Annotated in this window: 58 protein-coding genes (2 of these 58 only partly in view); 24 read left to right on the top strand and 34 right to left on the bottom strand. The window is 72.2% G+C overall.

Going from position 1 to position 54419, the window contains the following annotated elements:
* The 3 genes from K4G59_RS14805 to K4G59_RS14795 all read right to left on the bottom strand — a co-directional run.
* Positions 1–1211 carry the 5' portion of an MBL fold metallo-hydrolase RNA specificity domain-containing protein gene (locus K4G59_RS14805; RefSeq protein ID WP_231251832.1) on the bottom strand. 172 nt of this gene lie to the left of the window's left edge, so only the first 1211 of its 1383 coding nucleotides appear in the window; its start codon is at positions 1209–1211; the stop codon falls past the left edge of the window.
* A 5-nt stretch (positions 1212–1216) separates the two neighbouring features.
* Positions 1217–2200, bottom strand: coding sequence for a polyphosphate kinase 2 (gene ppk2 / locus K4G59_RS14800; RefSeq protein ID WP_231251831.1), 984 nt, complete (start codon positions 2198–2200; stop codon positions 1217–1219).
* Between the two features lie 77 nt (positions 2201–2277).
* Positions 2278–2730, bottom strand: a complete 453-nt coding sequence (locus tag K4G59_RS14795) for a VanZ family protein (protein WP_231251830.1) — start codon at positions 2728–2730, stop codon at positions 2278–2280.
* 63 nt (positions 2731–2793) lie between these two features.
* On the opposite strand from K4G59_RS14795, the gene K4G59_RS14790 reads away from it, so the two are divergent.
* The 4 genes from K4G59_RS14790 (at position 2794) to K4G59_RS14775 (ending at position 7119) form a co-directional block, all read left to right on the top strand.
* On the top strand, positions 2794–4455 hold the full coding sequence (locus K4G59_RS14790; RefSeq protein ID WP_231251829.1) for a bifunctional 3'-5' exonuclease/DNA polymerase: 1662 nt from the start codon (positions 2794–2796) through the stop codon (positions 4453–4455).
* Positions 4456–4534: 79 nt separating this feature from the next.
* Positions 4535–5860 (top strand): hypothetical protein, encoded by a 1326-nt coding sequence (locus tag K4G59_RS14785; RefSeq protein WP_231251828.1) that lies wholly within the window; start codon positions 4535–4537, stop codon positions 5858–5860.
* Positions 5857–6360: a flavodoxin family protein gene (locus tag K4G59_RS14780; RefSeq protein ID WP_231251827.1), complete on the top strand. Its 504-nt coding sequence runs from the start codon at positions 5857–5859 to the stop codon at positions 6358–6360. The genes K4G59_RS14785 and K4G59_RS14780 overlap by 4 nt, the downstream gene beginning before the upstream one ends.
* A 177-nt stretch (positions 6361–6537) precedes the next feature.
* Positions 6538–7119, top strand: a complete 582-nt coding sequence (locus K4G59_RS14775; RefSeq protein WP_231251826.1) for a LysR substrate-binding domain-containing protein — start codon at positions 6538–6540, stop codon at positions 7117–7119.
* 15 nt (positions 7120–7134) lie between these two features.
* Here K4G59_RS14775 and K4G59_RS14770 read toward each other — a convergent pair whose 3' ends face one another.
* The 4 genes from K4G59_RS14770 to K4G59_RS14755 form a co-directional block, all read right to left on the bottom strand.
* Positions 7135–7488: a hypothetical protein gene (locus K4G59_RS14770; RefSeq protein ID WP_231251825.1), complete on the bottom strand. Its 354-nt coding sequence runs from the start codon at positions 7486–7488 to the stop codon at positions 7135–7137.
* A gap of 120 nt (positions 7489–7608) precedes the next feature.
* Positions 7609–8274, bottom strand: a complete 666-nt coding sequence (locus K4G59_RS14765; protein WP_231251824.1) for a sulfotransferase — start codon at positions 8272–8274, stop codon at positions 7609–7611.
* 1 nt (position 8275) lies between these two features.
* Positions 8276–9655 (bottom strand): GuaB1 family IMP dehydrogenase-related protein, encoded by a 1380-nt coding sequence (locus K4G59_RS14760; protein ID WP_231251873.1) that lies wholly within the window; start codon positions 9653–9655, stop codon positions 8276–8278.
* A gap of 127 nt (positions 9656–9782) precedes the next feature.
* Entirely contained in the window at positions 9783–11225 is a 1443-nt protein-coding gene (locus K4G59_RS14755; protein ID WP_231251823.1) for a pyridoxal phosphate-dependent decarboxylase family protein, read from the bottom strand.
* Between the two features lie 96 nt (positions 11226–11321).
* Between K4G59_RS14755 and K4G59_RS14750 the strand changes: the two genes are divergently transcribed.
* On the top strand, positions 11322–11615 hold the full coding sequence (locus K4G59_RS14750) for a YiaA/YiaB family inner membrane protein (protein WP_231251822.1): 294 nt from the start codon (positions 11322–11324) through the stop codon (positions 11613–11615).
* A gap of 112 nt (positions 11616–11727) precedes the next feature.
* Here K4G59_RS14750 and K4G59_RS14745 read toward each other — a convergent pair whose 3' ends face one another.
* Positions 11728–12948 (bottom strand): acyl-CoA dehydrogenase family protein, encoded by a 1221-nt coding sequence (locus K4G59_RS14745; RefSeq protein ID WP_231251821.1) that lies wholly within the window; start codon positions 12946–12948, stop codon positions 11728–11730.
* Positions 12948–14309 (bottom strand): acyl-CoA dehydrogenase family protein, encoded by a 1362-nt coding sequence (locus tag K4G59_RS14740; protein WP_231251820.1) that lies wholly within the window; start codon positions 14307–14309, stop codon positions 12948–12950. The genes K4G59_RS14745 and K4G59_RS14740 overlap by 1 nt, the downstream gene beginning before the upstream one ends.
* Positions 14310–14398: 89 nt before the next feature.
* Between K4G59_RS14740 and def the strand changes: the two genes are divergently transcribed.
* The gene (def, locus tag K4G59_RS14735) at positions 14399–15007 is read left to right on the top strand and encodes a peptide deformylase (protein ID WP_269210181.1); all 609 of its coding nucleotides are present in this window, start codon (positions 14399–14401) and stop codon (positions 15005–15007) included.
* Positions 15004–15795 carry a TrmH family RNA methyltransferase gene (locus tag K4G59_RS14730; RefSeq protein WP_231251819.1) on the top strand — a complete coding sequence of 264 codons (792 nt, stop codon included), beginning with the start codon at positions 15004–15006 and terminating at the stop codon, positions 15793–15795. Before def ends, K4G59_RS14730 begins: the two co-directional genes overlap by 4 nt.
* Positions 15796–15808: 13 nt before the next feature.
* Here K4G59_RS14730 and K4G59_RS14725 read toward each other — a convergent pair whose 3' ends face one another.
* Positions 15809–16612, bottom strand: coding sequence for a TrmH family RNA methyltransferase (locus K4G59_RS14725; protein WP_231251818.1), 804 nt, complete (start codon positions 16610–16612; stop codon positions 15809–15811).
* Positions 16605–17843, bottom strand: coding sequence for a uroporphyrinogen-III C-methyltransferase (gene cobA, locus K4G59_RS14720; RefSeq protein WP_231251817.1), 1239 nt, complete (start codon positions 17841–17843; stop codon positions 16605–16607). The genes K4G59_RS14725 and cobA overlap by 8 nt, the downstream gene beginning before the upstream one ends.
* A gap of 49 nt (positions 17844–17892) precedes the next feature.
* On the opposite strand from cobA, the gene K4G59_RS14715 reads away from it, so the two are divergent.
* From K4G59_RS14715 to K4G59_RS14695, 5 genes are all read left to right on the top strand, one after another.
* Positions 17893–18414 (top strand): YbhB/YbcL family Raf kinase inhibitor-like protein, encoded by a 522-nt coding sequence (locus K4G59_RS14715; RefSeq protein ID WP_231251816.1) that lies wholly within the window; start codon positions 17893–17895, stop codon positions 18412–18414.
* 186 nt (positions 18415–18600) lie between these two features.
* Positions 18601–19158, top strand: coding sequence for a CAP domain-containing protein (locus tag K4G59_RS20550; protein ID WP_231251815.1), 558 nt, complete (start codon positions 18601–18603; stop codon positions 19156–19158).
* A 97-nt stretch (positions 19159–19255) separates the two neighbouring features.
* Positions 19256–20053, top strand: a complete 798-nt coding sequence (locus K4G59_RS14705) for an ABC transporter permease (RefSeq protein WP_231251814.1) — start codon at positions 19256–19258, stop codon at positions 20051–20053.
* On the top strand, positions 20046–20879 hold the full coding sequence (locus tag K4G59_RS14700; RefSeq protein WP_231251813.1) for an ABC transporter permease: 834 nt from the start codon (positions 20046–20048) through the stop codon (positions 20877–20879). The genes K4G59_RS14705 and K4G59_RS14700 overlap by 8 nt, the downstream gene beginning before the upstream one ends.
* Before the next feature lie 5 nt (positions 20880–20884).
* Positions 20885–21838: an ABC transporter ATP-binding protein gene (locus tag K4G59_RS14695; protein ID WP_231251812.1), complete on the top strand. Its 954-nt coding sequence runs from the start codon at positions 20885–20887 to the stop codon at positions 21836–21838.
* 5 nt (positions 21839–21843) lie between these two features.
* On the opposite strand, the gene K4G59_RS20545 is transcribed toward K4G59_RS14695, so the two are convergent.
* Entirely contained in the window at positions 21844–22995 is a 1152-nt protein-coding gene (locus K4G59_RS20545) for a PP2C family protein-serine/threonine phosphatase (protein WP_231251811.1), read from the bottom strand.
* A 79-nt stretch (positions 22996–23074) separates the two neighbouring features.
* On the opposite strand from K4G59_RS20545, the gene K4G59_RS14685 reads away from it, so the two are divergent.
* Positions 23075–24052, top strand: a complete 978-nt coding sequence (locus K4G59_RS14685) for an alpha/beta hydrolase (protein ID WP_231251810.1) — start codon at positions 23075–23077, stop codon at positions 24050–24052.
* 23 nt (positions 24053–24075) lie between these two features.
* Here the strand turns inward: K4G59_RS14685 and K4G59_RS14680 are convergent, their stop codons facing one another.
* The 4 genes from K4G59_RS14680 to K4G59_RS14665 are packed head-to-tail and all read right to left on the bottom strand — an operon-like array spanning position 24076 to position 27329.
* Complete coding sequence (locus K4G59_RS14680; protein ID WP_231251809.1) at positions 24076–24837, bottom strand: sulfite exporter TauE/SafE family protein; 762 nt, start codon at positions 24835–24837, stop codon at positions 24076–24078.
* A complete protein-coding gene (locus K4G59_RS14675) occupies positions 24834–25991 on the bottom strand; it encodes an SPFH domain-containing protein (protein ID WP_231251808.1) in 1158 nt (385 codons plus the stop codon). Before K4G59_RS14675 ends, K4G59_RS14680 begins: the two co-directional genes overlap by 4 nt.
* A 52-nt stretch (positions 25992–26043) precedes the next feature.
* Positions 26044–26505, bottom strand: coding sequence for an NfeD family protein (locus K4G59_RS14670; protein WP_231251807.1), 462 nt, complete (start codon positions 26503–26505; stop codon positions 26044–26046).
* 17 nt (positions 26506–26522) lie between these two features.
* Positions 26523–27329: an ABC transporter ATP-binding protein gene (locus tag K4G59_RS14665; RefSeq protein ID WP_231251806.1), complete on the bottom strand. Its 807-nt coding sequence runs from the start codon at positions 27327–27329 to the stop codon at positions 26523–26525.
* A gap of 77 nt (positions 27330–27406) precedes the next feature.
* On the opposite strand from K4G59_RS14665, the gene K4G59_RS14660 reads away from it, so the two are divergent.
* The gene (locus K4G59_RS14660) at positions 27407–28126 is read left to right on the top strand and encodes an Rv1486c family protein (protein ID WP_231251805.1); all 720 of its coding nucleotides are present in this window, start codon (positions 27407–27409) and stop codon (positions 28124–28126) included.
* Positions 28127–28153: 27 nt separating this feature from the next.
* Here K4G59_RS14660 and K4G59_RS14655 read toward each other — a convergent pair whose 3' ends face one another.
* Positions 28154–28375, bottom strand: coding sequence for a DUF805 domain-containing protein (locus tag K4G59_RS14655; protein ID WP_231251804.1), 222 nt, complete (start codon positions 28373–28375; stop codon positions 28154–28156).
* 124 nt (positions 28376–28499) lie between these two features.
* Here K4G59_RS14655 and serB point away from each other — a divergent pair, with 124 nt between their 5' ends.
* Positions 28500–29723 carry a phosphoserine phosphatase SerB gene (gene serB, locus K4G59_RS14650; protein ID WP_231251803.1) on the top strand — a complete coding sequence of 408 codons (1224 nt, stop codon included), beginning with the start codon at positions 28500–28502 and terminating at the stop codon, positions 29721–29723.
* Here serB and K4G59_RS14645 read toward each other — a convergent pair.
* Both K4G59_RS14645 and K4G59_RS14640 read right to left on the bottom strand, forming a co-directional pair.
* Positions 29716–30498, bottom strand: a complete 783-nt coding sequence (locus K4G59_RS14645; protein ID WP_231251802.1) for a putative protein N(5)-glutamine methyltransferase — start codon at positions 30496–30498, stop codon at positions 29716–29718. The two genes, serB and K4G59_RS14645, sit on opposite strands and share 8 nt — an antisense overlap.
* The gene (locus tag K4G59_RS14640) at positions 30495–31025 is read right to left on the bottom strand and encodes a SixA phosphatase family protein (RefSeq protein WP_231251801.1); all 531 of its coding nucleotides are present in this window, start codon (positions 31023–31025) and stop codon (positions 30495–30497) included. Before K4G59_RS14640 ends, K4G59_RS14645 begins: the two co-directional genes overlap by 4 nt.
* A gap of 33 nt (positions 31026–31058) precedes the next feature.
* Here K4G59_RS14640 and K4G59_RS14635 point away from each other — a divergent pair, with 33 nt between their 5' ends.
* Genes K4G59_RS14635 through K4G59_RS14625 form a run of 3 tightly spaced genes read left to right on the top strand, consistent with a single transcriptional unit; the run spans position 31059 to position 35179 of the window.
* A complete protein-coding gene (locus tag K4G59_RS14635) occupies positions 31059–32042 on the top strand; it encodes a cyanophycinase (protein WP_231251800.1) in 984 nt (327 codons plus the stop codon).
* Complete coding sequence (gene cphA / locus K4G59_RS14630; protein WP_231251799.1) at positions 32042–34813, top strand: cyanophycin synthetase; 2772 nt, start codon at positions 32042–32044, stop codon at positions 34811–34813. Before K4G59_RS14635 ends, cphA begins: the two co-directional genes overlap by 1 nt.
* The gene (locus tag K4G59_RS14625; protein WP_231251798.1) at positions 34814–35179 is read left to right on the top strand and encodes a cupin domain-containing protein; all 366 of its coding nucleotides are present in this window, start codon (positions 34814–34816) and stop codon (positions 35177–35179) included.
* Between the two features lie 234 nt (positions 35180–35413).
* On the opposite strand, the gene K4G59_RS14620 is transcribed toward K4G59_RS14625, so the two are convergent.
* From K4G59_RS14620 to K4G59_RS14605, 4 genes are read right to left on the bottom strand one after another with little or no spacing between them, the layout of a single operon-like run.
* Positions 35414–37108 (bottom strand): Mur ligase family protein, encoded by a 1695-nt coding sequence (locus K4G59_RS14620; protein WP_231251797.1) that lies wholly within the window; start codon positions 37106–37108, stop codon positions 35414–35416.
* Positions 37109–37139: 31 nt separating this feature from the next.
* Entirely contained in the window at positions 37140–37910 is a 771-nt protein-coding gene (gene fabI, locus K4G59_RS14615) for an enoyl-ACP reductase FabI (protein WP_231251796.1), read from the bottom strand.
* 44 nt (positions 37911–37954) lie between these two features.
* Complete coding sequence (fabG, locus tag K4G59_RS14610) at positions 37955–38683, bottom strand: 3-oxoacyl-[acyl-carrier-protein] reductase (protein WP_231251795.1); 729 nt, start codon at positions 38681–38683, stop codon at positions 37955–37957.
* Positions 38684–38725: 42 nt separating this feature from the next.
* On the bottom strand, positions 38726–38938 hold the full coding sequence (locus K4G59_RS14605) for a dodecin (protein ID WP_129454388.1): 213 nt from the start codon (positions 38936–38938) through the stop codon (positions 38726–38728).
* Between the two features lie 90 nt (positions 38939–39028).
* On the opposite strand from K4G59_RS14605, the gene K4G59_RS14600 reads away from it, so the two are divergent.
* Both K4G59_RS14600 and K4G59_RS14595 read left to right on the top strand, forming a co-directional pair.
* On the top strand, positions 39029–39319 hold the full coding sequence (locus K4G59_RS14600) for a DUF3099 domain-containing protein (RefSeq protein WP_231251794.1): 291 nt from the start codon (positions 39029–39031) through the stop codon (positions 39317–39319).
* 180 nt (positions 39320–39499) lie between these two features.
* Complete coding sequence (locus K4G59_RS14595; protein ID WP_231251793.1) at positions 39500–39703, top strand: acetone carboxylase; 204 nt, start codon at positions 39500–39502, stop codon at positions 39701–39703.
* Between the two features lie 17 nt (positions 39704–39720).
* On the opposite strand, the gene K4G59_RS14590 is transcribed toward K4G59_RS14595, so the two are convergent.
* Both K4G59_RS14590 and moaA read right to left on the bottom strand, forming a co-directional pair.
* The gene (locus K4G59_RS14590) at positions 39721–40860 is read right to left on the bottom strand and encodes a CDP-glycerol glycerophosphotransferase family protein (RefSeq protein ID WP_231251792.1); all 1140 of its coding nucleotides are present in this window, start codon (positions 40858–40860) and stop codon (positions 39721–39723) included.
* 59 nt (positions 40861–40919) lie between these two features.
* On the bottom strand, positions 40920–41909 hold the full coding sequence (gene moaA, locus K4G59_RS14585; RefSeq protein ID WP_231251791.1) for a GTP 3',8-cyclase MoaA: 990 nt from the start codon (positions 41907–41909) through the stop codon (positions 40920–40922).
* A 61-nt stretch (positions 41910–41970) separates the two neighbouring features.
* Between moaA and K4G59_RS14580 the strand changes: the two genes are divergently transcribed.
* Positions 41971–42822 (top strand): SURF1 family cytochrome oxidase biogenesis protein, encoded by an 852-nt coding sequence (locus K4G59_RS14580; RefSeq protein ID WP_231251790.1) that lies wholly within the window; start codon positions 41971–41973, stop codon positions 42820–42822.
* Positions 42823–42876: 54 nt separating this feature from the next.
* Here the strand turns inward: K4G59_RS14580 and K4G59_RS14575 are convergent, their stop codons facing one another.
* From K4G59_RS14575 to K4G59_RS14565, 3 genes are all read right to left on the bottom strand, one after another.
* On the bottom strand, positions 42877–44754 hold the full coding sequence (locus tag K4G59_RS14575) for an ABC transporter ATP-binding protein (protein WP_372461823.1): 1878 nt from the start codon (positions 44752–44754) through the stop codon (positions 42877–42879).
* An 81-nt stretch (positions 44755–44835) separates the two neighbouring features.
* A complete protein-coding gene (locus K4G59_RS14570; RefSeq protein WP_231251788.1) occupies positions 44836–45621 on the bottom strand; it encodes an enoyl-CoA hydratase/isomerase family protein in 786 nt (261 codons plus the stop codon).
* 28 nt (positions 45622–45649) lie between these two features.
* Entirely contained in the window at positions 45650–47248 is a 1599-nt protein-coding gene (locus K4G59_RS14565) for an ABC-F family ATP-binding cassette domain-containing protein (protein WP_207081629.1), read from the bottom strand.
* A 108-nt stretch (positions 47249–47356) separates the two neighbouring features.
* Between K4G59_RS14565 and ypfJ the strand changes: the two genes are divergently transcribed.
* On the top strand, positions 47357–48271 hold the full coding sequence (ypfJ, locus tag K4G59_RS14560; RefSeq protein WP_231251787.1) for a KPN_02809 family neutral zinc metallopeptidase: 915 nt from the start codon (positions 47357–47359) through the stop codon (positions 48269–48271).
* Positions 48272–48283: 12 nt separating this feature from the next.
* Here the strand turns inward: ypfJ and K4G59_RS14555 are convergent, their stop codons facing one another.
* Positions 48284–49204, bottom strand: coding sequence for an aminoglycoside phosphotransferase family protein (locus tag K4G59_RS14555; protein WP_231251786.1), 921 nt, complete (start codon positions 49202–49204; stop codon positions 48284–48286).
* Between the two features lie 55 nt (positions 49205–49259).
* Complete coding sequence (locus tag K4G59_RS14550) at positions 49260–49868, bottom strand: acVLRF1 family peptidyl-tRNA hydrolase (protein ID WP_231251785.1); 609 nt, start codon at positions 49866–49868, stop codon at positions 49260–49262.
* 72 nt (positions 49869–49940) lie between these two features.
* Between K4G59_RS14550 and K4G59_RS14545 the strand changes: the two genes are divergently transcribed.
* Both K4G59_RS14545 and K4G59_RS14540 read left to right on the top strand, forming a co-directional pair.
* A complete protein-coding gene (locus K4G59_RS14545) occupies positions 49941–50888 on the top strand; it encodes an SMP-30/gluconolactonase/LRE family protein (RefSeq protein ID WP_231251784.1) in 948 nt (315 codons plus the stop codon).
* Positions 50889–50961: 73 nt separating this feature from the next.
* Positions 50962–52179: a hypothetical protein gene (locus K4G59_RS14540; protein WP_231251783.1), complete on the top strand. Its 1218-nt coding sequence runs from the start codon at positions 50962–50964 to the stop codon at positions 52177–52179.
* A 26-nt stretch (positions 52180–52205) separates the two neighbouring features.
* On the opposite strand, the gene K4G59_RS14535 is transcribed toward K4G59_RS14540, so the two are convergent.
* From K4G59_RS14535 to K4G59_RS14520, 4 genes are all read right to left on the bottom strand, one after another.
* A complete protein-coding gene (locus K4G59_RS14535; RefSeq protein ID WP_231251782.1) occupies positions 52206–52751 on the bottom strand; it encodes an NYN domain-containing protein in 546 nt (181 codons plus the stop codon).
* A gap of 31 nt (positions 52752–52782) precedes the next feature.
* A complete protein-coding gene (locus K4G59_RS14530; RefSeq protein WP_231251781.1) occupies positions 52783–53169 on the bottom strand; it encodes an ASCH domain-containing protein in 387 nt (128 codons plus the stop codon).
* Between the two features lie 32 nt (positions 53170–53201).
* Complete coding sequence (locus K4G59_RS14525; RefSeq protein ID WP_231251780.1) at positions 53202–53984, bottom strand: aminoglycoside adenylyltransferase domain-containing protein; 783 nt, start codon at positions 53982–53984, stop codon at positions 53202–53204.
* A 68-nt stretch (positions 53985–54052) separates the two neighbouring features.
* Positions 54053–54419, bottom strand: partial view of a metal-sulfur cluster assembly factor gene (locus K4G59_RS14520; RefSeq protein ID WP_269210180.1) — the 3' portion only. The gene runs 14 nt beyond the window's last position; the window shows 367 of its 381 coding nt (coding positions 15–381); its start codon lies off the right edge, out of view — the gene reads right to left on this strand; the stop codon is at positions 54053–54055.

Below are 54419 nucleotides of genomic sequence, written 5' to 3'. Positions count from 1 at the left end.
GCGTGCACGGAGAAGCCCGTCAGCGCCACCACCTCGGCGCGGACGGGGACGTAGCGGCCGTGGATCTTCACCTGCTGTGCTCCCTCAGCCAGCTGCCGCCCTCGGGTGCCGTCGGCCTGGTAGCCGGTGAGGAGGACCGTGTTGCGGCGGTCGGGCAGCTGGTGCGCGAGGTGGTGCAGCACGCGCCCGCCGGACGCCATGCCCGACGCCGAGATGACGATGCTGGACCGTCCGGGGCGGTTCAGCCGCATGGAGGCCTCGGGGTCGTGGACACCCTGCACGCCGGCGTCGAGGTCGGCCATCAGCGCGCGCGCCTCCGGGCGCAGCTCGGGAGCGCCCCGGGTCGCCGCACGGCGGTAGACCTCGAGCGCGGCGAGTGCCATGGGGCTGTCCACGAAGACGGGCACATCGGGGATCCGCCCCTCTCCCACCAGCCTCCGGAGCTCGAGGAGGACCAGCTCGGTGCGATCGACGGCGAAGGCCGGCATCAGCACCGATCCGCCCCGCTCGACCGTGCGGCAGATCGCGTCGGCGAGCTCGTCCGGGTCCGGCGCGGGGTGCATGCGGTCGCCGTACGTCGACTCCACCACGAGGGTGTCCGCGGCGCGCGGATCCTCCGGCGGGCGCAGCAGCGGATGGTGGGGACGACCCAGGTCACCGCTGAAGGACGCGCGCGACTCCCCCAGGTGCACGTCGACGGTCGCCGAGCCGAGGATGTGGCCGGCGCACGCGAGCCGCACCTCGATACCGGGCGCGAGCGCCACGTCGGTGTCGAGCTCGACCGGGTCGATGAGGGCGAGCGCACGCTCCACGTCGTGGTCGTCGTAGAGCGGGAGGGCCGGACGGTGCTTGGAGAAGCCTGCGGTGTTGGCGTACCTCGCGTCCTCCTGCTGGAGGTGTGCGCTGTCGCGCAGCACGATGGAAGCCAGCTCGGCCGTGGTCCGCGTGCAGGTCACACGCCCGGCGAAGCCGTCCCTCACCAGGCGTGGCAGGTAGCCGGTGTGGTCGAGGTGGGCGTGGGTCAGCAGCACGTGGTCGATCGTGCGGGGATCGACCGGCAGCGGCTCCCAGTTGCGGCGGCGGTGGGTCGCCAGGCCCTGGTAGAGGCCGGCGTCGACCAGGACCCGCGTCCCGTCCGCCTCCAGCAGGAACTTGCTCCCGGTGACGGTGTCGACCGCACCCAGGAAGGTCAGCGACGCGTGCGCGGCCACGGGGCTCACCTCCCCAGCGACTCGATCGGCGGGAAGAACCGTGCGGGGTCCTCGTCGTCCTCGTGGACGCGGGCGGCAGGGCCCACCAGCAGCGGGTCGGGCGTGCCGACGACGTCACGGTCCTTCTGCGGGTAGTCCAGCTGCGAGAGCACGACCCGCATCGCCTCCAGGCGGGCGCGCTTCTTGTCGTTGGACTTGATCACGGTCCACGGAGCGTCACCGGTGTCAGTGTGGAAGAACATCGCCTCCTTGGCGTCGGTGTAGGCCTCCCACTTGTCGAGGCTGGCCAGGTCGGTCGGCGACAGCTTCCACTGCCGGACCGGGTCGGACGACCGCGCGGCGAAACGGGCCGCCTGCTCGGCGCGCGAGACCGAGAACCACAGCTTCACCAGGTGGATGTCGGCATGGGTGAGCATCCGCTCGAAGTCCGGCGTCTCGCGCATGAAGTTGAGGTACTGGACCGGGGTGCAGTAGCCCATCACCCGCTCGACCCCGGCGCGGTTGTACCAGGACCGATCAAAGAGCACGATCTCCCCGGCGCTCGGCAGGTGGGCGACGTAGCGCTGGAAGTACCACTGCGACTTCTCGAGCTCGGTCGGCACGCTGAGCGCGACGAGCCGGGCGCCGCGAGGATTGAGGTGCTCCATGAACCGCTTGATGGCGCCGCCCTTGCCGGCGGCGTCGCGGCCCTCGAAGAGGATCGCGACCTTCTGGCCGGTGTCCTTCACGTGCGCCTGGAGCTTGAGCAGCTCGATCTGCAGCAGCCGCTTGGTGTGCTCGTAGTCGCGACGGCTCAGCTTGGAGGCGTAGGGGTAGCCCTGCCGCCACGGAGGTACGCCGCCGGGCTCGGGCCGGTCGTCGGCCTCCTCGCCCTCCCTGCGGAGCTCGTCGGTCAGGTCGAGGAGCTCGTCGAGCTCCCCCGCGTGCCCGGGGGTGCCGACCGGTACGCGGGGGGACAGGGTCGGGCCGTGGCCGTCGAGGGTCGCCATGCCCCGACGCTAGGGAGCGCGGCGGTTCGCGGGCAGTGCCCATCGTCCCGACCACGGGGGCCCTTCGGCCGCGGGGGTCAGCGGGCGCGGGCCTCGCGCCTGCGCCTGAGCGTGGCGGGGAGGGTCAGCACGAGCGCCAGCGCGACTCCGACGAAGGTGCCGATCGAGTTCGCGGCCACGTCGCGCGGGTCCGGCACCCGGCCGGGGATCGCGCGCTGGGCGCTCTCGATCATCGACGTCAGCACGATGCCGACCACGATCGCGACGGGCCACAGACGGGCGCCCACGAGCAGCAGGAGGAAGACTCCCACCGGGACGAAGAGCCCGATGTTGGCGAGGAACTCGATCCGGTCCACGTTCAGCCTGCTGGTCAGCGGGTCGAGGTCGGGGTAGCGCTCGAGCCGGGCCAGGACACGCGCGGCGAGGCCGTAGTAGTCGGGCTGCTCCGATGCCGGGACCAGGGTGACGAGCCCGACGAAGCCGAGGTAGGCCAGCGTCAGCAGGCTGAGGAAGGGATGTCGGTGCAGCACGCGTCCATCATCCGGGTGGACCACGGGGGCCTCGACGTCGGTGCCGTGGGAGAGGGTGTCCCCATGACCCGGGTCCAGCTCTCCCGCCTGCCGGGCGAGCGCGTGCTCATCACCGGGGGCGGCGTCGAGGACCAGCTCGACCTCGCCGCGCTGCCGGCGTACGTCCGGGCGCGCGAGGACGATCCGGCCGTGGCCCCGAGGTGGGTCTGGGACGACACCGCCCGGTGGTATCCCCCGCTGCTCGCCGCGGGGGTGCGGGTCGCTCGCTGCCACGACCTGCGGCTGTGCCGGCGCGTGCTGCGCCGCGCCCCTGCTGTGGACGGACGCCTGCTCGACGGCGACGAGTCGGCGCACTGGGACCGGCTGGGTCCCGCAGCAGCGCCGGCCCACCCCACCCTGTTCGCCGCCGACGAGACCTCGGAGCACCTGCGGGCCGACCTCGAGGACGCCCGCCAGCTCGCCGCGGTCGCCGCGTCCACCGAGGCCACCCGGCTCGGGCTGCTCCTCGCGGCGGAGTCCGCGGGGGCGCTGGCCGCAGCCGAGATGACGTACGCCGGGGTGCCGTGGCGCACCGAGCTGCACGAGAGGCTGCTGACCGACCTCCTCGGCCCGCGTCCCCTGCGCGACGCGCTGCCGCCGGTGCTCGACGAGCTCGTCGCCGAGGTGCGCCGCACCTTCGGTGCCCCCGGCCTCAACCCCGAGTCGCGGACCGACCTGCTCGACGCCCTGGGACGGGCGGGTGTCGACGTGCCCGACATCCGGGCGTCCACGCTCCGCCAGGTCGACCACCCGGCCATCGAGCCGCTGCTGCGCTACAAGAAGCTCGCCCATCTCTTCCAGACCAACGGCTGGACGTGGCTCGACGAGTGGGTCAGCGGCGACCGGTTCCGCCCGTCCTACCAGCCGGCCGGCTCCTCGACCGGTCGCTGGTCGTCCAACGGCGGTGGCGCACTGTCCTTCCCCGTGCAGGTGCGCTCCGCCGCGGTCGCCGACGAGGGGTGGGTGCTCGTGGTCGCCGACGTCGCGCAGCTCGAGCCCCGGGTGCTCGCCGGGATGAGTCGTGACTCCGCGCTCGCGCGGGCCGCCCAGGGCGCCGACCTCTACCAGGGCATGGTGGCCGACGGCGCCGTCGCGACCCGGCAGGACGCCAAGCTCGGCCTGCTCGGCGCGATGTACGGCGCCACCAGCGGGGAGAGCGGACGTATGGTCGCGGGGCTGACGCGGCGCTATCCCGCCGCCTTCGCCCTGGTCGACGAGGCCGCGCGAGCCGGCGAGCGCGGCCAGGTGGTCCGGACCCTCCTCGGACGTGGATCCCCCTCCCTGGGCGGGTCCTGGGACGAGGAGCCCGACGGACCACCGTCCGACCTCCAGGCGCTCGACCGCCGGCGGCGGGCCTACGGCCGGTTCACCCGCAACTTCGTCGTGCAGGGCACGGGCGCGGAGTGGGCGCTGTGCTGGATCGCGGACCTTCGCAACCGGCTGTGGCGCCTCGGCGGCACCGGCGCGATCGACCGGCGTCCGCACCTGGTCCTCTTCCTCCACGACGAGGTCGTGGTGCACGCCCCGGCCGCACTCGCGGACGACGTCGCCGCCGAGCTCGAGCAGGCCGCTGCGGGCGCGGGACGACTGGTCTTCCGCGACTTCGCCGTGGACTTCCCGCTGAGCATCTCCGTCGTCTCGTCCTACGGCGACGCCGGCAAGGACAAGCGCAAGGCCGGGACCTAGGTCCTCCGCACCCGCGCCACTCGCCCCTGCACCGCGCTGCCGGACTGCAGGAGGCTGGTGTTGGACGCAGGAGGCACCGGTGAGCACCACGATCGAACGCGGCACGGCGGTCCACGCCGCCGGCACGGGCAGCGCACGCGCGGCTGCCGTCCGTCGGTTCGTCGGCGGCTCCTACCTCGTCATGGGCGGCATCAACGCCGGCATCGCCCTCGCGGACGCCGAGACCTACCGCACCTTCGCCGACGGCTCCTTCTGGTCCTTCGTCGCCGACGCCTGGCAGCAGGTGGTGATGGCGCACCCCCTGGTCTGGATCCTGCTGCTGGCCGCGGGCGAGGTCGTCCTCGGCCTGCTCCTGCTGCGTGGCGGCCCGGCCGCCCGGGTCGGGTGGGCGGGCGTGCTGGGCTTCCACGTCCTGCTGATGTCGTTCGGCCTCGGCTTCTGGCTGTGGAGCATCCCGGTGCTGGCCGCGCTCGTCCCGACCGCCCGTGCCGACTGGCCCGCGCTCACCTCGGCGCCACCGCCTGTCGCGGCGCGACGGCGTACGCCGGCCACGTCGGGCACCGGTCCGCGGACGAGCCACGAGGCGCTGGGCCCGTCGACGGTGTGGTCGAGCGTCGTGCTCGCCGGCTGCGTCGTCGTGGCCTCGGTCTACGGCCTCGTGGCCGAGTCGCCGTACCGGTCGCTGCCCGAGGCGACGGTCCTCGGTGCCCGCGCCCAGGACGCGTGCAGCATCGTCGTCGCCGTCCTGCTCCTCCTCGTCGTCCGCCGCGCCTCCACCACGATCCTGCTGGTCCGGATCGGCCTGCTGGGCTACCTCACCTACAGCTACCTCATCTACGTCACCGGCGTGCCGATGAACCGCATGTTCCTCGTCTACGTCCTGATCGTGGGGCTCGCCGGCTCCGGCCTGGTGTCCGGACTGGTCCGGGTCCTCTCCCGCCCGCCAGCCAGCAGCGCCTCCAGCGCGCTCACGACCGGCACCGGCTGGATGCTCGTGGTCACCGGCATCCTGTTCTCCGGGCTGTGGCTCTCGGCCCTGCTCCCCTTCGCCCTCGGCGGGGCACGTCCAGAGCCCGAGGGCGTGGGCGGCACGCCCTACCCGGTCTTCTGGCTCGACCTGGCGATCGTCCTGCCACTGGTCGTGCTCGTCGGCGTGCTGCTGCTGCGGCGTCACCGCGCGGCGCCGGCCCTCGCGGTCGTCGCCCTCATCAAGGTGGTCACGCTCTTCACCGCCCTCTGGGCCGGGCCCCTGCTCTCGCTCGCGACCGGCGCCGAGGTCCACCTCGGTCCCGATGCGGGTCCGAGCCTCCTGCTGCTCGCGGCCAGCACCTGGCTGGCCCTGCGCTGGCTGCGGTCGATCGACCCGCGCCACCCGTCGACCCTCGAGGAAGGAGACCCGTCATGACCACGCTCGTCGTGCACGAGTCCATGTTCGGCAACACCCGCGCGATCGCGGAGGCTGTCGCCGCGGACCTCCCCGGCCACGTGGAGGTGGTCGACGTGGCGGACGCACCCACACCGCTGCCGGCCCACGTCGACCTGCTCGTCGTCGGCGGCCCCACCCACGCCTTCTCCATGAGCCGCGCGGGCACGCGACGCGACGCCGTCGCACAGGGCGCCGCGCACGGTCACGAGATCCGCGGCATCCGCGAGTGGCTGGCCGGCCTGCCCCGGACCCCGCACGTCGCCGTGGCGGCCTACGACACCCGGGTCGCCAAGGTGCGCCGGCTCCCGGGATCGGCGGCACGTGTGGCCGGCAAGATGGTGGTGCGGCGCGGCCTCGGACACGTGGTCGCGGTCGAGTCGTTCTACGTCGAGGACGTGCCCGGGCCGCTGCTCGAGGGAGAGCTGGACAGGGCGCGGGCATGGGCGCGTTCGCTCGCCGCGGTGGCACACCCACGCTGAGTGCTACGTCGGTCGGCGCTCGTGCGGACCGGTCCCACCGCCGACCGCCGGAGGCGCTGGTGGTCATGTGGCCGGCGACGTCCGGAGTCTTTCCGTGGCAGCCGGGCGCTCCGGCGCTCCTCGACGAGCTGCAGCCCACGGACCTGACCGCGCGTGCGACCGCCGTAGGGTCGTCGCATGATCGCCCCCCTGCGCGTCGGCTTCGTCACCGGTGCGACCCCCGACAAGTGGGCGCGCAGCTGGCGCGACCAGCGGCGCGAACCCCTCGAGCTGGTTCCGCTCACGGAGTCCGACCAGCTCGACGGCGTGCTCGACGGCAGCCTGGACATGGCGCTGGTCCGGCTCCCCGTCACCACCGACGGGCTCCACTGCGTGCGCCTCTACGACGAGCTGCCGGTCGTCGTCGCCTCCCGCGACCACCTCCTGGCCGCCGCCGATCCCGAGGTGACCACCCCGGACCTGGCGGACGAGCAGCTCGTACGCCCTCACGCGAGTGGGTGGCGGCCCGCCGCCGAGCAGCTGGACTGGCCGCCGATGACCGAGCGGGAGGCCGTGGAGACCGCCGCCGCCGGGACTGGCGTCGTGATCCTGCCGATGTCGGTGGCGCGGTTGCACCAGCGCAAGGACGTCGTCACGCGAGTCGTCACCGACCTCGACCCCACGACGATCGCGCTCGTGTGGCGCATCGAGCGCGACGACGAGGTGACCCAGACGTTCGTCGGGGTCACGAAGGGGCGTACGGCGCGGTCCTCGCGCTGAGTCCGGTCCGCCCGCTCACGGCGCGGGGCGACCCTTGCTGCGCGAGCGGACGTGCAGCGACCACGCGTTCCCGATCCACAGCAGCGGCAGCGACATCAGCAGCAGGAACGGCGTCGCGATGATCAGGCCGACCACGAACAACCCGCTCTCGTCCTGGGAGGACCACCAGCCGAAGAGCGTCGCCAGCGCCGAGACGACGGCCACGGCGGCGATCCGGACGCGGGTGCTGCGCCGGCCGACGAGCGCCCCGGCGACGATCCAGGACGCGGCCACCGTGGCGAACCAGGCGACGTGGACGGCATCGCTCGCCTTGTCCTCGCTCCACGAGACCCACAGGAGCCAGGCGACCGGCGGGCCGACCACCACCACCGACCACGCTGCGAGGGGGTTGGGAGCCGGCTCACGGGAGGAGGTCGCGGACGCGAGCCTCCCGGTCCGCGAGCCCGCACACGAGGGGCGGGTACTCAGCTCCTCGGCCCGCGGGTGATGTCAGTCGCGGTGCTTGCCCCGTCGGGAGTGGGGCGTGGCCATGACCTCGTGGACCGTGACCGGGTCGTAGTCCTCACCGAGCCAGTCGAAGAGCCCGCGCAGCACCTCGGGGTCGGCGACGTAGTCGTCGTAGTGGACGCGGCGGACGGCGTCGCCCAGTCCCTCGGCGGCGCTGAGCATCCGCTCCTCGATCCGCTGCACGCGGCCGAGCGGGTCGTCCTTGTGGGTCCAGAAGTTGCTGGCGGCGACGTCCTCGAGGTTGCGGGTGTTGAGCACGAACCGCGCGCCGGGGAAGACCTGCTGGAGGAAGTCGAGGTAGTCCGGGAGGTCCTCGTCGTACCACCGGATCTCCTTGTAGCCCGTGACCCGGGTGTCCGGCTCGGGCCGCAGGAGCGTCGCCTCGGCAAGGGCGCGGATGTGCTGGAGCGAGACGACCTCGGGGAACGCCTCGATGCCGAACCACGGGTGCGTGGGCTGGCTCGCCCGTCGCGCGTCGACGCGCGCCCTCTCCACCAGGCCGCTGCGGTGGAAGTCGTAGAGGTGGCGCATCGCGTGACGGTTCTCCCCGCGCAGCAGCCAGCCCGGGATGGAGTTGAGGATGCCCATCAGCAGGGTCGAGCCCGACCTGCCGTAGGTCATCACGAAGACGTGACGGAGCTCCCCCACGTCACCACGACCTGGCGAGTGGGCGGCCCTCGTGGAACCCCGCGGCGGACTGGACGCCGACCACGGCCCGGTCGTGGAGCTCGGCGAGGCTGGCTGCGCCGGCGTAGGTGCACGCCGAGCGCACCCCCGAGCAGATCTGGTCGATGAGGTCCTCGACGCCGGGGCGGTCGGGGTCGAGGTACATCCGCGAGGACGAGATGCCCTCCTCGTAGAGGCCCTTGCGGGCCCGGTCGTAGGACGACTCGCCGGCGGTGCGGTTGGCGACAGCCCGCGCCGAGGCCATGCCGAAGGACACCTTGAAGGGCCGACCATCGGCGTCGTGCATGAGGTCCCCGGGCGACTCGTGCGTGCCGGCGAACCACGACCCGATCATCACCGACGAGGCACCCGCCGCGAGGGCGAGCGCGACGTCGCGCGGGTGGCGTACGCCGCCGTCGGCCCAGACGTGCTTGCCGAGCTCACGCGCGGCAGCCGCGCACTCCAGCACCGCGGAGAACTGTGGACGGCCCACGCCCGTCATCATCCGGGTCGTGCACATCGCGCCGGGTCCGACGCCGACCTTGACGATGTCGGCACCGGCCTCGATCAGCGCACGGGTGCCGTCGGCGGAGACGACGTTGCCCGCGACGACCGGGACCGTCGGGGACAGCACCCGGACCGCTTTCAGCGCCTGGAGCATCCGGTCCTGGTGGCCGTGGGCCGTGTCGACGACCAGGCAGTCGACCCCGGCAGCGAGCAGCTCGCCCGCACGGGCCTCGACGTCGCCGTTGACACCGACGGCCGCGGCGATGCGCAGGCCGCCGCGCGCGTCCAGCGCCGGGGTGTAGAGGGTGGCGCGCAGCGCGCCGAGCCGGGTCAGCACGCCGACCAGCTCGCCGGTCTCCGAGACGGCGACGGCCAGGGGCGCCTTGGCCCGCTCGATCGCGTCGTAGGTCTCACGCGGGTCGGTCGATGCCGACACCGTCACGACGGCCGGGTTCATCACCTGCGACACCTGCGCGAAGCGGTCGACGTCGGCGCAGTCGGCCTCGGACACCACGCCCACGGGCCGGCCGTCGTCGACGACCACGGCCGCGCGGTGCGCCCGCTTCGGGATCAGGGACAGCGCCTCCGCGACCGTCTGGTCGGGGCGCAGCTCGATGGGGGTGTCGAAGACCCGGTGGCGCTCCTTCACCCACGCCACCACGTCCGCCACCACCGGGATCGGGATGTCCTGCGGGATGACGGTGATGCCGCCGCGGCGGGCCACGGTCTCGGCCATCCGACGACCGGCGATGGCGGTCATGTTGGCCACGACGAGCGGGAGGGTCGCCCCGGTGCCGTCGGAGGTGGCGAGGTCGACGTCGTACCTGCTCGCGACCGCCGAGTGCCGGGGCACCATGAACACGTCGTCGTAGGTCAGGTCATGGGACGAAGCGCCCCCGGACTGCGTGGTGAGGAACTGCACTGGCCGCACTCTACGCGGCAGGCAACCTCCTCGGCCGGAGTCCGTCGTCGGGTGAGGACCGTCAGGCCTCAGCGGCTGCGGCCTCCTGCAGCGCCCGCCACGTGCGGTCGACGTCAGCCTCGGTCGTGCGCCAGCTGCCCACCGCCAGCCGGATCGCCGCTCGGCCCTCGACCGTGGTGTGCGACAGGTAGGCCTCGCCGGAGGCGTTGACCGCCTCCATGGCTGCGAGCGTCTGCTCGTCGCCCGCGCGGAGCCGGAAGACCACCAGCGACAGCGACGGCTCGGTGACCATCTCGAAGCGGTCGTCCGAGGCGACAAGGGCGGCGACGTGCTCCGCGAGGGCGATGCCGCTGCGGATGTGGGCGCGGAGGCCCTCCAGGCCGTAGGTCCGCAGCACCGCCCAGAGCTTGATGGCCCGGAAGCGCCGTCCCAGCTGCGGGTGCCAGTCGCGGTAGTCGACGACCTCGCCGGACTCGGTGGCTGCGTTGCGGAGGTACTCCGGCAGGATCGACAGCGCACCGGTGAGCGCCGCGCGGTCGCGCACCCAGAACGTGCTGCAGTCGAAGGTGGTGAGCAGCCACTTGTGGGGGTTGGTGACGAACGAGTCGGCCGACTCGACCCCGGCCAGGAAGTCGCGGTGCTCGGGACAGACCGCGGCGACGCCCGCCCACGCGGCGTCCACGTGCAGCCACACGTCCCACTCCCGCACCGCTTCGGCGACCGCGGCGACGTCGTCCATCGCGCCCGTCGAGGTCGAGCCCGCGGCGAGGTGCACCATCACCGGGCGCAGGCCGGACTCCACGTCCTCGACAACCGCGCCGCGCAGCGCGGCGACGTCGATGGCCTGGGTGGTCGGGTCGACCGCGACGGTGCGCACCGCGCGCGCCCCCAGCCCCGCCATCATCGCGGCCTTCACCAGCGAGGAGTGGGCCTGCGTCGAGCCGTAGACCCGCCACTGCTCGCTGCCCACACCGTCGACGCGCGCCACTCCCCCGCTGGCCCGGTGGAGCGCGGACAGCAGCGCCGTGAACGTCGCCGTCGAGGCGGTGTCCTGGATGACGCCGCCGCCGGCACTGTCGCTGCGGAAGCCGTCGGGAAGGCCGAGCGCCTCGGCGAACCAGTCGAGGACGACCTGCTCGACCTCGGTGACGGCCGGGCTGGTGGCCCAGATCATCCCTTGTGCGCCGATGCCGCTGGAGAGCAGGTCGCCGAGGATGGCGGCCGGGGAGGAGTTGGCCGGGAAGTAGGCGAAGAACCGCGGGTGCTGCCAGTGGGTGAGCCCGGGCACCACGACGCGGTCGAGGTCGGCCAGCAGGGCGTCGAACGGCTCGGCCTGCTCGGGAGCCGACGCGGGCAGCCGCCGGCGTACGTCGCCGGGCGCGACCTGGGCGCGCACCGGCAGGTCGTCGAGCGAGGCCCAGTAGTCGGCGATCCAGTCGATGGCCGCGTGGCCGTGGCGGCGGAACTCCTCGGGCGACATGTGGCTGGGTTGCTCGTCTGGCATGGCCCGAACGTACCGGGAGGGTCGGGTGCGCGTACTCAGCGCAGGTCGGGTAGCCGGCCGGGTCCGCAGGGGCCGCGACGTCACGAGACTCCTGCCATGACCTCCAAGACCGACTCCACCGCCAAGAACACCACTGCCTTCGCCGCCCAGGCCGCGATCTCCTTCGGCGCCTCGCTCTTCGCGATGCTGGTCGCCGTCTACTTCATGCCTGCCGACCCGTGGATCAAGGGCTTCCTCGCCCTCGGCACCCTCTACCTCACGACCTCGGCCTTCACCCTCGCCAAGGTGATCCGCGACCAGCAGGAGGACCAGCGGGTCTTCCACCGCATCGACCAGGCCCGCGTCGACAAGTTGCTCGCTGAGCACGACCCGTTCCGCGCCGTCTCCTGATCCACGCTGACCGGGCACTTCCTCGCGCTGCACATCACTGACCGGGCGGTTCCTCGCGTTGCACCGCGAGGAACCGCCCGGTCAGTGCATTCCAGCGGAAGGAAGTGCCCGGTCAGCGGAGCTGAGAGCTCGTCAGCCCGAGGATCCGCCGGGCCACGATCAGCTGCTGGATCTGCTGGGTGCCTTCGAAGATGTCGAGGATCTTGGAGTCGCGCGCCCACTTCTCCAGCAGCTCGCCCTCGCTGTAGCCGAGCGTGCCGCACAGCTGCACGCACGAGAGCGTGACGTCGGAGCCGACACGTCCGGCCTTCGCCTTGGCCATCGACGCCTCGAGCGAGTTGGGCAGCCTGTTGTCGGCCATCCACGCCGCCTGCATCATCAGCAGCTGGGCGCCCTCCCAGTCGGCCTCGAGGCGCAGGAAGGTGGCCGCGGCCGCGCTCTGCGACTGGGCCGGTCGGTCGTAGTCGATCACCACGCCCGCCTGCTCGAGGAGGTCGCGGGTGAGGTCGAGGGAGGCGCGGGCGCACCCGACGGCCATCGCGGCCACGAGCGGGCGGGTGTTGTCGAAGGTCGCCATCGCCCCGGCGAAGCCGGACTTGACGTCGATCTCGGGCGAGCCGAGCAGGTCCTCGGCCGGCACCCGGCAGTCGGTGAAGGTGATCGCAGCGGTGTCGGAGGCGCGGATACCGAGCTTGTGCTCGAGCCGCTCGACCTTGAGCCCGGGGTTGTCCTTGCGGACCAGGAACGACTTGATGGCCGCGCGGCCGAGCTCCTTGTCGAGGGTGGCCCACACGACCACGCTGTCGGCGCGGTCGCCGGAGGTGACGTAGATCTTCTCGCCGTTGATGACGTAGTGGTCGCCGTCCTTCACGGCGGTCGTGGTGATGTTGGCCGAGTCCGAGCCGGTGCCGGGTTCGGTGATCGCCATCGCGGCCCACGTGCCCTGGTAGCGCTCGAGCTGCTCGTCGTTGGCCACCGACGCGATCGCCGAGTTGCCCAGGCCCTGGCGCGGCATCGACAGCAGCAGCGCCGTGTCGCCCCAGCACATCTCGGCGACCGACAGCACCGAGGCGAGGTGGGCGCCGTTGCGCACCGTCCCCGTGCCCGCCCCCGACGGCTCGTCGTCGCGTCGTACGCCGCCCGCGCCGGCGCCACCGGTGGCGCCGGTCTCGGACACGCCGTCGATGAGCGCCGCGAGCATGTCGAGCTCGTGGGGGTACTCGTGCTCGGCTCGGTCGTACTTGCGCGAGATCGGGCGGAGCATGTTCATCGCCAGCTGGTGGGCCTGGTCGATCAGGCCGACCTGCTTCTTCGGGGTCTCCAGGTTGATCATCAGACCAGCACCGCACCTTCCATCACGCCGACGGCCCGCAGGTCGCGATACCACCGCTCCACCGGGTGTTCCTTGACGAAGCCGTGCCCGCCGAGCAGCTGGACGCCGTCGAGCCCGATCCGCATGCCCTTTTCCGTGCACAGCTGGCGGGCCAGCGCGACCTCGCGGGCGTGGTCCTGGCCGCGGGTGGCGCGCGAGGCGGCCTTCCACGTCAGCAGGCGCATGGCCCGCACCTCGATGGCCATGTCGGCGACCATGAAGGCGACCGACTGGCGGTGGCTGATCGGCTCCCCGAACGCCTCGCGCCCGTTGACGTAGTCCTTGACGTAGTCGAGCACCGCCTGTCCGGTGCCGACCGCGAGGGCGCACCACGCCAGACGCGAGAGGCGTACGCACTCGCGGTAGGCGATGCCCTCGGTGTCACCGAGGAGCGCCTCCGCCCCGACCCGTACGCCACTGAGGTGCAGGCGGGCCAGGCCAGCGGCGCGCACGCCCATCGACGGGTCTGCCTCGACCTCGAGGCCGTCGGCTCCCGCCTCGACGAGGAAGAGCGCCGGGGTGCCGTCGAGCCGGGCGGCGACGACGAAGAGCTCGGCGTCGGCGCCGCGGACGACCGCGGACTTCACGCCGTCGAGCACGAAGCCGCCACCCTCGCGCCGGGCGGTCGTGGCGAGCGAGAACGGGTCGAACAGGATCGTGGGCTCGGCGATCGTCAGGGCTGCGACGGGAACGTCGTCGCCGGTGAAGGCCGGGAGGTAGGTCTGCTGCTGGGCCTCGGTGCCCCAGAGGCCGATCGCGGTGGCGACCGCACCGGGTGCGAGCGTCGCGACGGCCAGGCCCATGTCGCCCTTGGCGAGTGCCTCGGCGACGAGCGTGCCGGCCATCGCGGAACGTTCCTCCATGATGCCGCCGAGGGCGGCAGGCACGCCGAGGCCGGGCAGGCCGACCTCCTGAGCGGCTGCCAGGACCTCTGCCGGCGCGGTGCACGCCTCGTCGGCGGCGGACGCGACGGGGCGGAGCAGCTCGGTCGCGAGCTCGTGGACGACCGCCACGAGCATCGCCTCGTCCTCGGTCGGGGTCAGGTCGAAGACCCCGCTCGACCCGGCACTGGCCGGACGCGCTCCGGGGGCGTTCCGTCCGGCACGGGCGAACGTGCGACCGGCGGCAGTCGCCACGCGGAAGCCGTTGCGGGTGGTGGAGTAGACGGCCTGCTCGGCCTGCTTGCGCAGCCCGATGCGGTCGATGAGGTCGCTCTGCGCCAGCCGGTTGACGGCGGCGACGGCGAAGCCGATGGGGTCGCGGGTCTCGCGCGAGGACACCCCGTGGCGGCCTCCCGGCCGCAGGCGGAACAGTGGACTCATGCACTCAATGTAACTTCGAGTTACACCTTTGGCCAGAGCACGGCCGGCAGGGTGCGGGTCACCTGCCGCACCTCGCTAGGATCCTCGTCATGCCCGAGGACCAGCCGACCGACGCAGACCTCGACCTCCGGGCCCCCCACGGCCCCCTCCCCGAGGGTGGTTCGGTGCGCCCGATCACCCGCTGGGGCACTCCCGTGATGCACCGACCGCAGGCCGCGGTCAGGACGTACGACGAGGCGCTGCGCACTCTCGCGGCCGACATGGTCGCCACGATGTACGCCGCCGAGGGCGTGGGCCTGGCGGCCTGCCAGGTCGGCGAGGACGTGGCGATGTTCGTCTTCGACTGCCCCGACGACACCGGCACCCGCACCGTCGGCGTCGTGTGCAACCCGGTGCTGACGTTGCCGGAGGGCCGGGACCGCCGTCTCGAGGACGACGAGGAGGGCTGCCTGTCGTTCCCCGGCTCCTTCGAGTCGTGCCCGCGACCCGACTGGGCGCGCGTGGACGGCACCGGCCTCGACGGCGAGCCGGTGACCTTCGAGGGCGACGGGCTCCTGGCCCGCTGCCTGCAGCACGAGACCGACCACACCCTCGGCACGGTCTTCGGCGACCGGCTCTCGGCGAAGTCGCGCAAGCGGCTGACCAAGAAGCACGACGCCGCCGCCGAGGACTTCCCCCTCACCTGGCCGGCCGGATGAGCGACCTGCGCATCACCCGCGAGAACGCGCGCTTCCAGCAGTGGGAGGCGCTGCTCACCAACCGCTCCAAGCGCCACCGCAACCGCGAGTTCCTGGTGCAGGGCGTACGCCCGATCACCCGTGCCGTCGACGAGGGCTGGACCGTGCGGGCGCTGCTGCGCGCGGACGGCGCCTCCTCAGCCTGGTCCGACGCGCTGTGGTCCGCCACGGACGGTGAGCGCGTCGACCTCTCCCCGCACCTGCACGCCCGCCTCAGCGGCAAGGACGGCGCCGAGCTGGTCGCCGTCGTGGAGATGCCCGACGACGGCGTCGCCCGCCTCGCCGACTCCGCACGCCCGCACGGCCCGATCGTGGTCTTCGACCGACCGACCAGCCCCGGCAACATCGGCACCCTGGCCCGCTCCGCGGACGCCTTCGGCGCCTCCGCGCTGGTCGTCACGGGGCACGCCGCCGACCCCTACGACCCGCAGTCGGTGCGCGCGAGCACCGGTTCGCTCTTCGCCCTGACGGTCCTGCGAGTCCCCGGCCCCGGTCCGGTCGTCGAGCATGCCCAGTCGCGCGGCTACCGGATCGTCGGCACCGACGAGGTGGGCAGCCCGCTCGCGGAGGTCGACCTGTCCGGCCGGGTGGTCGTCGTGGTCGGCAACGAGACCCACGGCATCTCCTCGGGATGGCGTACGGCCTGCGACGACGTCGCGAGCATCGCCATGACCGGCACGGCGTCGTCGCTCAACGCGGCTGTCGCCGGGTCGATCGTGCTGCACGAAGCGCTGCGCCAGCGAGGCTGAGCGACCGCACCGGTCAGCGGCGGGCCGCTGCGTAGCAGGCGACCGCGCTGGCCGCGGCGACGTTGAGCGAGTCGATGCCGGCCCGCATCGGGATGATCGCGCGCCGGTCGGCGGAGGCCTCCCACCGCGACGACAGCCCGTGGCCCTCGGAGCCGAGCACGAGCGCCAGCCGGTCGACACCGGCGACGGCGTCCTCGATCGGCACCGAGTCGGACGACAGGGTCAGCGCCACGGTGATGAAGCCGCGCGCCGACAGGTCCGGCAGGGCGTCGTACCAGTCGGGCAGGCGGGTCCAGGGCGTGGTGAACACCGCACCCATGCCGACCTTGATCGAGCGCCGGTAGAGCGGGTCGGCGCAGCGCGGCGCCAGCAGGACCGCGTCGAAGCCGAGGGCGGCGCCCGATCGGAAGACGGCACCGACGTTGGTGTGGTCGACGAGGTCCTCGAGGACCAGCACCGACCGCGCCTGGCCCAGCACGGCGTCGATCGCGGGCAGCGGTCGACGCTGGAGGGAGGCCAGCGCGCCGCGATGGACGTGGAAGCCCGTCACCTGCTCGATCAGCCGCTCGGGCATGACGTAGCACGGTCCGGCGCTCCGCGAGATGACGTCGTCGAGCCCCTCGAGCCAGCGCGGTGCCATCAGGAACGAGCGGGCGTCGTGGCCGGCCTCGACCGCACGGCGTACGACCTTCTCGCCCTCGGCGAGGAAGAGCCCGTGCTCGACCTCGAGGCTCTTGCGCAGCTCGACGTCGCGCAGGTCGCGGTAGTCGGCGAGGCGGGGGTCGTCGGGGTCGGTGATCTCGACGGTCTCAGGCACGTCCGTAGTGTGCCGGACGGGCCACCGCCACCACCTCGCCGATCACGATGATCGCGGGCGGGACCACCTCGTGGGCGGCGAGGTCGTCGGCCAGCGAGCCGAGCGTGCTGAGCACGGTGCGCTCGGTGGGCATGGTGCCGTCGACGATCACCGCGACCGGGGTGTCGCCCGCGCGTCCGCACTCGAGCAGCACCTCGGCGATGGCGGCAGCGTTGTCCACCGCCATCAGCAGCACCAGCGTCCCCCGCAGCCCGGCGACCGACTCCCACGCGACCAGTGACTCCGGGTGGCCCGGCGGCAGGTGGCCGGAGATGACCGTGAACTCGTGCGCCACGCCGCGGTGCGTGACGGGGATGCCGACGCGGGCCGGCACCGCGATGGCGGAGGTGAGGCCGGGGACGACGGTCACCGGCACCCCGGCGGCCGCGCACGCCTGGATCTCCTCGTAGCCGCGGCCGAAGACGAAGTTGTCGCCGCCCTTGAAGCGCACCACGCGCTTGCCCGCGAGCGCCCGGTCCACGATGACCTGGTTGATCTGGTCCTGGGAGGCCGACCGGCCGCGCGGCAGCTTGGCGACGTCGATGAGCTCGACGTGCGACCCGAGGCCGTCGAGGAGCTCGCGCGGCGCGAGCCGGTCGGCGACGACCACGTCGGCCGAGGCCAGGGCGTGGTGAGCCGCGACGGTGGCGAGCTCCGGCTCACCGGGACCGCCACCCACGAGCACCACGCCGGGCGTGCGGTCGTGGGCGTCGGCGGCACTCAGCTGGCCGTCGCGCAGCGCGGTGACGATGTCATCGCGCAGCGCCGCGGACTTCCGCGGCTCGCGGTTGCCCAGCACGCCGACCGTGACACTGCCGTGGTGGCCGACGGCCGGGGTCCAGGCGGACCCGCCGAGGGCATCGTCGGCGCGCACGCAGAAGGTGTGGCGCTGCTCGGCTGCGGTGGCCACGCGTGCGTTGACCTCCGGGTCGTCGGTGGCGGCGACGACGTACCACGCGCCGTCGAGGTCTGCCTCGGTGAACTCGCGCAGCACCAGGGTCAGCTCCCCGCCCAGCCCCTCGATCGCCGGGGTCACCTCCGGGCTCACCACCACCACGTCCGCGCCGGTCGCCAGGAACGTGGGGACGCGGCGCTGGGCGACGTGCCCGCCGCCGACCACGACCACCCGGCGTCCGGCCAGGACGAGCCCGGCCAGGTAGGGATGGGTCTCCGAGGAACCGTTGTCGAGCATGCTGCATTGTCTCTGGTCAGCGTCTTGGACCCGTGGCTAGGTTCGAGGAATGAGCATCGAGCGACCTGTCAGCCCGAACCCGTACGACTACCTGCCGGCGACCGCGTCCTTCACGGTCACCAGCGACGACGTCACCGATGGTGCGCCGCTCAAGGACGACCAGGTGGCCGCCCTCGGCAACACCTCGCCGCAGCTGAGCTGGTCGGGCGCGCCCGAGGGCACGAAGTCCTACGTCGTCACCTGCTTCGACCCCGACGCGCCGACCCCGAGCGGCTTCTGGCACTGGTGCCTGGTCGACGTCCCCGCCGACGTCTCCTCCCTCGACACCGGCGCCGCGGCCGGCGACCTGCCGGGCAAGGCCTTTCACGTGCGCAACGACGGCGGCGAGGCCGGCTTCATGGGTGCGGCGCCGCCGGAGGGCGACCAGCCGCACCGCTACTTCTTCGTGGTGCACGCCGTCCAGGACGAGTCGCTCGGCGTCGACGACAGCGCCTCCAACGCCGTCGTCTCCTTCAACCTCGCGTTCAAGACGCTGGGCCGCGCGATCATCCACGGCACCTACCAGCACTGATCCGCCTGCGCCCGTGCCCCTGGGGGCCCGGTGGTCCCGACCCCTGCGGTCCAGACCACCGGGCCCCCCTTTCCGGGTTCCGACATGCAGAAACGGTCAAACTGTTGTGATCCGTGGTGGGAGAACTCCCGAGATCTCCTCAAGATCCGACACCCCCGACCCGGATCCCGCACTGGAGGGACGACCGTGCGCCACCCCCGACCCCGCTCGCGACGGTCGCTGGCGCGCGCCGCCACCGCAGCGGCGCTCGGCGCGGTCGTGCTGGCCGGGCCGACCGGCGCGCTCGCCGCGACGTCCCGGTGGGAGCCTGCGGCACGGACCTGGTCGGTCCCCACCGTGCTCATCGGGGACCCCACGACCAGCCGGGACCGCGACCGGCTCGAGGACGCGCTGATGGTGCGGATCAACGACGCCCGGGCGGCGCTGGGCCTGCGCAAGATCTGGAACTTCGACGTCTGCACCGACGAGCTGGCCGAGCAGTGGGGCTCCCGCATCGCCCGCACCGGCGTCCTCTCGCACCGCGACCAGAGCGAGGTGATCCGCCGCTGCCGCCACGCGTGGGCCGGGGAGACGCTCGTGCGCGGCACCGCGCTGACCCCCGACGAGATGGTGCGGCTGTGGCTCGACTCCCCCGAACACCGCGCGATCCTGCTCAACCCGGACGCCCGTCGCGCCGGCGTGGCGATCACCGAGGATCCGCAGGGCCGGGTGGTCGGCGTGGTCAACCTGGTGCGGCACCGCTGACGCGAGGACACGCGCGCGTGCGCCGTACCCCTCACGTGTGAGACGATCCCCGGCCCCTCGTGGGTGGGCCGGGGATCGTTTCGCGAGAGGGGTACGGATGCTGCACGTCGCCGTGGCGTCACGCGCCTTCCGCCGCTACTCGACCTACCGCGCGGCCACCGTCGCGGGGGTCTTCACCAACTCCGTCTTCGGCGTCATCTACTCCTTCGCCTACCTCGCCCTCTGGAAGGCCAACCCCGACGCGGGCGGCTACGACGCCGTCGACGCGGTCACCTTCGTCTGGCTCGGCCAGGCGCTGCTGATGACCGTCGCGCTGTGGGGAGGGGGCGCCACCGACGACCTCGCCGAGCGGATCCGCACGGGCGACGTGGCCATCGACCTCTACCGGCCCGTCGACCTGGTCGGGTGGTACCTGGCGAGCGACCTCGGCCGGGCGGCGTACCACTTCCTCACCCGCGGTCTCGCTCCGACCGTCGTGGGGCTGCTGCTCTTCGACATCGCCCTGCCCGACTCCCCTGTCGCGGCGCTGGGCTTCGCGCTGAGCATCCCGCTGGCGGTCGTGGTCAGCTTCGCCATCCGGTTCCTCGTTGCATCGACCGCCTTCTGGCTGCTCGACGCCAGCGGTCCGCGCATCCTCACCGGCGCGCTCGCGATCTTCTTGAGCGGCATGTCGCTCCCGCTCGTGCTGTTCCCCGGCTGGCTCGGCACGCTCGCCGAGGCGCTCCCGTTCTCGGCGATGATCCAGGTCCCCAACGACATCTGGCTGGGGCGGCACACCGGGCTCGATCTGGTGGGCGCGCTGGCCTTCCAGGCGGGCTGGGCGATCGTGCTGCTGCTCGCCTGCCGGCTCGTGCTGGCACTCGCGACCCGCAAGCTGGTGGTGCAGGGTGGCTGAGACCTCGACGACCCCGGCGAGCGCGCGGTCGTGGCACCCGGTCGCACGCTACGGCGACATGGCGCGGCTGTGGGTCCGCGCGGAGCTGTCCTACCCGGCGTCCTTCGCGATGCTCGTCGTGGGCAGCATGCTGATCAACGCCCTCGACTTCGCCGGCATCGCGATCATGTTCTCCAGCATCGACTCGCTCGGCGGTTTCGGCCTGCGCGAGATCGCCCTGCTCTACGGCGCGACCGGCGTCGGCATCGGCATCGCCGACACGCTCATCGGCAGCGTCGAGCGCATCGGCGAGTTCATCCGCACCGGCCGCCTCGACCAGATGCTCACCAAGCCGGTGCCCCTGCTCGTCCAGGTCTGCTCCGACCGCTTCACGCTGCGCCGGCTCGGGCGCATCACCCAGGCGGGCGTCGTGATGGCGTGGGCGCTGCCGGTCGTGGACTGGACGCCCTCGCGCGTGCTGGTGGCGGTGCTGATGGTGCTCAGCTCGAGCGCGCTCTTCTTCGGCCTGTTCGTCCTCTTCAGCTGCGTCCAGTTCTGGACGAGCGACGCCAGTGAGTTCGCCAACGCCTTCACCTACGGCGGGAACACGCTCACGCAGTACCCCCTCACGGTCTTCCCCCGCGAGCTGGCCATCGCGCTGACCGTCGTGCTGCCCATCGCCTTCGTCAACTGGTACCCGTGCCTCTACCTCCTCGGCCGGTCCGACCCCTTCGGCTTCCCCGCGTGGCTGCAGTTCTGCTCGCCCCTGGCCGCGTCCGTCGTCGTGGCCGCCGCCCTCCTCGTCTGGCGCACCGGCGTGCGCCGCTACACCTCCACCGGGAGCTGAGCCCCATGCCACTGATCGACGTCTCCGGCCTCGAGCGCACCTTCGTCGTACGCCGTCGCGCGGGCTTCGTGCGCCGCACGCGCTCCGAGGTGCGCGCGGTCCACGACCTGACCTTCTCGGTGGAGACCGGCGAGATGGTCGGCTACATCGGCCCCAACGGTGCGGGGAAGTCCACGACGATCAAGATGCTGACCGGCATCCTCGTCCCGACCGCGGGCTCGCTGCGGGTGGCCGGCCTCGACCCGAGCCGGCAGCGCACGCAGCTCGCCCAGCGCATCGGCGTGGTCTTCGGCCAGCGCACGACCCTGTGGTGGGACCTGCCGCTGCGCGACTCCTTCGAGCTGCTGCGCAAGATCTACCGCATCCCCGACGCGCGCTACCGCGAGAACCTCGACCGCTTCGTGGAGCTGCTCGACCTCGGTGACCAGCTCGACACGCCCGTGCGCCAGCTCAGCCTGGGCCAGCGGATGCGCGGCGACATCACCGCGGCCCTGCTCCACGACCCCGAGATCCTCTACCTCGACGAGCCGACCATCGGGCTCGACGTGGTGAGCAAGGGCCGGCTGCGCGAGTTCCTGCGCGCCCTCAACGCCGAGCGCAGCACCACGCTGCTCCTCACCACGCACGACCTCCAGGACATCGAGGCACTGTGCGACCGGGTGATCGTGATCGACCACGGCACGTCGGTGTACGACGGCTCGCTCGGCGGGCTGCACGCCCAGGGCGGGTCGAGCCGCACCCTGGTCGTCGACCTGGTCGACGAGGGCCCGCCCATCGACGTACCGGGCGCGTGGGTGAGGAAGGTCGAGGGTCCGCGGCAGTGGCTGTCGTTCCCGACCGAGGCGAGCGCGGCCCCCGTCGTGGCCGCAGTGGCGGCGGCGTACGACGTGGCGGACCTGTCGATCCAGGAGCCCGACATCGAGGACGTCATCCGCGACCTCTACTCCCGCGGCGCCTGACGCGGTCAGCCGCCCAGGGCGCGGCTGCGCTCGGAGTCGCGCTCCGGCGAGGTCAGCGGCTGGCGCTCGAGGACCAGCATCGCGCGGTCGTCGTCGCCGCGCGGGACCTTCTTCAGGACCCGCTTCGGCATGCCGGTGAAGCCGCGCGCGTCCACCGCCTGGAGGGCGACCTGGCGCAGCCAGTCGATGCCGTCGTCGAGGTCGCGTCCGGCCGTCTCGATGACGCCGTCGGTGTAGAACATCAGCGCCTCGCCGGGGCGCAGGCGACCGTGGCTGGGGGTGAAGTCGGCCTCCTCGATCACGCCCAGGGCCATGCCGCGCGCGTTGTCGACCGACCACCCCCGCTGCCCGAGGTGCCAGTGCAGCGCGGGCGGGTGGCCGGCGCTGGTGATCGTGTAGTCGCCGGTGACCAGGTCGACCTTGATGTGCACGGCGGTGGCCAGTGACTCGTCGGACTCCTGGCGGAGCAGGAAGTTGTTCGCCGCCGCCATCAGCTCGGCCGGCGGCAGCGCGCCGATCAGGCCGCCCAGGGCGCCGGCGAACTGCAGCGCCTGGGGACCCACGGACGTGCCCTTGCCGCACACGTCGACGAGCGCCATCTCGAGCCACCTGCCCTCGCGGAGGTCCGCGACGAGGAAGTCGCCGGCGTAGCTGGGCCCGTTGGCGGTGATGGTGGCCGACTGCGAGCGCCACCCCTCCGGCAGGGGCGGCACCACGCCCTGACGCTGCAGGCGGTCGCGCAGCTGGGTCAGCACGGCCTCGCTCAGCGCCATCGGCAGGCCTGATCGCTGGCGGCTGGACTGGTAGAGCGCGAGGACGATCGCCACGGCGAAGATGAGCAGCGCCGACGCGCGGCTCGGGGCGGCGAAGCTGGTCTCGACGGACGTCCACACCGAGACACCGAGGAGGACCGTGACCAGCACGACCAGCGGCAGGAAGCGCAGCAGCATCGTCCCGAGCATCAGGAAGAAGAACCAGAGCGACACCGGCACGATCACCTGCAGCAGGGAGCCGATCACCACGGCCAGCGCCACGAGGGCCAGGAGCACGAGGAGCAGGAACGCCTGGCTGCCGCGCGAGCCGGTGCGCCAGCCCTCCACCCGCTGGCGGACGTAGGCCCCGCACGCGCGCATCACCGCTCCGACCGTTCCCGACACGTCCGAAGGCTAGGGCTTGGGCAACCTTCGCCGCGCGAGAACCGGGATATCCGCCGAGGTGCCTCGCTAGGCTCCGGACATGCCGCTGGAACCCCTGCAGGCCGACGTCCTCGGGCCGGACTACCGGGTCGAGACGTTCTCCCTCCCACCCGACGACGAGGGCCCCGTCGTCGCCACCCTGGTCACGCTCGAGCCGGCTCGCCCCAACGGCTGCGCGGTGCTCCACGTCCACGGCTTCGCGGACTACTTCTTCCACGACGAGTACGCCCGCTGGTGGGCCGACCGCGGCTACACCTTCTACGCCATCGACCTGCGCAAGTACGGCCGGTCGCTGCGCGAGCACCAGACACCTCACTACGTCAGCGACCTGGCGGAGTACTTCGGTGAGATCGACCTGGCCTGGTGGCGCATCACCCAGCGCGACGGGTTCACCGACGTCATCGCCTCCGGCCACTCCACCGGCGGGCTGACACTGCCGCTCTGGGTCCACGAGCGGCGGCCCCCCGAGCTCCGGGCGCTGGTGCTGAACTCGCCGTGGTTCGACATGCAGGGAGCAGCCTGGCTGCGGAGCCCGGCCACGCGGGTGGCGCTCGAGCGGCTGGGCGCCAGGCGACCCATGCAACCCATCCCCCGGAAGGTCGACGACGTCTACGGCCGGACACTGCACCGCGAGCACGGCGGTGAGTGGGACTACGACCTCGACTGGAAGCCGCTGCAGTCCCGCCCGGTCTACATCGGCTGGCTGCGCGCGGTCCGCCGTGGCCACGCGCAGCTGCACGCCGGCCTCGACGTCGCCTGCCCCACGCTGGTGCTGTCCTCAGCGCGCTCCTGGTTCGGCCCGCAGACCGACGAGACCGCCACGACCCACGACATCGTGCTGGACGTGCAGCAGATCCGGAAGTGGGCCTCGTCGGTCGGTCGCCACGTCACCTCGGTGGCCGTGGAGGGCGCGATCCACGACGTCGTGCTCTCGCGCCCCGAGGTCCGGGCGACGGCGTACGCCGCCCTCGACACGTGGCTGCGCGCGTGGGTGGAGCCGCCCTCGGCGCTCGAGTAGCACGCGAGCGCCGGCGAGCGCCCTCAGACGAGCAGGGCCACCAGCGCGGTGAGGCCGACGACCGCGATCACGGCGCGCAGCAGGGACGCCGGGAGGCGTCGGCCCACCGTCGCGCCGAGCTGTCCGCCGATCACCGAGCCGAGGGCGATGAGCCCGGCGACCTCCCAGTCGACCTCGGCGACGGCGATGAAGACCAGCGCCGCGACAGCGTTGACGATGAGGGCGAGCACGTTCTTGGTGGCGGTGTGGCGCTGCATCGAGTCGGCCACACCGATCCCGAGCACGGCCATGAGCAGCACGCCCTGCGCGGCGCCGAAGTAGCCGCCGTACACGCCCGTCGCGGCGACCGCCGGCCAGACCCACCAGACACCGTGGTCGGGGATGCCGCCGCGCGCCTCCGCTCGGGCGGCGACGGCCCGCTGCACGCGCGGCCCGATGACGACGAGCACGACGCCCAGCAGGATCAGCACCGGCACGATCGCGTCGAACGCCGCCGACGGCAGCCACAGCAGGAGCACGGCGCCGAGGATGCCGCCGAGCAGGGACGCCGAGCCGAGGCGCAGCACGCGGGAGCGCTGGCCGGCGAGCTCGCGGCGGTAGCCGAAGACCCCCGACATGCTGCCGGGCACGAGGCCGACGGTGTTGCTCACGTTGGCGGTCACGGGCGGTACGCCGAACGCCAGCAGGGTCGGGAACGTGATCAACGTTCCCGACCCCACCACGGTGTTGATGGTGCCGGCCGCCACTCCTGCGAGGGCGATCAGCGCTGCTTCGACGGGACTCACTGGCCGGCGGGTGCCTCCGGGTCAGTGGGAGCGGCCGGGTCCGTGGGAGCGGCCGGCTCGGCGCTCGAACCCCCCTCGAGCTTGCGGGCGCCCTTGCCCGGGTTCGCGGCGTTCTCGGCCTCGGCGATGGCCTGCTGGACCGCCTCGCTGGTGGCCTGCGTGTCCGGCTCCGCCGACGATCGCGGCAGCTGCGGCTCGGTCGGACCCATGTCCACGCGCTTGCTGGGCGTGGCGTCCTTCGGGATGCCGGCGATCTCGTGGATCGAGGAGCCGAGCCCCTCCATCGCCTTGGTGATCTCCGAGGGGATGACCCACACCTTGTTGGCCGAGCCCTCGGCGATCTTGGGCATCATCTGGAGGTACTGGTAGGCGAGCAGCGACTGGTCCGGGCGCCCGTCGTGGATGGCCTGGAACACGGTCTGGATGGCCTGGCCCTCGCCCTGGGCGCGCAGGATCTGCGCCTCACGGTCCGCCTGCGCCCGCAGGATCTGCGACTCACGGTCACCCTCGGCGGAGAGGATCGACGACTGCTTCTCACCCTCGGCGGTCAGGATCGCTGCCTGGCGCCCACCCTCGGCCGTGAGGATCTGCGCCCTCTTGTCGCGGTCGGCCCGCATCTGCTTCTCCATCGAGTCCTTGATGGAGGGCGGCGGGTCGATGCCCTTGAGCTCCACCCGGTTGACCCGGATGCCCCACTTGCCGGTCGCCTCGTCGAGCACCCCACGCAGGCGGGTGTTGATCTCGTCGCGGGAGGTCAGCGTCTCCTCGAGGTCCATGCCACCGACGATGTTGCGCAGGGTGGTCATCGTGAGCTGCTCGACGGCCTGGATGTAGTTGGCGATCTCGTAGGTCGCCGCCACCGGGTCGGTGACCTGGAAGTAGATGACGGTGTCGATCGACACCACCAGGTTGTCCTCGGTGATCACCGGCTGGGGCGGGAAGCTCACGACCTGCTCACGCAGGTCGATGAGGTAGCGCACCCGGTCGACGAACGGCACGACGATGTTGAGTCCGGCCGGAAGCGTGCCCTTGTACTTGCCGAAGCGCTCGACGATGGCCGCGCGTGCCTGGGGCACGATCCGGACCGTCTTGGCGAGCATCACGACGACGAAGAGGACGATGAGCGCGAACAGGACCAGCAGTGCTGTTCCCATGGGTTCTCCCCCGATCTTGGTGTGTGCGAGTGGTGCAGGAGTGCAGCCCAGCTCAGGACTCGAGCGTGGCCACCGGGTGGACGTAGGCGGTGGCGCCCTTGATCTGGAGGATCTCCACCGTCTCCCCCGGCGCGATGCGGAGGTTCTCGTCGTAGGGCAGCGCGGTCCAGATCTCACCACCGACCTTGATCCGCCCCGGGGCCAGGCCGGTGATCTCCTCGGTGACCATGCCGCGGGTGCCGACGAGCTTGCCGTGGCCGAGCGAGAGCTCAGGGCCACCGTGCAGCTTCTTGACGAACGCAGGCCGGACGAAGGCGAGCATCGCGACGGAGGCGACGAGCGCTGCGAGGATCTGCGCGACGAACGGGAGGCCCACCAGGGCCGCCACCATGCCGATCACGGCGCCGGCGGCCAGCATCGCCAGGATGAGGTCGAGGCTGAACATCTCGGCGACGCCGAGCGCGATCGACAGCGCCAGCCAGGTCTCCCAGAGGTGGTCGCGGATCCAGTCCATGTCCCGACCCTATCCAGTCACTGATCGAGGACGCGCCGAGGCGCACGTCGCCGCGCGGCGAACCGGTCGTCCGCCCGGCTCAGCAGGAGAGGCATGCCGAAGGTCTCCGACAGCGTCTCGGCGGTGACGACGTCCTCCACCGGTCCTGCGTCGACCACACGGCCCTCCCGCAGGAGCAGGGCGTGGGTGAAGCCCGGCGGGATCTCCTCGACGTGGTGGGACACCAGCACGGTCGCCGGCGAGTCGGGGTCGAGCGCGACGTCGGACAGGGTGGCGACGAGGTCCTCGCGACCACCGAGGTCGAGCCCGGCCGCCGGCTCGTCGAGCAGCAGCAGCTCGGGGTCGGTCATCAGCGCGCGGGCGATCTGCACCCGCTTGCGCTCCCCCTCGCTGAGGGTGCCGAAGGTGCGCTCCAGCAGGTGGGCAGCACCGACCTCGGCGAGGAGGTCGGCGGCGCGGTCGTGGTCGAGGTCGGCGTAGTGCTCGCGCCAACGGCCGACCACGCCGTAGGAGGCGGAGACGACCACGTCCCTGACCAGCTCGTCCCTCGGGATCCGGTCGGCGAGCGCCGCACTGGTCAGCCCGATGCGCGGGCGCAGCTCGAAGACGTCGGTGGTGCCGAGCACCTCGTCGAGGATTCCCGCGACCCCCGAGGTCGGGTGCAGCTGGGCCGCGGCGACCTGGAGCAGGGTCGTCTTGCCGGCGCCGTTGGGGCCGAGCACCACCCAGCGCTCGTCCTCCTCGACCTCCCAGCTCACCTCGTCGAGCAGCAGCGCCCTGCCACGGCGCACCGTGACTCCCGCGAACTCGATGACGGCGACCACGTCGTCACCCTATCCAGCAGCAGGCGCGCCGCCGGACCGGACACGTCGGTCGTGCGTGGCCGAGTAGCCTCGCCCCGATGTCGACCGCCTCCTCGGGCCACGTAGTGGCCCTGCCCCACTCCGCCACCCTGGCCTGGTGGCTGACGGCGTGGTTGCGTGGGCACGAGCAGACCGACCACGTGCTCGACGTGCTGGCCGAGGACACCCACCTCCTCGAGGGCGGCTCGGCTCTGGACCTGCTCGTCCGAGCACGCGCCAGCGGGGCCACGTCCGCCGGACTGGCGCTGCCGGTCGACGGCGACCCGCTCGGCCTGGGCGGGCCGCGGGACTTCAACGCCGCCGCGCTGGAGGCCGGCCAGGCGGTCGTCGCCGGGGACCTGGGCCTCGTGCCGGTGGAGCACGGCGAGACGGTGCAGTGGCGGATCTTCCAGGCCGGCCCGCGCCAGCTGCCCGACGTGGGTGAGGCCGACCGCGGACTGAGGGAGGCGCTGGTCTCGACCGCCGGCGACCTCGCCGACCTCGATGTGGCGAAGTGGCGGCCCGAGGCCGCGGACGCACTGATGAACCTCCACCACCGTCCCGCCCTCGAGGCACCGCTCGGCACCCCGGCGCGGTGCGCGGACCTCGCTGCGCGCGGGCTCCAGGCGTGGGCGATCGTGGACCTCGCGCTCGACGACGACGGCGGCGCGCTGTCGTCGTACGAGGTGCAGCGCCGTCGGGGGCTGCTGCAGCCCCTCGGCCGCGCCGCGCGTCGCGCCGTCGTGGCGGCGTGCTCGCCCGAGGTGTGGCCGCCCTAGCGACCACGCCCCCGCACGTGGTGCAGGTCAGTCGCCGTACTGGCCGCTGCCGTAGGGCGCCGCAGGCGGCTGGTAGCCCCCGCTGGTGCCGTGCTTGGGGTCGGGGCCGTACTGGTTGTCCCCGGCCTCGGTGTCGGTGCAGTACCAGACGATCAGCAGGATCCAGCCGACGATCGGGATGATCCCGATCAGGATCCACCAGCCGCTGCGACCAGTGTCGTGCAGGCGTCGCACGGGTCGGACCGCCACCGGTGCCGAACGTAGGGCATGCGCGCCGTCTCGGGCCAGCACCGCCGGGCGCACGGGACCGTGTCGGACCGATCGGCGGACTCCCCCGCGGACCGGGCACCTGCCCGACTAGCCTCTCCCCACCATGGAAGACGAGCCGAAGACCCTCCTGGTCACGCTCACGGGCAAGGACCGTCCCGGCGTCACCTCCGCGATCTTCGCCGCGCTGGCCGCGGCCGGGGTCGAGGTCGTCGACATCGAGCAGATCGTGCTGCGACGGCGGCTGGTGCTCGGCATCCTCGTGACCGCGCCGCGGGACTGGAAGAAGCTGCGCGACGTCATCGTGCGCACCGCCGAGGAGCTCGACATGAGCGTCGAGGTCGAGCGGGGGGCCGGCGACAACCGCAGCCGCGCCGGCGACCGGTCGCACATCACCCTGATCGGCAACCCGCTGCGCGCCTCCGCGATGTCGGCCATCGCCGGCCGCATCGCCGACTCGGGCGCCAACATCGACAAGATCGAGCGGATGGCGCGCTACCCCGTCACCGCGATCGAGATGCACGTCTCCGGCGCCCCCGCCGACCGGCTCCGCCCGCTGCTCGCTGCCGAAGCGGTCAAGCAGGGCATCGACCTGGCGGTGCAGCGCGACTCGCTGCACCGTCGTGGCATCCGTCTGATCGTGATGGACGTCGACTCCACCCTCATCCAGGGCGAGGTGATCGAGATGATCGCCGCGCACGCCGGCCAGGAGGCGGAGGTGGCCCGGGTGACCGAGGCGGCCATGCGCGGCGAGCTCGACTTCGAGCAGTCGCTGCGCGAACGCGTGGCGCTGCTCGCGGGCGTGCCGGCCTCGGCGCTCGAGGACGTCTACTCCTCTGTCGTGCTCGCGCCCGGCGCCCGCACGATGGTGCGGACCCTGCGCCGGCTGGGCTACCGCTTCGCGATCGTCTCCGGCGGCTTCACCCAGATCACCGACCGGCTCGCCGAGGACCTCGGCATCCACTTCGCCCGGGCCAACGAGCTCGAGATCGTGGATGGCGTGCTGACCGGGCGGATCGTGGGCGACGTCGTCGACCGCGCAGGGAAGGCCACCGCGCTGCGCGAGTTCGCCGCCGAGGTCGGCGTACCGCTCGATGCGGTGATCGCCATCGGCGACGGCGCCAACGACCTCGACATGATCAACGCCGCCGGACTCGGCATCGCCTACAACGCCAAGCCGATGGTGCGCGACGCCGCCGACACGGCCGTCAACGTGCCCTACCTCGACGCGATCCTCTACCTGCTCGGCATCTCGCGCGAGCAGATCGAGGAGGCCGACGCGGCCGCCGGCATCGTCACCCCGGCACCCCCGCTGGAGGAGATCAGCTGAGCGGTCGCTCGCCGAGCGCCACGCAACCACCGACCTCGTCGTCGGTGACGACGTCCGTCAGCAGCCCCGAGCCGGTCATCGCTGCGATCGTCAGGTCGGACTGCGCGTCGCTGGTCTCGACGAGCAGGACCCCGCCGGGCGCCAGCCAGTCCGCCGCGCCGGCCGCGAGCCGCCGGTGCAGGTCGGCGCCGTCGGGTCCGCCGTCCAGCGCGACGACGGGCTCGTGGTCGCGCGCCTCGGACGGCATCGTCGCGATCAGGCCGGAGGGGACGTACGGCGCATTGGCCGCGATCACGTCGACGAGGCCGCGGAGACGGTGCGGCAGCGCGTCGTAGAGGTCGCCGAGGTGCAGGTCCGCCGCCTGCGCGTTCGTGCGTGCGCACGCCAGCGCTGAGGTGCTCACGTCCGCGGCGTGGACCTCCGCCCCACGTCCGTCGAGGGCTGCCGCCACCGGGGCGACCCCACAGCACATCTCGACGACCACGGGCGGCGCCCCGTGGGCGATCCGTCGGTCCGCGACCTGCGCGAGCGCGAGGCGGGCCAGCAGCTCCGTCCGGCGCCTCGGGACGAAGACGCCGGGAGCGACGGCGAGCCGCCGGCCGAGGAACTCCACCCACCCGAGCACGGTCTCCAACGGCTCGCCAGCGGCCCGTCGGGCGACCAGCACCTCGAGCTCGACGGGTGTCGCGGCCGCCGCCTCGAGCGCCACCGCCTCGTCCTCGGCCCAGACGCACCCGGCGGCGCGCAGGCGCGCCACCACGAGCGGATCGGTCATCCGTGGCCGGGGTGGAAGGCCTCGATGCGACCGGTGCCCGGACCGAGGTCGGTCCAGCCGACCTCGACGGTGAAGACCGCGAGGGCGGACGTGGGGAAGCCTCGGGTCACCAGCCCCGTGGTGGCCTCGAGGTCACCTTCCCCGTCGTCGATCAGCTCGGCGATGTAGGCCATCGTCGGGTTGTGCCCGACGACCACGAGCGTCCGCGTGTCCGCGTCGACCTCGCGGATGAGGTCGAAGGCCGAGTCGGCCCCGGCGGCGTAGAGGGCGGCGGAGAGATCCGCCTCGAGGTCCCAGCCGGCCGCGTCGGTGACGTGCTCCCAGGTCTCGCGGGTCCGCTGCGCGTCCGAGACGAGTGCCGCGTCGGGCTCGATCCCCCGCTCGCGCAGCCACCGACCGACCTGCTGGGCATCGGCCCGTCCACGGGGCGCGAGCCCCCGCTCGTGGTCCGACGGGGCCGTCGCGACCGCCTTCGCATGCCGCATCACCACCAGCCGCCGCATCTCGTCTCCCCTCGACTGCTGCATCTGTCCACCCTTCCAGCCGCTAGCCTGCCTGTCATGCCCAACGGACCACTCATGATCATCGGTGGTGCCGAGGACAAGGTGCGCAAGCCGACCATCCTCAAGCACTTCGTCGCACTCAGCGGAGGTCCGGATGCGCGCATCGCCGTGATCCCGACCGCTTCGTCGCTCGGACGGGAGGTGGTCGACGTCTACGACGCGCTCTTCACCAAGTTCGGCGCCGCACGCGTCGACGCCGTACGCCCCGAGTCCCGCGAGCAGGCCCACGACCCGGCACTGGTGAAGGCCGTCGACGACGCGACCGGCGTCTTCATGACGGGCGGCAACCAGCTGAAGCTGTCCTCGATCGTGTGCGGGACGCCCGTGGGCGAGGCGATCCTGCGCGCCCACGAGCGTGGCGCGGTGGTCGCCGGCACGTCGGCCGGCGCCAGCATCCAGTCCTCGCACATGGTCGCCTTCGGGGTCGGCGGGGCCACGCCCAAGCAGCGGATGACGCAGGTCGCCGCCGGACTGGGGCTCGTGGACGCCGCGGTCATCGACCAGCACTTCGACCAGCGCAACCGCTACGGCCGGTTGCTGATGATCGTGGCGCAGAGCCCGCAGCTGCTGGGGATCGGCGTCGACGAGGACACCTGCGGGCTGGTCGAGAACGTCGACGGCGACCTCGTGATGCGGGTGATGGGCAAGGGTGCGGTCACCGTCTTCGACGGCACCCGGATGGTGTCCAACGCCTACGAGGCGACCCGGTCCTCGCCGCTGCTCGCCAGCGGCGTGGTGTTCCACTCGCTGCCTGAGGGCGCGGCGTTCAACCTGACCACCCGCGAGCTGCTGCCGCAGGAGCAGGCCGTCGACCCCGAGGACGCCGACGAGCTCGCCGAGGCCGGGCGCGACCTGCGCCAGCTGGCGCGCGACATCGCGGCAGCCGACGCCACACCCGCCGCGATCAGGCGCCGCCTCAAGCTGAGGCGTACGCCCCGAGCGTCCGACACCACGCCCCCCACCCCCGAGGGAGACCACTGATGAGCGAGCGCCCCACACCCGACCTGGAGATCGTCGAGACACGCGTCTACCGCGGCGCCAACGTCTGGTCCTACGACAAGTCGATCCACCTGGTGGTCGACCTCGGCTCGCTCGAGCAGTTCCCGACCAACACGATCCCCGGTTTCTCCGACGACCTCGTCGCGATGCTGCCCGGCCTGCGCGAGCACTCCTGCTCGCGCGGACGTCGCGGCGGCTTCGTCGAGCGGCTCAAGGAGGGGACCTGGCTCGGCCACGTCGCCGAGCACGTCGCGCTCGCGCTCCAGCAGCTGGTGGGCCACGACATCCGGCGCGGCAAGACCCGCCAGGTCAAGGGCCAGCCCGGCCACTACAACATCATCTACGGCTACATCGACGAGAACGTCGGCCTCTCCGCCGGTCGTCTCGCCGTCCGGCTGGTCAACCACCTCGTCGAGGGCGACCCCGACTTCGACTGGGAGACCGAGCGCGACGACTTCATCCGCCGGGCCGAGCGCACCGCCTTCGGTCCGTCCACGCAAGCCATCGTGGACGAGGCGGTCTCGCGCGACATCCCGTGGATCCGGCTCAACCAGTACTCCCTCGTCCAGCTCGGCCAGGGCGTGCACGCCAAGCGCATCCGCGCCACGATGACGTCGGAGACCTCCTCGATCGCGGTCGACATCGCCTCCGACAAGGACCTCACGACCAAGCTGCTCGGCGCTGCGGGACTCCCGGTGCCCAAGCAGGAGTCGGTGCGCTCGGTGGACGCCGCAGTGGCTGCCGCCCGCCGCATCGGTCATCCCGTCGTGCTCAAGCCGCTCGACGGCAACCACGGCCGCGGCGTCTGCCTCGACCTGAAGGACGACGACGACGTACGCGCTGCCTTCCCGATCGCGGAGGGCCAGTCGCGTCGCGGCAGCGTCATCGTCGAGTCGTTCGTGACGGGCAAGGACTACCGCTGCCTGATCATCGACGGCCGGATGGTCGCGATCGCCGAGCGCGTGCCCGCCTCCGTGACCGGCGACGGCACCTCCACGGTCGAGCAGCTCGTCGACCTCACCAACGCCGACCCGCGCCGCGGCGTGGGGCACGAGAAGGTGCTGACCCGGATCAAGGTCGACGACGCCGCGGTCGAGGTGCTGGCCGACCAGGGCCACACGCTCGACTCCGTGCCCGCCGAGGGTGAGATGGTCAAGCTCGCGCTGACCGGCAACATGTCGACCGGCGGCATCTCGATCGACCGCACCTTCGAGGCGCACCCGGAGAACGTCGAGATCGCCGAGGAGGCCGCGCGCATGGTCGGGCTCGACATCGCCGGCATCGACTTCATCTGCCCCGACATCACCGAGCCGGTGCGCGAGACCGGCGGCGCGATCTGCGAGGTCAACGCCGCTCCCGGGTTCCGGATGCACACCCACCCCACCATCGGCGAGCCGCAGTTCATCGCCAAGCCTGTGGTCGACATGCTCTTCCCGCCGGGGGCGACCTCGCGGATCCCGATCGTGGCGGTGACCGGCACCAACGGCAAGACCACGACGAGCCGGATGATCGCCCACATCTTCAAGGGCCTCGGGCGCAAGGTCGGCATGACCTCGACCGACGGCGTCGTCATCGACGAGCGCCTGGTGATCCGCGCGGACGCCTCCGGCCCGCGCTCGGCCCGGATGGTGCTGCAGAACCCCCGCGTGGACTTCGCGGTCTTCGAGGTGGCCCGCGGCGGCATCCTGCGCGAGGGCCTGGGCTACGAGCGCAACGACGTGGCCGTCGTCCTCAACGTGCAGCCCGACCACCTCGGCCTGCGCGGCATCGACACCGTCGAGCAGCTCGCCGACGTGAAGGCCGTCATCGTCGAGGCGGTGCCGCGCGACGGCCATGCCGTCCTCAACGCCGACGACCCGCTGGTGCGCGAGATGCGGCGCAAGTGCTCGGGGCAGGTCGTGTGGTTCTCCATGGAGGAGCCCGGCACCGAGGTGCGCGACATGATCGACGCCCACTGCCGTCGCGGGGGCAAGGCGATCGTGCTCAACCCGACCGAGCGCGGCGAGATGATGGTCGTCCAGCACGGTAGGCGCGAGATGCAGCTGGCCTGGACCCACCTCCTGCCGGCCACCTTCAGCGGTCGCGCCCGGATGAACGTCCAGAACGCGCTGGCCGCCGCTGCTGCCGCGTTCGCCGCCGGCGCCCCGCTGCACGACATCCGTCAGGGCCTGCGGACCTTCTCGACCAACTACTACCTCTCCCCCGGCCGCCTGAACGAGGTCGAGGTCAACGGCGTCAACGTGATCGTCGACTACTGCCACAACGCGCCCGGCATGAAGATGCTCGGTGACTTCGTGGACCGCGTCGGCGAGTCGCTGGAGTCCTCGCACGACCTGGCCCGCCCCTCGCGCATCGGCATCATCGCGACCGCGGGCGACCGCCGCGACCAGGACATGCACGAGCTCGGCCACATCGCCGCCCAGCACTTCGACGTCTGCATCGTCCGCGAGGACGTCGCCCTGCGCGGACGCGAGCGCGGCGCCACCGCGGAGCTGGTGCTCGAGGGCGTACGCGCCGCGATGGACGAGGGCGCCCGCTGCAAGCAGGCCGAGCTGGTGGTGGAGGAGATCGAGGCCGTGCGCCACGCGATGAGCCGCGCCAACCGCGGCGACCTGGTCGTGGTGTGCGTCGACAAGCACGCCGAGGTGATGGCCGAGCTCGAGCAGTGGTCCGACGTCGCGCAGGCGGGTTCGGTCACCAACCCCGACGCCCCGTCCGCCGACCCGGACTACACGCCGCAGTCGGAGACGTGAGTGCGGATCCTCGACCTCGCAGACCTGCCGCACCGACCGATCGAGGCGCACGGCAGCCGCAGCTTCTCGGTGGGCGCCTTCGGCATCTGCGCCGACGCCCACCTGGTCGCGGTGTCGCTGGCGCCCGGCGGCACCATCGGCCGTCATCCGGCGGTCGGCCGCCAGCTGCTGGTGATGCTGTCGGGGGAGGCCGAGGTGGCTGGAGCCGAGGGGACCGTACGCCGCCTCGGCGCCGGTCAGGCCGCCGTCTGGGAACCCGGTGAGCTGCACGAGACCCGGTCGCCGGGCGGCATGACAGCCATGATCGTCGAGGGCGACCTCGACGTCGGCGCCCCCGGCGAGCAGGTGGACCCCGGCGACGTCTGAGGTCGTCCCACTCCGGCTGGGCGGTGCGCCAGCCACATCCGTGCCGCTCCGGTTGCTGCTACGGCACCGCCCGACGGCGCGTCGGCGTACGACACCGGCTGAGCGGTGCGTGAGACACGTTCTCGGCCGGCAGCACGTGGCTCACGCACCGCGGCATGACGGACCTCCGGTCGAGCGGTGCGTGGACACGTCCCGTAGTCGCAGAACCTGTCCTACTCACCGCTCGGGAGCGGGTCAGCCCTCGCTGGCAGCCCGCACCTTCGACGAGAGCGCCTCCGCGCTGTCCGGGGTGCCGCCGTGGGCGGCGAGCCAGTCGTAGGCCTCCTGGCGCTCGGCGTGGCACATCAGGCCGACCACGTCGCCCGGACGCGCCCGCTCCACGAGCGCGGCGAGGCAGGCGACCTCGGTCTGATGGGTGTCGATGTCGGTGACCCCGACGCGCGCCGCACCCGCGCGCAGCAGGGCGTCGACCTCGTCCATCGTGCGACCGCGGAGGTACCACTCCTTGTGGCCGATCGCGACGACGTCGCTGCCCTTGGCGCCGATCTCGCCGAGCGCGTCGATCAGCTCATCGGTGCGGTCGCCCACGGCGCCGAGGCCGAGCAGCAGGCGCGCACCGGGACGGCGTACGCCGCTCATGATCTCGAGCAGCGCCTCGAGCCCGGCCTCGTTGTGGGCGAGGTCCATGACGACGCTGACCTCGCCGGGCAGGGAGAAGAAGTTCATCCGGCCCGGGTTGTGCTCGGCGTCGGGCAGGAAGGACCGCAGCCCGGCGATCACGTCGGCGCGGTCGAGCCCGATCGCGAGCGCTGCGGAGGCGGCGGCGAGGGCGTTCTCGATGTTGAAGCGCGACAGCCCGGCCAGCGTCATCGGGACGTCGACGAGCTCCACGAGCGGGTCCGGGTCGGCGCCGGGCGTCAGGACGGTGATCCAGCCGTCGATCACCGTGGTCGCGCGACCCCCGCCGTGGCCCAGCACCTCCCGCACGGCAGGCGAGTCGGGGTCGCGGCTGAAGATCCACGGCTGAGCGCTGACCACGCTGCGCATCGCGAGCACGCGGGGGTCGTCGCCGTTGAGCACGGCCCAGCCGTCCTTGCGCGTGATGCGCGGGACGACGGACTTCACCTCGGCCAGCTGGTCGACGGTGTCGATGCCCTGGAGGCCGAGGTGGTCGGCCGTCACGTTGGTCACCACGGACACGTCGTTGCGGGTGACCCCGATGCCCTTGAGCAGGATCCCGCCGCGGGCGGTCTCGGTGACGGCGAGCTGGACGCCGTCGAGGCCGAGCGCGCGACCCGCACCGGAGGGGCCGGAGTAGTCGCCGGCCTCCACCAGCACGCCGTCGCGGTAGACGCCGTCGGTGTTGGACCATCCCACGACCAGGCCGCTCGTGCGGGCGATGTGCGCCACCATCCGGCTTGTGGTCGTCTTGCCGTTGGTGCCGGTCACGGCCACGACGGGGATGGTCGGAGTGATGGTGGTGGGCCGGCTCCCGGGCTCCGCGGCTGCGACCTCCTCGGCGGCGGCGCTCACCGCGGCCTCGACGTCGGGGGTGGGCAGGGCGTCGATCGCGTGCGCCACGGCCTCGCCCAGCGCGCGCGCCCGCCCGCGGTGGCGCCACGGGAAGGCGACGACGAGGACGTCGGGGTCCGAGGTGGGGCGCACCCGCACCGCGAGGCGACGGGTGCCGGCCTCGCTCGCGATGGCCCGCACCAGGCGCTCGACCGCCCGGAGGGCGAAGCGCTGCCGGAAGCCGGACCCGGGCGCACCGGGGCGGGTCGTCCGCAGCCCGATGCGGCGCGCGAGGCGCAGCACCGCGTCGTCGCTGGCCTCGCTGATCGAGGACACGTCGAGGGTGAGCTTCACCGCGGCCCGCGGGAAGTAGAGGTTGGGGCCTTCGAGGATGCGCAGCTCGACGAGTGAGGTCACCGGTGGAAACTACCGAACCGTCACGAGGCGGCTACAGCCCCATCGCGTGGAAGCCGCCATCGACGTGCACGATCTCGCCCGTGGTGGCCGGGAAGAAGTCGCTGAGCAGTGCGCACACCGCCTGCGCGGTCGGGGTGTGGTCGGTCTCGTCCCAGCCCAGCGGCGCGCGGTCCTTCCACGCCGACTCGAGGTCCTCGAAGCCCGGGATCGCCTTGGCGGCGAGGGTCTTGAGGGGCCCGGCGGAGACGAGGTTGCAGCGGATCCCGTCCGGACCGAGGTCCCGGGCGACGTAGCGCGAGGTGTTCTCCAGCGCGGCCTTCGCCACGCCCATCCAGTCGTACGCCGGCCACGCGGTGGTGGCGTCGAAGGTGAGTCCCACGATCGACCCGCCGCGCGACATGAGCGGGCGCGTGGCGACCGCGAGCGACTTCAGGGAGTAGGCGGAGACCTGGACGGCCTGCGCCACGTCCTCCCACGGGCCGTCCATGAACTTGCCGCCCAGCAGGGTCTCGGGGTTGCCGTAGGCGATCGAGTGCACGACGCCGTCCAGCCCGTCGACGTGCTCGCGGACCTGGTCGGCGAGACCGGCGAGGTGGTCCTCGTCGGTGACGTCGAGCTCCAGCACGGGCGGCGTCTGCGGCAGCCGCTTGGCGATGCGCCGGGTGATGCCGAGCGCACGGCCGAAGTTGGAGATCAGCACCGTGGCGCCCTGCTCCTGGGCGATCTTCGCGGTCGCGAAGCCGATCGAGCTGTCCATCGTCACGCCGGCGACGAGGATGCGCTTGCCGTCGAGGATTCCCATGTGCGTGTGCCTTTCGTGTGGCGTCGAGGAGCGGGGTGGGTGCGTCAGTGGCCCATGCCGAGGCCTCCGTCGACCGGGATCACGGCTCCGGTGACGTAGGCGGCGCCGTCGGAGGCGAGCCAGGTGACGGCCGAGGCGACCTCCGCCGGGGAGGCGTAGCGCCCCAGCGGGACCTGCGTCTTGATGGCGGTCTTCTGCTCGTCGCTCAGCACGTCGGTCATGTCGGTCTCGACGAAGCCGGGCGCCACGACGTTGGTCGTGATCGAGCGGCTGCCCAGCTCGCGCGCGAGCGAGCGGGCGACGCCGACGAGACCGGCCTTGGAGGCGGCGTAGTTGACCTGCCCCGCCGAGCCGAGCAGGCCCACCACCGACGAGATGAGGATGATCCGACCGCGGCGCAGGCGAAGCATCCCCTTGGCCGCGCGCTTGGCGAGCCGGAAGGTGCCGGTGAGGTTGGTGTCGATGACCGACGACCAGTCGTCCTCGCTCATCCGCAGGAGCAGGGTGTCCTTGGTGATGCCCGCGTTGGCGACCAGCACCTCGACCGGGCCGTGGGCCTCCTCGACCTGCTTGAACGCAGCCTCGACCGCATCGGGGTCGGTGATGTCGCACCGCACGTCGAGCGCACCCTCGGGGGCGCCTCCGTTACGGGTGGTCACCGCGACCTGGTCGCCCTGGGCGATGAAGGCCTCGGCGATGGCACGACCGATGCCGCGGTTGCCGCCGGTGACCAGGACGGAACGGGGGGCGCTGGGTGCGGAAGTGTCGCTCACTCCGACGACGCTAGTGATTACCGGGTGGTAGACCGAAACCGACTACTCGTCCTCGAGGCGGAAACCGACCTTCATCCCGACCTGGAAGTGCTCCACGGACCCGTCCTTGGCCTGGCCGCGGATCTGGGTCACCTCGAACCAGTCGATGTGGCGCAGGGTCTGGCCGGCACGCTCGATGCCGTTGCGGATCGCCTGGTCGATGCCGTCGGGCGAGGTGCCGACGATCTCGGTGACACGATAGGTGCGGTTGGACATGGTTCCTCCTGTACGACGGGCAGCCGGGCGCCGCTGTGGGGTGCGACACGGCCCGTGGATTGTGGAGCCTAGCGACGTACAGTGGAACGCATGGCCGAGTCCGACGTCGTACGCATCACGACGGCACGCAGCAGCGCCGCGGACGACATGAAGCTGCGCAAGCGCCGCTACGCGTGGTCGATGTCGATCAGGCTGGTCTGCTTCCTCGCCGCGGTGATCGTCGGATCCGGCGTGTTCATGTGGCTCCTGATCGCCGGCGCGGTCTTCCTCCCGCTCTTCGCTGTGGTGATCGCCAACGCCGTCGACCAGCGAGACGACGGATTCACCCTGCCGGCCGGTCCGTCCGCCCCCGAACTGACGGCCGGGGAGCGTCCGGACTGAGGAAGATGAGTCCGGCGAGTCCTGGTCGGGAGGTTTGGTTTTCACCGACCCGCGTGGAATGATCTTCCACGCGAGCGCAGCATCCCCCGTCTGTGTTCGCTTCCGAGGTGCCGGACAGCTTCCCCCCGTGGCTGTCCGGCACCTCTACATTTGTCCCCTCCCACACCCCGAGAGGCCCCCATGGATCCCGATCGCCCCATCTGCTCGGCGAAGGGGTGCCAGGCCGACGCCGTGTGGGACCTGCAGTGGAACAACCCGAAGATCCACACGCCCGAGCGACGCAAGTCGTGGCTGGCGTGCGACGAGCACCGCGGGTCGCTCTCGGACTTCCTCGGCGCGCGCGGATTCCTCGAGGACGTCGTGCCGCACGAGCACGGCGCCTGACCCCGAGGACAGCCTGCTCAGGCAGTGATCGCGGTGCCGGAGGTGGCGTCGGCGACCAAGCGGTCGCGCAGTGCCACGACCTCGGCCACAGCCGCCATGAAGCGCGTGGTGCTGTCGCCCACGTGCAGGTCGTCGAAGTAGTGGTGGCGCATCGCCACCCGGTCGAGGTGACGCGTGTCGTGGACGAGCCGGTCGGCCAGCAGCGCGGTGAGGGTGTCCACGTTGGTGTGGTCGAGGACGTCGGCGCAGCGGCTGATCGGGACCTCCTGCCACAGTGACTCCGTGTCTCCGTGGCGGTCGGTGAGGAAGATCGGCTTGTCGGTGTGCAGGTAGAGCCAGTCGAGGCCGACCGAGGAGACGTCGGTGACGATGGCGTCGCACCCCGGCATCACGGCCAGGATGTCCCCGTTGAGCACCCGGGTGTGGCCCGCAGCGGGGTCGGCCTCCGCGGCCTCGTCGACGAGCTCGGTGATGCGCTGGTGCGCGGCGGCGATCGCCGGGGCGAGGCTCGTGGTCACCTTCGGGTGCGGCTTGTAGACCAGCCGTACGTCCGGCACCGCGAGGATCCCCCGCACGATCGACTCGCCGAAGAGGTCGACCGAGGTGTAGTCGTTGTAGTCGGCGTCGCCCTCCCATGTCGGGGCGTACATCACCGTGCGGCGCGGGATCGGCTCCAGGAGCGGCGTACGCGGCAGATCGAGCTGGGGGCGACCGATCCGCACGAGTCGGTCGGCGTCGAAGTCGAGGAGACCGGTGAGGTAGCGCTCGACCGCCGCGCCACCGGCGACGAAGACCCGGTCGTAGGCCTTGGCGTTGTTGCTCGCCATGGACTGCTTGTCGCTCTCGCCGTGGTTGATGTGGACGTGCAGGCGGCGGCTGTCGAGGAGGGACTCGAAGTTGAGGACCGAGTTGTTGCAGTAGAGCACGACCTTGGCGTCCAGCTCGGCGTAGAGCTCGGTCAGCTCGGGGAAGGTCGGGGCGGTGAAGACCTGCAGGTCGGTGCGCGCCGCCACCAGGTCCGCGGAGTCAGGGTCGCGCAGCACCAGACCGACGCGGTGGGCACCGTCGAGGATCTCGAGGACCTCCAGCCACTGCACGAGCTGGTAGGTCCTGGTGGGGTCGCCTGCGAAGTAGGCGATCACGTGCACGTCGTTCACGAGCAGATTCTAGTCGCCCGGCGGCCGCCGGACCCACCCTCCGGTGGATGTGGACCGACTCAGCCGCCGATGGCGGACATCGGCCGGTCGGGCTGCAGGAAGGTGACGTCGTCGATGCCGTGGCCGGCGCGCTTGCCGAGCATCGCGATCACCCAGCGCTCGGCGATCTCCTGGTCGGTGGCATCCGAGCGCAGGGCCGTGCGCAGGTCGGACTCCTCGCGTGCGAACAGGCAGTTGCGCACCTGGCCGTCCGCGGTGAGGCGTACGCGGTCGCAGTCGCCGCAGAAGGGTCGCGTGACCGAGGCGATGATGCCGACGGTCGCCGGTCCCCCGTCGACGTCGAACAGCTCGGCGGGGGCGCTGCCGCGCGGCTCGCCGTGCGGCGTCAGGGTGAACTGGTCGGTGAGCTGGGCGTAGATCTCGTCGGCGGTCACCATCGCCGCACGGCTCCAGTCGTGCTGGGCGTCGAGCGGCATCTGCTCGATGAAGCGCAGCTCGTAGCCGTGGTCGATGCTCCAGCGCAGCAGCTCGGCGGCCTGGTCGTCGTTGGTGCCACGGAGGAGGACGGCGTTGAGCTTGATCGGGCCGAGGCCGGCGGCCTTGGCGGCCTCGAGGCCCGCGACCACGTCCTGGAGCCGGTCGCGGCGGGTGATCGTCGCGAAGGTCTCGGGCCGGACCGTGTCGAGGCTGGCGTTGATCCGGTCGAGGCCGGCGTCGGCCAGCGCCTGCGCCGTGCGGTTGAGGCCGAGCGCGTTGGTGGTCAGCGAGGTCTCGACGCCCAGGGCGTGGGTGCGGGCCACGATGTCGACCAGGCCGCGCCGCAGGAGCGGCTCGCCGCCGGTGAAGCGCACCTCGCGGATCCCGAGGCGCTCGACCCCGATCGTGATCAGGCGCACCACCTCGTCGTCGGTGAGCGTCTGGTCCGTGGGCAGCCAGTCGAGGCCCTCGGCCGGCATGCAGTAGTTGCACCGCAGGTTGCACCGGTCGGTCAGGGACACGCGCAGGTCCGTGGCCACGCGGCCGAAGCGGTCTGCCAGAGGTGTCGTCACACCGACCACCCTAGCGAGGCACCCCGCACGCGCTCAGGACGCGCCGGATAACCTCGACCCCGTGCACAAGCTGCGGTTCCTGGTCTCGCGCCGCTGGGTCGCCTTCGCGCTCGTGGTCGTCCTCCTCGGCTGGGTGGCCTGGCGCCTCGGCGAGTGGCAGTTCGACCGCCTCGAGGAGCGGCAGGACCGCAACGCGACCATCGAGCGCAACGAGCGGGCCGGCGCCGACCCGATCCTCGAGGTGATGGCGCCCGGGCGCGACGTCACCCGCGACACCGAGTGGCGGATCGTGGAGGCCACCGGCACCTACGTCGTCGAGGACACGGTGATCGTGCGCTACCGCACCCGCGAGGGCGCCGCCGGCGTCGACGTCGTCGTGCCCCTCGAGCTCGCTGACGGCTCCAGCGTGCTGGTCGACCGCGGCTGGTTCGGCACCGACAACCGTGGCGCCACGTCCGAGGACGTGCCCGAGCCGCCCGCCGGCGAGGTGACGGTCACCGGCTTCGTCCGCCAGGACGCCGAGGGCGACAGCACCCAGGTCAGCGACCAGTCCACGCGCGCGGTCAACAGCGCCGAGATCGCCCGGGCCCTCGACCGCGAGGTGCTCGGCGGGTGGATCGACCTGCGGACCGAGTCGCCCGAGGCAGCGACGCCGCTGGCGCCGGTCGAGATGCCCGAGCTCGACGAGGGTCCCCACTTCTTCTACGGCCTGCAGTGGTGGTTCTTCGGCGCGCTCGCGATCTTCGGCTTCTTCTACCTGATGTACGACGAGTGGCGCGGCGGTCGCGGACCGTGGGGCAAGACCCGTGACGAGGCCGCCCGGTCCGGCGCCGCTGCTGCTGACCGGACGCCGGCGTCAGAGGCTGCGCAGGAGCCCGCCGTCGACCGGAAGCATCACGCCCGTCAGGAATGACGCTGCGGGCGAGAGCAGGAACGCCGCGAGCGCCCCCAGCACGACCCCGGCAGCTCAGGGCGTGGCCACGCGCTCCTCGCGGAACTGGGTCGCGTGGAGGGTGGCGTAGAGGCCGCCCGCGGCCAGCAGCTCGGCGTGGGTCCCCTGCTGGACGACCCGCCCGTCGTCGAGGACGAGGATGAGGTCGGCGTTGCGGACCGTCGAGAGCCGGTGGGCGATCACGAGCGACGTACGCCCCTCGAGCGCTGCGTCGAGGGCCTGCTGGACGGCCGCCTCGGACTCGCTGTCGAGGTGGGCGGTCGCCTCGTCGAGGACCACGACGGCGGGCGCCTTCAGGAGCAGCCGCGCGATGGCCAGGCGCTGGCGCTCGCCGCCGCTGAGACGATAACCACGGTCGCCGACCACCGTGTCGAGCCCGTCGGGCAGCGACCGGACGAGCGTGGCGATCTGCGCGGCCTCCAGGGCCGCCCACACGTCGGTGTCGTCGGCGCCGGGGCGGGCGTAGAGCAGGTTGGCCCGGATGGTGTCGTGGAACATGTGGGCGTCCTGGGTGACGTAGCCGACGACGTCCTCCAGTGACTGGAGCGTCACGTCGCGCACGTCGTGACCGCCCACCCGCACGGCACCGGACTCGACGTCGTAGAGGCGCGCGACGAGGTGCGTGACGGTGGTCTTGCCGGCTCCGGACGGACCGACGAGCGCGACCATCTGTCCGGGCTCGGCGGTGAACGTCACGTCGTGGAGCACCTGCCCGGTGTCGCGCGACTCGGTGCGCGCCACCGTCTCGAGCGAGGCGAGCGAGATCTGGTCGGCGCGGGGGTAGGTGAAGGCGACGTGGTCGAACTCGAGCTTCGAGGCGCTGGGCGCCAGCGCGACGGCGTCGGGCCTCTCCTGGATCAGCGACGGCAGGTCGAGGACCTCGAAGACCCGGTCGAAGCTGACCAGGGCGGTCATCACGTCGATGCGCACGTTGGAGAGCCCCTGCAGCGGGCCCAGCAGGCGGGTGAGGAGGACGCCGAGGGCGACGATCGTGCCGACGGACAGGTCGCCCTGGATCGCGAGGTAGCCGCCGATGCCGTAGACGAGCGCCGTGGCCAGCGACGGCACCAGCGTCATCGCGGCGAAGAAGACCCGGGTCAGCAGGGAGATCCGGATGCCGAGGTCGCGCACGACCGCGGCCTTCTGCGCGTAGGCCACGTCCTCGACGTCGCGGCGCCCGAAGAGCTTGAGCAGCATCGCGCCGCCGACGTTGAAGCGCTCGGTCATGGCGTTGCCGAGGTCGGCGTTGCCGTCCATCTGGGCGCGGGACAGGTCGGCCAGCCGCGCGCCGACGAGGCGCGAGGCGATCAGCAGGATCGGGAAGAGCGCCAGGCACAGCACGGTCACCGGCCAGCTGAGGAAGAGCATCGTCACGCCGACGACCACGGCGGAGATGATGTTGGAGACCGTGCCCTGGAGCGTGGAGGTGAAGGCCCGTTGGGCGCCGATGACGTCGTTGTTCAGCCGGCTCACCAGCGCACCGGTCTGGGTGCGGGTGAAGAACGCGAGCGACTGGCGCTGGACGTGGGCGAACACCTGCGTGCGGAGGTCGTAGATGAGGCCCTCGCCGATGCGGCTGGAGAGCCATCCGGTGATCAGTCCGAACCCGGAGTCCACGATCGCGACGAGCGCGACCAGCAGGGCCAGCCACACCACCAGCGAGGTGTCGCCGGAGCTGACACCGTCGTCGATGATCATCTTCAGCAGCAGTGGCGGCGCCACGACCAGCGCGGCGTCGACCACTGTCACGGCGAGGAAGCCCGCGATCAGCCGCCGGTGCGGCCGCGCGAAGGCCAGGACCCGGCGCAGGGTGCGGCGCTCGATCTTGTTGTCGACGACGCTCCGGTCACTGCGCAGGTGCCGCCACGGCGGTCCTCCTGCTCCCGGTCCCATCGACATGTGTTCTCTCCCTCAGCCCGTCCGACGCAGGCAGAACGCCCGCGTCGGTCCCAGTGTTCCTGAGGGGTACGACGATCAGCCGGCGAGGGCTGCCGCGACGGCGCGGAAGCGGCGTACCTGCGCCTCGCGCTCGAGGCGGCGCTGCTCGTCGAGGTCGCGCTCCCCCGCCCCCTGGAGCAGCGCCTTGGTCTCGGGGACGACCCCGGGCATCGGTGCCGTGAGGGCCGCGGCGAGGTCGCCGACCGCGGCGTCGAGGTCGGCGGACGGCACCGCCGAGGTCGCCAGCCCGATCCGCACGGCCTCCTCGGCCGTCACCACACGCGCGGTGGCGCAGATCTCGAGGGCGCGGGCGTAGCCGACGTGCTCGACCAGCGGCTTGGTGCCGGTGAGGTCGGGCACCAGACCGAGGGCGGACTCCTTCATGGAGAACTTCGCGTCGTCGGCCACCACGCGCAGGTCACACGACAGCGCGAGCTGGAAACCGGCGCCGATGGCGTAGCCGCGGACCTTGGCGATCGAGACGAAGCGCGGGTCGCGCAGCCACGTGAAACCGCCCTGGAACTCGTCGATCCGGGCGGAGGCCTCCTCGTCGCTGAGCGCGAGCAGGCCGACGACGCTCTCCTGGCCCGCCGTCGACGGGTCGAGCATCGCCCGGTCGAGCCCCGCGGAGAAGGTGTCGCCCTCCCCCGTCACCACCACGACGCGTACGTCGTCGGGCAGGGTGCGCCCGATCTCCCCGAGCGCGATCCACATCGCCGGCGTCTGCGCGTTGCGCACGTCGGGTCGGTCGAGCGTCACGGTCGCCACCGGGCCCTCGATGTCGAGGCGGAGTCCGACGGCGGCCAGGTCTGCGGAGGTCATGCGCCGAGGTTACTACCGGCGGGTAACCTCAGGCGAGCGACACCAGGTCGGCGTAGTCCTCGTTCCACAGGTCCTCGTCGCCGTCGGGCAGCAGGAGGACCCGGTCGGGGTCGAGCGCCCGCACCGCGCCCTCGTCGTGGGTGACGAGGATGATCGCGCCGGTGTAGCTGCGGATCGCGTGGAGCACCTCCTCGCGGGAGGCGGGGTCGAGGTTGTTGGTGGGCTCGTCGAGCAGCAGGACATTCGCGCTGGAGACGACCAGGATCGCCAGGGCGAGCCGGGTCTTCTCCCCGCCCGACAGCACACCGGCGGGCTTGTGCGCGTCGTCGCCGGAGAAGAGGAACGAGCCGAGCACCGAGCGGGCCTGGGTGTCGGTGAGCTCGGGCGCCGCGCTGTGCATGTTCTCCAGCACCGTGCGGTTGACGTCGAGCGTCTCGTGCTCCTGGGCGTAGTAGCCCATCTTGAGCCCGTAGCCCGGCACGACCTCACCGGTGTCGGGCTGGTCGACGCCGGCCAGGATGCGCAGCATCGTGGTCTTGCCGGCGCCGTTGAGGCCGAGGATGACCACGCGGCTGCCCCGGTCGATCGCGAGGTCGACGGCGGTGAAGACCTCGAGCGAGCCGTAGGACTTCGACAGCTCCGACCCCATGAGCGGCGTCTTGCCGCACGGGGCGGGCTCGGGGAAGGCGATCCGCGCCACCTTGTCGGCCGCACGCTCGCCCTCGATGCCGGCCATCATCTTCTCGGCCCGCTTGAGCATCGACTGCGCGGCCTGGGCCTTGGTCGCCTTGGCGCGCATCTTGTTGGCCTGGTCGGTGAGCACCTTGGCCTTGTTCTCGGCGTTCGAGCGCTCGCGCTTGCGGCGCTTCTCGTCGTCCTCGCGCTGGGTGAGGTAGTTGTGCCAGCCCATGTTGTAGACGTCGATGACGGCGCGGTTGGCGTCGAGGTGGAAGACCTTGTTGACCGTGGCCTCGAGGAGGGCGTTGTCGTGGCTGATGACCACGAACCCGCCGCGGTGGGCCTTGAGGAAGTCGCGCAGCCACACGATCGAGTCGGCGTCGAGGTGGTTGGTGGGCTCGTCGAGCAGCATGATCTCGGCACCGGAGAAGAGGATGCGGGCGAGCTCGACCCGGCGGCGCTGGCCACCGGAGAGGGTGCCGATCGGCTGGGCGAGGATGCGCTCCTCGATGCCGAGGGCGGCGGCCATCTGCGCGGCCTCGGACTCGGCGGCGTAGCCGCCCCCGGCGTGGAGCTCGGCGTCGGCGCGCGCCCAGCGCTTCATGCCGCGCTCGTGGACCTTGGGGTCGGGGTCGGCCATGTCGACCTCGGCGTCGCGCAGGCGGCGTACGACCTCGTCGAGGCCGCGCGCGGACAGGATCCGGTCGCGGGCGATCACCTCGGGGTCGCCGACGCGCGGGTCCTGCGGGAGGTAGCCGACCTCGCCGCTGCGGAGGACCTGCCCGTCGGCGGGGGTCCCCTCGCCGGCGAGGATGCGGGTGAGGGTCGTCTTGCCGGCTCCGTTGCGCCCCACGAGGCCCACCTTGTCGCCTGCGGCGATGCGGAAGGTGACGTCCTCCATGAGGAGCCGCGCGCCGGCTCTGACCTCGAGCTTCTGGGCGGTGATCATCGGGCCACATCCTACGAAGGGGTGGAGGCAGGAGCCCCATCGGCGGCACAGGCGCTAACCTTCGCTGCGGTCGCTCCGACCGTCACGACCTGCTGGAAGGCACCACCCATGCGCTTCAACCCGAAGGCCCGGCTCGACACCTCTCGCGTCCGCGACGGTGGCGGCGGTGGCGCCTCCGGCGGCCCGATGCGCATCCCGCTGCCGGGTGGCACCAAGGCCGGTGGCGGCATCGGTGCGGTGCTGATCGTGATCCTGTTCCTCGTCCTCACGCAGTGCACCGGCGGCGGCCTCCCGAGCCCCGGCGGCGGCACGTCGTCGGGCACGGACACCAGCCGCATGCAGGACGAGGAGCGCTACCAGAACTGCCGGACCGGCGCGGACGCCAACTCCGACGTGGACTGCGCGCGCGTGGCGGTCGAGAACTCCCTCGTCGACTACTGGGCCGACACGCTGCCCAGCCAGTCCGACACCGGCTTCTCCCCCGCGTCGATGACGACCTTCAGCGGTGCCGTCACCACCGGGTGCGGGCAGGCCTCCTCACAGGTCGGGCCGTTCTACTGCCCGCCCGACCAGGGCATCTACCTCGACACCACCTTCTTCGCCGACGTCCTCGAGGGCCAGCTCGGCGGCCGGGGCGGCGACTTCGTCGAGCCCTACGTCCTCGCCCACGAGTACGGCCACCACGTGCAGAACCTGATGGGCACCATGGGCCGGGTCCGCACCCAGCAGGGCGCCGACTCCGACGCCGTGCGCCTCGAGCTCCAGGCCGACTGCTACGCCGGGATGTGGACCGCGCACGCCGAGGACAGCGAGCTGATCACCCTGGACGACGCCGACATCGCCGAGGCACTCGACTCGGCCAAGGCCGTCGGCGACGACCGGATCCAGCAGAAGTCCGGCCAGGGCGTCGACCCCGAGGGCTGGACGCACGGCTCGTCGGAGCAGCGGATGGCGTGGTTCACCCGCGGCTACGAGGAGGGCTCGCTCGAGGCGTGCGACACCTTCTCGGCCAGCGACCTCTGACCCGACGCACCCTCAGGCGAGCAGCGCCTCGATCTGGGTGACCTGGCGCTGCATCGCGCGGATGTAGGGCGCCACGCTCGGGTGGCGGAACTTCCCGGCGAGCGCTCCGTCGCCCTCGGCGACGCGGGCCAGGGCCCAGTCCAGGCGGGTGAGGGCGGTGTAGACCGCCATCACCCGGGCGCCCGTCATCACCTGCTCCGTGGTGGCCAGGCCTGCCGGCAACGCGTCGACGTACGCCTCCACGAGCGGCTCGACGGCCTCGCGGGTCGCGAGGGAGAGGTAGCCCAGGTCGGCGCCGACCGGTCCGCGCCCCAGGTGGGCCCAGTCGATGGCGATCGCCCCCTCGCCCCCGGACACTCGCCCGGGGATGTTGGCCGCGGACGGGTCTCCGTGCTGGGCGACCTGCGGGAGCGCGTCGCACCGGTCGAGCCAGGGCTCGCGGTGCCTCCAGAGATGATCGGCGATGTCCGCAACAGGCGTCCGGGCGAGGACGCGCCATCCGCCGCGTCGGTCCACCAGCGCCAGTCGGGTGCGCAGCTGATCGCGGACGAGCCACGGGTGCTCCCCCAGGTCGACGGCCGCGAAGCGACCGAGGCAGGCGGCCAGCCAGAGGCCGGGCGCGTCGTGGTGCTCGACGCGCTCGTGGACGAGCGTGACGCCCTCCTCGTCCTCCTCGACCCGTACGACGCCCGCCTCGCGCAGCCCCGGTGAACCGGCGACCACGCCGCTGAGGGCGACGTCGGCGGCGCGCCGCCAGTAGTTCACGTCGCGTGGCGCGAGGACGCCGCCGGCGGCGTACGGGTCCGGGGCCTGCAGCCGCTTGACCACCACGTCACGCCCGCCGACGCTGGCCGACCAGACCCCGGCGGTGGCCGGTCCGGCACCGGGAAGGGCTCGCCACCCGGGCTCGGGCTGCCAGCGGGAGCCGTCCATGGCCGCGAACCTAGCGCACGCCGCGGTCGCTGCGGCGCAGGATCGCGCATGCGGGTCACCCGGCGTTGGTGACCTCGACGCGGATCGCCTGCGCGTCGAGCACCGCCCGGTCGAGCACCGCGCGACGGGGGTCGGGCACGGCCAGCCACGGCTCGACGACCGTGAGCCGCGCGAGCCGCGGGTCGTTGAGCACGGCCTCGACCGCACCGTGGTCGCCCCCTGTCACGACCGGCCCGACGCCGGCGAGGATCCGCGCAGCGTGCTCGGCCGCCGCCTCGTAGGCCTGTCGTGCCTGGTTGTCGCGTCGACGGGCGAAGCGCTGCTGGCTCTGCCCGCCCGCCTTGGTGCGGCCCTGCACGTGGCGCTGGCCGATCTTGTGCTCGACGAGACCGGTGGTGCGCAGGCGCGCGACGGCGAAGCCGCCCTTGCGCACCAGCAGGACACCCCACTCCCCCGGCGGCACGGCTGCCTCGGCGAAGGCCGCGGCGTCGGCCGGTCCGTCGTACGCCGTCGCGAACGGCAGGTGGGCGGTGAAGTGCGAGCCGTCCGCGGCGCTCCCCGACAGGTCGCCCTCCCGCACCTGCAGGTCGGTGTCGCCGTGGCCGGTCGTGAAGTTGTCGACCCAGCGCGGCCAGCGGGCGGCGGGGACGAGGACGTGGGGCACGGGCCGAACCTAGCCTGCCGCTCGGAACCCGTGGTTACAGTCGAAGATCCACCATTTCCGGGAGGTCCCTCCGTGCGCCGCATCCTCGTCCCCGCCCTCACCGCCGTCCTCGGGCTCAGCGCCCTGACCGCCACGTCTCCCGCGTCCGCCGAACTCGCAGAACGCGACAGGCCGTTCCCCTCACGCATCGAGCTGCCCGACGGCTTCCAGCCGGAGGGCATCGCGATCGGTCCCGGCGCGAAGGCCTGGCTCGGGTCGCTCGCGGACGGCGACATCTACCGCGTCTCGCTGCGCACCGGCGAGGGCGAGGTCGTCGTCGACGGCACCGGCACCCCCGCCGTCGGCCTGAAGTCCGACCGACGCGCCCGGCTCTTCGTCGCCGGCGGTGACTCCGGCACCGCCCGCGTGGTCGAGACCCGTTCCGGGGACGTCACCGACTACGACGTCGACGGCGCCTTCGTCAACGACGTGGTCCTCACCAAGCGGGCCGCCTGGTTCACCGACTCCGGGCTCCCGCAGCTCTACCGCGTCGCGCGCGACTCGAAGGGTGCTGCGGCCGCGACGGCGACGACGCTCCCCCTGACCGGCGAGTGGGTGCAGGGCACCGGCTTCGGCGCCAACGGCATCAGCACCACCCCCACCGGCGGCGACCTGCTCGTGATCAACTCCGGCACCGGCGTGCTCTACCGCGTCGACCCGGCGACCGGGGTCGCGACCGCGGTCGACCTCGGTGGCACCTCGCTCACCATGGGCGACGGCATGCTCCGCCACGGCCGGTTGCTCTACGTCGTGCGCAACCGCATCAACGAGATCGCCGTGGTCCGCCTCGACCGCACCGGGTCCAGCGGCGAGCTCGTGCGCACCATCACCGCCGACGACCTCGACGGGTCGACGAGCTTCGACGTGCCGACCACGGTCGCGAAGTTCGGTGGCAGGCTCTACCTGCCCAACGCGCGCTTCGGCACCACCGCGACCCCCGACACCGACTACTGGGTGACGAAGGTCCGCGCGAAGCCGTGACGGCGGCGGGAATCCGTGGAGCCGACTTCTCGAAGGTGTACTGCGTCCTCGACGCCGTCGCTACAGTCCGCGCATGCACACCGTGAGGGCTCGCGCCGCGACCACCACCATCGTCCTGGCTGTTCTTGCGCTCCCAGCTTGTTCGTCAGCGACTCCCGAGGACCTCGCCGTCCCCACCCCGAGCGGCACGACCGACCGAGACTCCGTGGGCCAGGCCGAGGAGGCGCTGGCCTTGACTCCACTGGAAGAGGCACTGGCCGTCCTGCCTGCGGGAGTGGGAGGTGTGGAGTTCCGTAGCGACAAGCGGTCCGCCGACCGACTCGGCCTCCTCGGAGCCGATGGCACGAGTGTCGTCGAGCGCGGCGCGGCCTATGCCGACCGTCGTGGGGACGTGCCGCCGTCCGACTTCGCTGCGGCGAGCAGCCTCGCTCCCTTCGTCGAGCAGATGACGACCGGCGGCGCCCCGTTCAGCCAGCTCGACGTCGAGTGGTCGCTGCTCGCGCAACAAGACAGCTCGCGCGAGGAGAGCACGTCGACTGAGATCATCCGGGTCAGGGACGAGGTGGACCTCACGGCTGCCTACGCAGACCTGGCGAGCGCAGGCTTCGAGCAGCGCTCCGAGGGAGCGTGGGAGGCATTCCACCTCGATGGCATGGCGGCCGACCACGTCGACACCCTCAACGCCGGGCTCATCGCCGATCGCTTTCCCTCGCAGTTCTTTCCCGTCGTCCGGATCCACGCCGCATCCCACCTGGTCGTCCTCGGCGACGTGTCAGGGCTGGACCCCACCGGCGCTGAGGACCGGACCGGCTTGGCAACGATCCTCGAGCCCGACGGGCTGCAGGATCTGGAGTGGGTCGGGATGAAGACCAGCGACTTCTTCTACTGCGGTGCACCGGTCGCCCGGGCGACGTCCAACCGAGACACGCCCGAACGCATCACGGCCTGGGCGGAGCGCTTCGGCATCACCGAACTGGGCATGCCCCGGTCCACCGTGATCTCGTGGGAGCCGGGTCAGGACGTCATCCACCGCAGCGTCTTCGTGGACACGGCGGCCGCCGAGTCAGCCATGACAGTCCGGGAGCAGATGTACTCGGGGGTCGCGCTGGATGATTCGCTGGCTCTCGGCGTGCTGATGCCTGCGGACGGCAACAACTCGCCCTACGATCCCGGCTGGACGATGGTCCGGCAGAGCAACGTCATCGAGGTGCGACACAACGAAGGTCGCCCACGTGCCGCCCTGCAGACCTATGCCTCAGGCGGCGTCGGGTTCGACACCTGCGCCCCGTGAGCGAGTCCTTCCCAGGGCTCGCTGCCTCAGAGGAAGTCGAGCGGGTCGAACTCGTCGATCGGGATGATCCGCACGCGCGGCAATGGGGTGTTGAAGGCACCGAGGTCGTACTCGAGGTCGAAGATCCGCAGGCCCGGGAGGTTGCGGAACTGCGAGTTGACGAACTCGGTGAAACCGATGACGCCGACCTGCCGCGAGCCGTCGCAGAGCTGCGCGACCTGGTCGACGAAGTCCCCGTCGTGGCTGACGAGCACGACGTCGGCGTCACGGTCGACCAGCGCCTCGGCGGTGCGCTGGATCGCGATGTCGACGATCTTGCCCTCGCCGCTCAGCGGGACCGGCTTGAAGCCGATCGCGAGCAGCGCCTGCACGAAGCTGATCGGCATCTCGGTGCTGGCCGCGAGGAAGAACAGGCCGGTGACGTCCTGGTCGAAGGCCCGCTCGGCCCACTCCAGCAGCCGGTCCCACCGGGGGCGCTCCTCGGGCCGGGGGCGCCGCCCCAGGATCGAGGTGCCCAGGGTGGCGTCGATGTTCTCCCCGTCGACGAGGAGGTAGGTCATCCGCTCGGCCATGCGAGGACTCTCCCACACCCGGCGACGCGCCTCAGGCGCGGTAGACCACCCGGAACGACTCGACGACCTCGTCGTCCGCGATCGCGACCTCGCTGACCTCCACCAGCGCGCGCGGCACACCGGACCCGTCGCACAGGATCGACAGCACTCCCACCTGCGGCAGGTCGCCGGCATAGTCCGCGGCGTCCGCCGACGTCGATCCGCGCTCGTCGGCCAGCACCTGCTCGACGAAGGCGTCGGACTCCTGCGCCGAGTCGCCGAACGCCCACGCCGGCGGCGGCACCGACTCGAGCGTGGTCGGACCGAAGTAGGACGGCGCCGCGTTGAGCTTGGCGTGGAAGCGGGCCAGGTTCCAGAAGACGCGGAGCTCCTCGTGGTCGAAGTCCGTCTCGGGCAGGTCGACCTCGGGCTCATCCATGACCGGAGCCTAGCGAGCCGACCCCGATCCGTTCAGGCCTCGGCGGCGACGTACGCCGCGAACTCCCGCGCCGCCTCCAGCGATCCCGGTCGCGGTGGGTCCTGCGGGTCGAGGCCGAGGTCGCGGTCGGCCAGCACCTGCTGGAGGAGCGGCCGCCATCGCGGGTCGCCGTGCACCATCGCCCAGCGCAGTGCGTCCCGCTTGCTCGCCACCTCCCCGGTGCGGACGGTGTAGAGGCACCGGCTCGCCTGGACCACGAGGTAGCGCTGGCACCAGGCGACGTCCGAGGGGCACCAGGAGGCGATGTCGTCGACGAGGCTTGCGAGGCCGGTGCGCGCACTGCCGCGCAGCACCTCGTCGGGCACCGCGCCGACCAGCTCGACCGGGCACGGACCGACGAGCGTGATGCCGTGCTCGCGCAGGACCCAGCGGGTCCAGGGCTGGTTGCAGTGGGTGGACCACGTCATCTCGACGTGACCGTGGTCGACGTAGAGCCACTCGCGGCCCAGACCGTCGACCGAGCGCAGGTCCGCGGCGACGGCGTACGACCCCTCGAGGTGGCCGAACCAGTGCCCGTCCCGGTCCGGCAGGTCCCGGTGCAGGGCCCGCAGAGCCGCCTCCTGCGCGGCGTCGGGTCGCCCCCGCACCGCGACGACGAAGTCGCAGTCGCTGTGCAGGTCACCCGCGCCGAGCGCGAACGACCCCTGCACGTAGGCGCCCACGAACGACTCCCCCAGCGCCTGCTGGGCGCCGGTGACGAGCACGTGGAGCACGCCGTTGAGCTCGGCGTAGCGCGTGGGGTGGGGGTTCAGCACGGGTGGAGTGTGCGCCCCGGCGCACCCCCGACGCCACGGAATATCCGCAGGTCAGGTGCGCCTTGACCTCAGACGTTGAACCCGAGCGCGCGCAGCTGCTCGCGGCCGTCGTCGGTGATCTTGTCCGGTCCCCACGGCGGCATCCAGACCCAGTTGATCGCGACGTCGTTGACGATCCCCTCGAGGGCCGCGTTGGTCTGGTCCATGATCACGTCGGTCAGCGGGCACGCCGCCGACGTCAGCGTCATGTCGAGCACCGCGTTGCTGTGCTCGTCGAGGTGGACGTCGTAGACGAGGCCGAGGTCGACGACGTTGATCCCGAGCTCGGGGTCGACGACGTCCTTCATCGCCTCGGTGACGTCGTCGACGGTCACCGTCGACGTGCCACCTCCGGCGCTCGCCTCAGGCACGTCGGGCAGGTCGCCGTGGTCGATC

It is taken from the genome of Nocardioides furvisabuli, assembly GCF_021083185.1.
Lineage (GTDB): Bacteria > Actinomycetota > Actinomycetes > Propionibacteriales > Nocardioidaceae > Nocardioides > Nocardioides furvisabuli.
This window is presented reverse-complemented; position numbering and strand designations above follow the sequence as displayed.

What these genes read in the sequence shown, in the direction of transcription:
- K4G59_RS14660 (WP_231251805.1), top strand. Translation starts at nt 27,407, where the DNA reads ATGTCGACCGCCTCCTCGGGCCACGTAGTGGCCCTGCCCCACTCCGCC.
- K4G59_RS14685 (WP_231251810.1), top strand. Translation starts at nt 23,075, where the DNA reads ATGCCGCTGGAACCCCTGCAGGCCGACGTCCTCGGGCCGGACTACCGG.
- K4G59_RS14595 (WP_231251793.1), top strand. Translation starts at nt 39,500, where the DNA reads ATGGATCCCGATCGCCCCATCTGCTCGGCGAAGGGGTGCCAGGCCGAC.
- ypfJ (WP_231251787.1), top strand. Translation starts at nt 47,357, where the DNA reads ATGCGCTTCAACCCGAAGGCCCGGCTCGACACCTCTCGCGTCCGCGAC.
- K4G59_RS14760 (WP_231251873.1), bottom strand. Translation starts at nt 9,655, where the DNA reads ATGGTGCCCCGGCACTCGGCGGTCGCGAGCAGGTACGACGTCGACCTC.
- K4G59_RS14780 (WP_231251827.1), top strand. Translation starts at nt 5,857, where the DNA reads ATGACCACGCTCGTCGTGCACGAGTCCATGTTCGGCAACACCCGCGCG.
- K4G59_RS14790 (WP_231251829.1), top strand. Translation starts at nt 2,794, where the DNA reads ATGACCCGGGTCCAGCTCTCCCGCCTGCCGGGCGAGCGCGTGCTCATC.
- K4G59_RS14565 (WP_207081629.1), bottom strand. Translation starts at nt 47,248, where the DNA reads ATGATCACCGCCCAGAAGCTCGAGGTCAGAGCCGGCGCGCGGCTCCTC.
- ppk2 (WP_231251831.1), bottom strand. Translation starts at nt 2,200, where the DNA reads ATGGCGACCCTCGACGGCCACGGCCCGACCCTGTCCCCCCGCGTACCG.
- cobA (WP_231251817.1), bottom strand. Translation starts at nt 17,843, where the DNA reads ATGCTCGACAACGGTTCCTCGGAGACCCATCCCTACCTGGCCGGGCTC.
- K4G59_RS14750 (WP_231251822.1), top strand. Translation starts at nt 11,322, where the DNA reads ATGACCTCCAAGACCGACTCCACCGCCAAGAACACCACTGCCTTCGCC.
- K4G59_RS14635 (WP_231251800.1), top strand. Translation starts at nt 31,059, where the DNA reads ATGCCCAACGGACCACTCATGATCATCGGTGGTGCCGAGGACAAGGTG.
- K4G59_RS14740 (WP_231251820.1), bottom strand. Translation starts at nt 14,309, where the DNA reads ATGAGTCCACTGTTCCGCCTGCGGCCGGGAGGCCGCCACGGGGTGTCC.
- K4G59_RS14730 (WP_231251819.1), top strand. Translation starts at nt 15,004, where the DNA reads ATGAGCGACCTGCGCATCACCCGCGAGAACGCGCGCTTCCAGCAGTGG.
- fabI (WP_231251796.1), bottom strand. Translation starts at nt 37,910, where the DNA reads ATGGGAATCCTCGACGGCAAGCGCATCCTCGTCGCCGGCGTGACGATG.
- K4G59_RS14575 (WP_372461823.1), bottom strand. Translation starts at nt 44,754, where the DNA reads ATGGGACCGGGAGCAGGAGGACCGCCGTGGCGGCACCTGCGCAGTGAC.
- K4G59_RS14670 (WP_231251807.1), bottom strand. Translation starts at nt 26,505, where the DNA reads ATGGACTGGATCCGCGACCACCTCTGGGAGACCTGGCTGGCGCTGTCG.
- K4G59_RS14555 (WP_231251786.1), bottom strand. Translation starts at nt 49,204, where the DNA reads ATGGACGGCTCCCGCTGGCAGCCCGAGCCCGGGTGGCGAGCCCTTCCC.
- K4G59_RS14540 (WP_231251783.1), top strand. Translation starts at nt 50,962, where the DNA reads ATGCACACCGTGAGGGCTCGCGCCGCGACCACCACCATCGTCCTGGCT.
- K4G59_RS14675 (WP_231251808.1), bottom strand. Translation starts at nt 25,991, where the DNA reads ATGGGAACAGCACTGCTGGTCCTGTTCGCGCTCATCGTCCTCTTCGTC.
- K4G59_RS14605 (WP_129454388.1), bottom strand. Translation starts at nt 38,938, where the DNA reads ATGTCCAACCGCACCTATCGTGTCACCGAGATCGTCGGCACCTCGCCC.
- K4G59_RS14530 (WP_231251781.1), bottom strand. Translation starts at nt 53,169, where the DNA reads ATGGATGAGCCCGAGGTCGACCTGCCCGAGACGGACTTCGACCACGAG.
- K4G59_RS14535 (WP_231251782.1), bottom strand. Translation starts at nt 52,751, where the DNA reads ATGGCCGAGCGGATGACCTACCTCCTCGTCGACGGGGAGAACATCGAC.
- K4G59_RS14715 (WP_231251816.1), top strand. Translation starts at nt 17,893, where the DNA reads ATGAGCATCGAGCGACCTGTCAGCCCGAACCCGTACGACTACCTGCCG.
- K4G59_RS14600 (WP_231251794.1), top strand. Translation starts at nt 39,029, where the DNA reads ATGGCCGAGTCCGACGTCGTACGCATCACGACGGCACGCAGCAGCGCC.
- K4G59_RS14640 (WP_231251801.1), bottom strand. Translation starts at nt 31,025, where the DNA reads ATGCAGCAGTCGAGGGGAGACGAGATGCGGCGGCTGGTGGTGATGCGG.
- cphA (WP_231251799.1), top strand. Translation starts at nt 32,042, where the DNA reads ATGAGCGAGCGCCCCACACCCGACCTGGAGATCGTCGAGACACGCGTC.
- K4G59_RS14705 (WP_231251814.1), top strand. Translation starts at nt 19,256, where the DNA reads ATGCTGCACGTCGCCGTGGCGTCACGCGCCTTCCGCCGCTACTCGACC.
- K4G59_RS14755 (WP_231251823.1), bottom strand. Translation starts at nt 11,225, where the DNA reads ATGCCAGACGAGCAACCCAGCCACATGTCGCCCGAGGAGTTCCGCCGC.
- K4G59_RS14775 (WP_231251826.1), top strand. Translation starts at nt 6,538, where the DNA reads ATGATCGCCCCCCTGCGCGTCGGCTTCGTCACCGGTGCGACCCCCGAC.
- serB (WP_231251803.1), top strand. Translation starts at nt 28,500, where the DNA reads ATGGAAGACGAGCCGAAGACCCTCCTGGTCACGCTCACGGGCAAGGAC.
- K4G59_RS14570 (WP_231251788.1), bottom strand. Translation starts at nt 45,621, where the DNA reads ATGACCTCCGCAGACCTGGCCGCCGTCGGACTCCGCCTCGACATCGAG.
- K4G59_RS14745 (WP_231251821.1), bottom strand. Translation starts at nt 12,948, where the DNA reads ATGATCAACCTGGAGACCCCGAAGAAGCAGGTCGGCCTGATCGACCAG.
- K4G59_RS14695 (WP_231251812.1), top strand. Translation starts at nt 20,885, where the DNA reads ATGCCACTGATCGACGTCTCCGGCCTCGAGCGCACCTTCGTCGTACGC.
- def (WP_269210181.1), top strand. Translation starts at nt 14,399, where the DNA reads ATGCCCGAGGACCAGCCGACCGACGCAGACCTCGACCTCCGGGCCCCC.
- K4G59_RS14645 (WP_231251802.1), bottom strand. Translation starts at nt 30,498, where the DNA reads ATGACCGATCCGCTCGTGGTGGCGCGCCTGCGCGCCGCCGGGTGCGTC.